General features: G+C 72.5%; 42 protein-coding genes and 1 pseudogene. 22 read left to right on the forward strand and 21 right to left on the reverse strand.

The features are described 5' to 3' along the window. The 4 genes from EUA98_RS13585 to EUA98_RS13600 all read right to left on the reverse strand — a co-directional run. Positions 1 to 189 (reverse strand): FGGY family carbohydrate kinase (locus tag EUA98_RS13585; protein WP_242511516.1); only part of this gene is annotated, 189 nt, incomplete at its 3' end. A gap of 213 nt (positions 190 to 402) precedes the next feature. Beyond that, a complete protein-coding gene (locus EUA98_RS13590) occupies positions 403 to 2,151 on the reverse strand; it encodes a glycerol-3-phosphate dehydrogenase/oxidase (RefSeq protein WP_130103231.1) in 1,749 nt (582 codons plus the stop codon). Positions 2,152 to 2,386: 235 nt separating this feature from the next. After that, positions 2,387 to 3,127, reverse strand: coding sequence for an NUDIX hydrolase (locus tag EUA98_RS13595; RefSeq protein WP_130103232.1), 741 nt, complete (start codon positions 3,125 to 3,127; stop codon positions 2,387 to 2,389). An 11-nt stretch (positions 3,128 to 3,138) separates the two neighbouring features. After that, complete coding sequence (locus EUA98_RS13600; RefSeq protein ID WP_130103233.1) at positions 3,139 to 4,584, reverse strand: GuaB1 family IMP dehydrogenase-related protein; 1,446 nt, start codon at positions 4,582 to 4,584, stop codon at positions 3,139 to 3,141. 167 nt (positions 4,585 to 4,751) lie between these two features. Here EUA98_RS13600 and dxs point away from each other — a divergent pair, with 167 nt between their 5' ends. From dxs to pflA, 3 genes are all read left to right on the forward strand, one after another. Beyond that, complete coding sequence (gene dxs / locus EUA98_RS13605; RefSeq protein ID WP_130103234.1) at positions 4,752 to 6,644, forward strand: 1-deoxy-D-xylulose-5-phosphate synthase; 1,893 nt, start codon at positions 4,752 to 4,754, stop codon at positions 6,642 to 6,644. Positions 6,645 to 6,894: 250 nt separating this feature from the next. Further along, positions 6,895 to 9,165, forward strand: a complete 2,271-nt coding sequence (gene pflB, locus EUA98_RS13610) for a formate C-acetyltransferase (protein WP_130103235.1) — start codon at positions 6,895 to 6,897, stop codon at positions 9,163 to 9,165. Between the two features lie 93 nt (positions 9,166 to 9,258). Further along, a complete protein-coding gene (gene pflA, locus EUA98_RS13615) occupies positions 9,259 to 10,149 on the forward strand; it encodes a pyruvate formate-lyase-activating protein (RefSeq protein WP_130103236.1) in 891 nt (296 codons plus the stop codon). Positions 10,150 to 10,283: 134 nt separating this feature from the next. Here the strand turns inward: pflA and EUA98_RS13620 are convergent, their stop codons facing one another. The 5 genes from EUA98_RS13620 to EUA98_RS13640 form a co-directional block, all read right to left on the reverse strand. Then, the gene (locus tag EUA98_RS13620) at positions 10,284 to 12,443 is read right to left on the reverse strand and encodes a 3-hydroxyacyl-CoA dehydrogenase NAD-binding domain-containing protein (protein WP_130103237.1); all 2,160 of its coding nucleotides are present in this window, start codon (positions 12,441 to 12,443) and stop codon (positions 10,284 to 10,286) included. Continuing rightward, positions 12,440 to 13,714 (reverse strand): thiolase family protein, encoded by a 1,275-nt coding sequence (locus EUA98_RS13625; RefSeq protein ID WP_130103238.1) that lies wholly within the window; start codon positions 13,712 to 13,714, stop codon positions 12,440 to 12,442. The genes EUA98_RS13620 and EUA98_RS13625 overlap by 4 nt, the downstream gene beginning before the upstream one ends. A gap of 87 nt (positions 13,715 to 13,801) precedes the next feature. Next, positions 13,802 to 15,190 (reverse strand): HRDC domain-containing protein, encoded by a 1,389-nt coding sequence (locus tag EUA98_RS13630; protein ID WP_242511519.1) that lies wholly within the window; start codon positions 15,188 to 15,190, stop codon positions 13,802 to 13,804. Between the two features lie 103 nt (positions 15,191 to 15,293). Further along, positions 15,294 to 15,743 carry a helix-turn-helix transcriptional regulator gene (locus EUA98_RS20490; RefSeq protein ID WP_130103239.1) on the reverse strand — a complete coding sequence of 150 codons (450 nt, stop codon included), beginning with the start codon at positions 15,741 to 15,743 and terminating at the stop codon, positions 15,294 to 15,296. A 220-nt stretch (positions 15,744 to 15,963) separates the two neighbouring features. Beyond that, positions 15,964 to 16,536 carry a DUF3000 domain-containing protein gene (locus EUA98_RS13640; RefSeq protein WP_434063500.1) on the reverse strand — a complete coding sequence of 191 codons (573 nt, stop codon included), beginning with the start codon at positions 16,534 to 16,536 and terminating at the stop codon, positions 15,964 to 15,966. 121 nt (positions 16,537 to 16,657) lie between these two features. Here EUA98_RS13640 and gnd point away from each other — a divergent pair, with 121 nt between their 5' ends. Both gnd and EUA98_RS13650 read left to right on the forward strand, forming a co-directional pair. Beyond that, positions 16,658 to 18,100 carry an NADP-dependent phosphogluconate dehydrogenase gene (gnd, locus tag EUA98_RS13645; protein ID WP_130103241.1) on the forward strand — a complete coding sequence of 481 codons (1,443 nt, stop codon included), beginning with the start codon at positions 16,658 to 16,660 and terminating at the stop codon, positions 18,098 to 18,100. Beyond that, the gene (locus EUA98_RS13650) at positions 18,097 to 19,389 is read left to right on the forward strand and encodes a carboxylate--amine ligase (protein WP_242511520.1); all 1,293 of its coding nucleotides are present in this window, start codon (positions 18,097 to 18,099) and stop codon (positions 19,387 to 19,389) included. Before gnd ends, EUA98_RS13650 begins: the two co-directional genes overlap by 4 nt. A 30-nt stretch (positions 19,390 to 19,419) precedes the next feature. On the opposite strand, the gene EUA98_RS13655 is transcribed toward EUA98_RS13650, so the two are convergent. Next, positions 19,420 to 19,893, reverse strand: coding sequence for a hypothetical protein (locus tag EUA98_RS13655; RefSeq protein ID WP_130103270.1), 474 nt, complete (start codon positions 19,891 to 19,893; stop codon positions 19,420 to 19,422). An 81-nt stretch (positions 19,894 to 19,974) separates the two neighbouring features. Continuing rightward, the gene (locus EUA98_RS13660) at positions 19,975 to 20,796 is read right to left on the reverse strand and encodes a dihydrofolate reductase family protein (protein WP_130103243.1); all 822 of its coding nucleotides are present in this window, start codon (positions 20,794 to 20,796) and stop codon (positions 19,975 to 19,977) included. A gap of 66 nt (positions 20,797 to 20,862) precedes the next feature. On the opposite strand from EUA98_RS13660, the gene zapE reads away from it, so the two are divergent. Continuing rightward, positions 20,863 to 21,918, forward strand: a complete 1,056-nt coding sequence (gene zapE, locus EUA98_RS13665; protein WP_242511522.1) for a cell division protein ZapE — start codon at positions 20,863 to 20,865, stop codon at positions 21,916 to 21,918. A 31-nt stretch (positions 21,919 to 21,949) separates the two neighbouring features. Here the strand turns inward: zapE and EUA98_RS13670 are convergent, their stop codons facing one another. The 4 genes from EUA98_RS13670 to glgX are packed head-to-tail and all read right to left on the reverse strand — an operon-like array spanning position 21,950 to position 29,547. Beyond that, positions 21,950 to 22,807: a PPK2 family polyphosphate kinase gene (locus EUA98_RS13670; RefSeq protein WP_130103244.1), complete on the reverse strand. Its 858-nt coding sequence runs from the start codon at positions 22,805 to 22,807 to the stop codon at positions 21,950 to 21,952. A 31-nt stretch (positions 22,808 to 22,838) separates the two neighbouring features. After that, the gene (treZ, locus tag EUA98_RS13675; RefSeq protein WP_130103245.1) at positions 22,839 to 24,677 is read right to left on the reverse strand and encodes a malto-oligosyltrehalose trehalohydrolase; all 1,839 of its coding nucleotides are present in this window, start codon (positions 24,675 to 24,677) and stop codon (positions 22,839 to 22,841) included. Further along, complete coding sequence (treY, locus tag EUA98_RS13680) at positions 24,674 to 27,205, reverse strand: malto-oligosyltrehalose synthase (protein WP_130103246.1); 2,532 nt, start codon at positions 27,203 to 27,205, stop codon at positions 24,674 to 24,676. The genes treZ and treY overlap by 4 nt, the downstream gene beginning before the upstream one ends. Continuing rightward, positions 27,202 to 29,547 carry a glycogen debranching protein GlgX gene (gene glgX, locus EUA98_RS13685; RefSeq protein WP_130103247.1) on the reverse strand — a complete coding sequence of 782 codons (2,346 nt, stop codon included), beginning with the start codon at positions 29,545 to 29,547 and terminating at the stop codon, positions 27,202 to 27,204. Before glgX ends, treY begins: the two co-directional genes overlap by 4 nt. A 135-nt stretch (positions 29,548 to 29,682) precedes the next feature. Here glgX and EUA98_RS13690 point away from each other — a divergent pair, with 135 nt between their 5' ends. Then, positions 29,683 to 30,096: a Fur family transcriptional regulator gene (locus EUA98_RS13690; RefSeq protein WP_434063499.1), complete on the forward strand. Its 414-nt coding sequence runs from the start codon at positions 29,683 to 29,685 to the stop codon at positions 30,094 to 30,096. Here EUA98_RS13690 and EUA98_RS13695 read toward each other — a convergent pair. Beyond that, on the reverse strand, positions 30,093 to 32,204 hold the full coding sequence (locus EUA98_RS13695) for a thioredoxin domain-containing protein (RefSeq protein ID WP_130103249.1): 2,112 nt from the start codon (positions 32,202 to 32,204) through the stop codon (positions 30,093 to 30,095). The two genes, EUA98_RS13690 and EUA98_RS13695, sit on opposite strands and share 4 nt — an antisense overlap. A gap of 159 nt (positions 32,205 to 32,363) precedes the next feature. Here EUA98_RS13695 and EUA98_RS13700 point away from each other — a divergent pair, with 159 nt between their 5' ends. Both EUA98_RS13700 and EUA98_RS13705 read left to right on the forward strand, forming a co-directional pair. Further along, positions 32,364 to 32,591: a hypothetical protein gene (locus EUA98_RS13700; RefSeq protein ID WP_130103250.1), complete on the forward strand. Its 228-nt coding sequence runs from the start codon at positions 32,364 to 32,366 to the stop codon at positions 32,589 to 32,591. Beyond that, positions 32,588 to 32,908, forward strand: coding sequence for a type II toxin-antitoxin system PemK/MazF family toxin (locus EUA98_RS13705; protein ID WP_130103251.1), 321 nt, complete (start codon positions 32,588 to 32,590; stop codon positions 32,906 to 32,908). Before EUA98_RS13700 ends, EUA98_RS13705 begins: the two co-directional genes overlap by 4 nt. Before the next feature lie 30 nt (positions 32,909 to 32,938). On the opposite strand, the gene EUA98_RS13710 is transcribed toward EUA98_RS13705, so the two are convergent. Then, positions 32,939 to 33,280: a hypothetical protein gene (locus EUA98_RS13710; protein WP_130103252.1), complete on the reverse strand. Its 342-nt coding sequence runs from the start codon at positions 33,278 to 33,280 to the stop codon at positions 32,939 to 32,941. Between the two features lie 223 nt (positions 33,281 to 33,503). After that, entirely contained in the window at positions 33,504 to 33,941 is a 438-nt protein-coding gene (locus tag EUA98_RS13715; RefSeq protein ID WP_130103253.1) for a DUF1801 domain-containing protein, read from the reverse strand. A 115-nt stretch (positions 33,942 to 34,056) separates the two neighbouring features. Between EUA98_RS13715 and EUA98_RS13720 the strand changes: the two genes are divergently transcribed. The 8 genes from EUA98_RS13720 to EUA98_RS13755 all read left to right on the forward strand — a co-directional run bounded on the left by EUA98_RS13720 (position 34,057) and on the right by EUA98_RS13755 (position 42,322). After that, positions 34,057 to 34,869 carry a serine hydrolase domain-containing protein gene (locus EUA98_RS13720; protein WP_130103254.1) on the forward strand — a complete coding sequence of 271 codons (813 nt, stop codon included), beginning with the start codon at positions 34,057 to 34,059 and terminating at the stop codon, positions 34,867 to 34,869. 98 nt (positions 34,870 to 34,967) lie between these two features. Then, a complete protein-coding gene (locus EUA98_RS13725; RefSeq protein WP_130103255.1) occupies positions 34,968 to 35,678 on the forward strand; it encodes a hypothetical protein in 711 nt (236 codons plus the stop codon). After that, positions 35,675 to 36,973, forward strand: a complete 1,299-nt coding sequence (locus EUA98_RS13730) for a sensor histidine kinase (protein WP_165372839.1) — start codon at positions 35,675 to 35,677, stop codon at positions 36,971 to 36,973. Before EUA98_RS13725 ends, EUA98_RS13730 begins: the two co-directional genes overlap by 4 nt. Continuing rightward, on the forward strand, positions 36,970 to 37,656 hold the full coding sequence (locus EUA98_RS13735; RefSeq protein WP_207219094.1) for a response regulator: 687 nt from the start codon (positions 36,970 to 36,972) through the stop codon (positions 37,654 to 37,656). The genes EUA98_RS13730 and EUA98_RS13735 overlap by 4 nt, the downstream gene beginning before the upstream one ends. A 113-nt stretch (positions 37,657 to 37,769) precedes the next feature. Further along, complete coding sequence (locus tag EUA98_RS13740; RefSeq protein ID WP_130103258.1) at positions 37,770 to 38,723, forward strand: ABC transporter ATP-binding protein; 954 nt, start codon at positions 37,770 to 37,772, stop codon at positions 38,721 to 38,723. After that, positions 38,720 to 39,601, forward strand: coding sequence for an ABC transporter permease subunit (locus EUA98_RS13745; protein WP_130103259.1), 882 nt, complete (start codon positions 38,720 to 38,722; stop codon positions 39,599 to 39,601). The genes EUA98_RS13740 and EUA98_RS13745 overlap by 4 nt, the downstream gene beginning before the upstream one ends. 138 nt (positions 39,602 to 39,739) lie before the next feature. Further along, on the forward strand, positions 39,740 to 40,951 hold the full coding sequence (locus EUA98_RS13750; RefSeq protein ID WP_130103260.1) for an AI-2E family transporter: 1,212 nt from the start codon (positions 39,740 to 39,742) through the stop codon (positions 40,949 to 40,951). 171 nt (positions 40,952 to 41,122) lie between these two features. Continuing rightward, the gene (locus EUA98_RS13755) at positions 41,123 to 42,322 is read left to right on the forward strand and encodes a TerC family protein (protein ID WP_130103261.1); all 1,200 of its coding nucleotides are present in this window, start codon (positions 41,123 to 41,125) and stop codon (positions 42,320 to 42,322) included. Positions 42,323 to 42,428: 106 nt separating this feature from the next. Here the strand turns inward: EUA98_RS13755 and EUA98_RS13760 are convergent, their stop codons facing one another. Beyond that, entirely contained in the window at positions 42,429 to 42,860 is a 432-nt protein-coding gene (locus tag EUA98_RS13760) for an arsenate reductase ArsC (RefSeq protein WP_130103262.1), read from the reverse strand. Further along, positions 42,857 to 43,558, reverse strand: a complete 702-nt coding sequence (locus EUA98_RS13765) for an arsenate reductase/protein-tyrosine-phosphatase family protein (RefSeq protein WP_130103263.1) — start codon at positions 43,556 to 43,558, stop codon at positions 42,857 to 42,859. The genes EUA98_RS13760 and EUA98_RS13765 overlap by 4 nt, the downstream gene beginning before the upstream one ends. A gap of 176 nt (positions 43,559 to 43,734) precedes the next feature. Between EUA98_RS13765 and EUA98_RS13770 the strand changes: the two genes are divergently transcribed. From EUA98_RS13770 to EUA98_RS13780, 3 genes are all read left to right on the forward strand, one after another. Beyond that, positions 43,735 to 46,638, forward strand: a complete 2,904-nt coding sequence (locus tag EUA98_RS13770) for a sensor domain-containing protein (protein ID WP_130103264.1) — start codon at positions 43,735 to 43,737, stop codon at positions 46,636 to 46,638. A 123-nt stretch (positions 46,639 to 46,761) separates the two neighbouring features. After that, positions 46,762 to 47,025 (forward strand): metal-sensitive transcriptional regulator, encoded by a 264-nt coding sequence (locus EUA98_RS13775; protein WP_130103265.1) that lies wholly within the window; start codon positions 46,762 to 46,764, stop codon positions 47,023 to 47,025. 118 nt (positions 47,026 to 47,143) lie between these two features. After that, on the forward strand, positions 47,144 to 49,738 hold the full coding sequence (locus tag EUA98_RS13780) for an FAD-dependent oxidoreductase (protein WP_130103266.1): 2,595 nt from the start codon (positions 47,144 to 47,146) through the stop codon (positions 49,736 to 49,738). Positions 49,739 to 49,745: 7 nt separating this feature from the next. Here EUA98_RS13780 and EUA98_RS13785 read toward each other — a convergent pair whose 3' ends face one another. Next, on the reverse strand, positions 49,746 to 51,506 hold the full coding sequence (locus EUA98_RS13785; RefSeq protein ID WP_130103267.1) for an aminotransferase class V-fold PLP-dependent enzyme: 1,761 nt from the start codon (positions 51,504 to 51,506) through the stop codon (positions 49,746 to 49,748). A gap of 221 nt (positions 51,507 to 51,727) precedes the next feature. Here EUA98_RS13785 and EUA98_RS20690 point away from each other — a divergent pair, with 221 nt between their 5' ends. After that, entirely contained in the window at positions 51,728 to 51,844 is a 117-nt protein-coding gene (locus EUA98_RS20690) for a DUF8730 family Cys-rich protein (protein WP_491562671.1), read from the forward strand. An 81-nt stretch (positions 51,845 to 51,925) separates the two neighbouring features. Beyond that, positions 51,926 to 52,147 (forward strand): annotated as a pseudogene (locus EUA98_RS13790) (YidH family protein); the annotation flags it as partial. Positions 52,148 to 52,210: the final 63 nt, after the last annotated feature.

Here is a 52,210-nt window from a genome sequence, read left to right on the forward strand (position 1 = left end):
GAGCACGATGCCGACGACCTCACGGGTGTTGGTCCAGATCTCCTCGGCGTTGTGCTCGACCCAGCCCGCGCGCGGGAGGATCTGCTCGTGCTCGAGCGTGCTGGTCTCGACGATGGTGCCGCCGTGGTTGAAGAGGATCGCCCGGGAGCTCGTGGTCCCTTGGTCGATCGCAAGAACGTAGTCGGCCATGTGCGTCGTTCCTCCGTGTCATGAGGCTGCGCGGGGGTGGTGACACGGGTTGGCCGCGCCCCACCAGGCAGCGGGGGTCGCAGCGGCGCGAGAGCCCTCACAAAGTGCTGGGGGACCGCAGCGGGTGCGGTCCCCCCACTCACGTACCTCGGTCCCGTCCGGCCGTCCGAGCCGTCGGGGGGACCGATGGACCGGACGTGCCGGACGGCGCTCTCAGGGAGCGACCAGCTCTCTGAGCGGGGCGATCTCGGCGGCCTGCAGGCGCACCTTCTCGGCCGACTCGTCGTCGGGCTCGAGCTCGGACGCGGCCTCGGCCTCGGCGCGCTCGCGGTAGGCGGCGACCTCGCGGGTGCGGGTGGCGTCGTCCCAGCCGAGCAGCGGCGCCATGATGTCAGCGATCTCCTCGAGCGCGCCCACCCCACGGTCGAGCTGCTCGTAGTTGAGCCGGGTGCGGTGCATGAGCACGTCGTCCAGGTGCAGCGCACCTTCGTGCGTGACGGCGTACGCGATCTCGGCCCGCAGGTACGCCGGTGCCCCGGCCAGCGCCTTGCCCAGACCGGGCTCGGCGTCCACCGACTCGGTCAGCTCGCTGATCAGCGACCCGTACCGGTGCAGCAGGTGATCGAGCACGGCCGCGCTCCAGCCGTAGCGGCTCTGGATCGTCGTGGCCCGCAGGCGGACCTCCTTGAGGCCGGTCGCCCCGGCGAGCGGGATGGTCTTGGTCACGCACGGGTTCGAGCGCGCACGGTTGCCGAGGGCGAAGTCGACGGCGTCCTTGGCCATCACCCGGTAGGTGGTGAGCTTGCCGCCGGCGATCACGGTCAGGCCCGGGGTGGGGGAGGCCACGGTGTGCTCGCGGGAGACCTTCGCCGACGAGGTGCCTTCCTTGGTGCCCGGCTGCAGCAGCGGCCGCAGCCCGGCCCAGGTGCCGATGACGTCCTTGCGGGACAGCGGTCGCGCCAGCACGGCGTTCGCGTGGTCGATGACGTAGTCGATGTCCGCGGACGTGGCCACGGGGTGCGTGAGCTCGAGCTTCCACGGGGTGTCGGTGGTGCCGATCACCCAGTAGCGCGACCACGGGATGACGAACAGGACGCTCTTCTCGGTCTGCAGGAGCAGGCCGGTCTCGCCGGCGATGCAGTCGCGCGGCACGACGATGTGGATGCCCTTGGACGCCAGCACCTTCAGGCCGCCCTCGGTCTTGGCGAGCGACTCGGTCTCCTCGGTCCAGACCCCGGTCGCGTTGATGACCTGGTGCGCGTGCACCTCGATCTGCTGGCCCGTCTCGAGATCCTGGACCGTGGCACCGGTGACCGTGCCCCGGTCGTTGGTCGCCAACGCGACCACCTGGGTGCGGGAGGCGGCGGCCGCGCCGTGCGTGACTGCCGTGCGGATCAGGGTGGACACCAGGCGGGCGTCGTCGACGGTGGCGTCCCAGTACCGGATGGCGCCGATCGCGGCCTCGTGGCGCAGGTCGGGGAAGAGCTTCTCGAGGCCGTGGCGGGTCACGTGGCTGTGCAGCGGCAGCGCGCGGCGCCGGCCGTTGATGCTCGCCAGGGTGTCGTACAGCGCGATGCCGGCGCCGACGTAGGCGCGCTCCCAGACGCGGTGCTCCAGCGGGTACAGGAACGACACCGGGCGCACGAGGTGGGGGGCGAGCTCGGTGAGGAGCAGGTCGCGCTCGGTGAGCGCCTCACGGACGAGGTGGAAGTCGAGCATCTGCAGGTAGCGCAGCCCGCCGTGGACGAGCTTGCTCGACCGGCTCGAGGTGCCGCTGGACCAGTCCTGGCCCTCGACGATGCCGACCGTCAGCCCGCGGGTTGCGGCGTCGAGCGCGATCCCGGCGCCCGTCACGCCGCCACCGATGACCAGGACGTCGAGCTCGTGGCCGGGAGTGCTGCTCGCCTGGAGTGTCTCCAGCGCGGCGGTGCGCGTCTGGACTGTGAGTGGCGCCGTGTTCACTGTTTCCTCCTTGCCCGTGTTTTTCGCACGAGCTGCGCGCCGCCGGTGGCCCCGACTGCATCGTCGAGGTATCGACCAAGCGGCGTGTCCCATGCTCACCCCGCGTGCACGGATGCGCAAATCACTTGCACATGTGTGCACGCGGGGTCGTTCTGAGCCCGCAATCGGCGTCGCGCACCCCGGAACGGCAGCCGAAGGTGCACCCGAGCAGCGTCAGATGCCGACCCGGTGACGCCTATCGCGGGCCGGAGCCCGCGACGTCGATGGTCCGTGCGACGTCCCACGGCTCAGTCCACCCGAGGCCGTCGAAAAGCTCGTTCATGACGATCGCGGTGAATCCCCACACGACATGCGGACCCACGAGGAACGCGGGGGTGCGGTACACCCGGCCACCGCGGCGCAGGGTCGCGGTCCGGCGCAGGTCGGGGTCCAGCAGGTCGGCGACCGGAGCGCGGAACACGGCCGCGGACTCGCCGACGTCGACGACGTCGACCGGCGACGGCGTCGCCCACCAGGCGAGGACGGGGGTCACGAGGTGGTCGCTGACGGGGACCGGGAGCTCGCCGAGCGTGCCGAGCACCTCCACGCCGTCGGAGTCGAGCCCCGTCTCCTCGACCGCCTCGCGAATCGCCGCCGCGACCGGTCCGGCGTCGCCGGGGTCGACCCGGCCGCCGGGGAAGGCCACCTGACCGGAGTGATGGGTGAGGGTCGACGCCCGCCCGACCAGCAGCACGTCGAGGTCGGTGGGGACGGCACCACCCCGGTGGTGCGCCGGCAACGAGTCGAGCACCCCGAAGAGCACCAGGACGGCGGCGGGCCGTCCCGGGGGCGAGCTCGCCGGGATCCGGGCGTGGTACGCCGCCCACGAGACCCCGCGCTCCACCAGCGCCGCGAGCTCGCCGCGGACCGGTCCGGGCGGCACAGGGCCGGTCGGCACCGGGCGGGACCCGGGGCCCGACCCGGCGCGGGAACTCATCGGCCCGCCGGTCACCAGCCGCGGGGGAGCGGCCGGCCCTCGTCGTACCCCGCTGCCGACTGGATGCCGACGACGGCGCGCTCGGCGAACTCCTCCAGGGTGGTCGCGCCCACGTAGGTGCAGGCCGACCGCAGGCCGGAGGTGATCTTGTCGAGCAGGTCCTCGACGCCGGGCCGCTCGGGGTCGAGGTACATCCGCGAGCTGGAGATCCCCTCCTCGTACAGGGCCTTGCGTGCCCGCTCGAACGCTGTGCCGCCACTGTTGCGGGCCGCCACGGCGCGGGCGGAGGCCATGCCGAAGCTCTCCTTGTACACGCGCCCGTCGGCGTCCGTGTGCAGGTCGCCCGGGCTCTCGTGCGTCCCGGCGAACCAGGATCCGACCATCACCTGCGAGGCGCCCGCCGCGAGGGCGAGGGCGACGTCGCGCGGGTGCCGCACGCCGCCGTCGGCCCAGACGTGCTTGCCCAGCCGGCGGGCCTCGGCCGCGCACTCGAGCACGGCGGAGAACTGCGGGCGCCCGACGGCGGTCATCATGCGGGTGGTGCACATCGCGCCCGGGCCGACCCCGACCTTGACGATGTCCGCGCCGGCCTCGATGAGGTCGCGCGTGCCGGCGGCCGTGACCACGTTGCCCGCGACGATCGGGATCCCCGGGGCGAGCGCGCGCACGATGGCGAGCGCCTCGAGCATCTTGCGCTGGTGGCCGTGGGCGGTGTCGACGACGAGCACGTCGACGTCGGCCTCGAGCAGCGCGCGGGCGCGCGCGCCGACGTCGCCGTTGATGCCGATGGCGGCCGCGACGCGCAGGCGGCCGGACGCGTCGACCGCGGGGGTGTAGATCGACGAGCGCAGGGCCCCGATCTGGGTGAGCACGCCGAGCAGCTCGCCGTCGGACACCACGGGGGAGAACTTGCGGCGCGACCCGTGCAGCGTCTCGAACGCCGCTTGCAGGCCGCCGCGCGAGAGCACGTCGAGCTCGACCACGGTCGGGTTCGGCGTCATCACGGCCGAGATGGCGGTGAAGCGGTCGACCCCCTGGCAGTCCGCCTCGCTGACCACGCCGACCGGTCGCCCGTCGACCACGACGACGACGGCGCCGTGCGAGCGCTTGCCGATGAGCGTCAGGGCGGTGTGCACGGTGTCGGTGGGGGAGACCACGACGGCGCTCTCGATCACCGTGTGTCGCGCCTTGACCGACGCCACGACGTCGGCGACGACGTCGGTCGGCACGTCCTGGGGGATGACGGCGATCCCGCCGCGTCGGGCGACCGTCTCGGCCATCCGTCGGCCGGACACCGCCGTCATGTTGGCCACCACGATCGGGATCGTGGTGCCCGTCGCGTCGGCCGCGGCAAGGTCCACGTCGAAGCGGGAGGCGACCTCGCTGGCGGAGGGCACCAGGAAGACGTCGCCGTAGGTCAGGTCACAGGACGGCACGTGGCCGGGGAGAAACTGCATGGGGCGAGTTTACGGTTCCGGCGATTCCGCCAGGGATCGGGTGAGGCTTCACTTAGCGCGGATCTGGCCCGCAAACTACAGTGGAGTCCCGCTCTCGGGCGTCGGCACCTCGCATCTGCCTTGCCATCTGCCCGTCGCCGCTGCCATCTGTAGGAAGAAGACACGTCATGGGCCTGCTCGCCCGTATCCAGTCGCCGGCTGACCTCAGACGGTTGAGCGGCCGACAGGTCGACGAGCTGGCCGCCGAGATCCGTGAGTTCCTCGTCCAGTCCGTCTCGCGCACGGGCGGTCATCTGGGGCCGAACCTCGGGGTCGTGGAGCTCACGCTCGCACTGCACCGCGTCTTCGAGTCACCGCGCGACTCGATCGTCTTCGACACCGGCCACCAGTCCTACGTGCACAAGCTCGTCACCGGTCGGCAGAACTTCGGTGACCTGCGCAAGCGCGGGGGGCTGTCGGGCTACCCGAGCCGGTCCGAGTCCGTGCACGACATCGTCGAGAACTCGCACGCCTCGACGGCGCTGAGCTGGGCCGACGGCATCGCGAAGGCCAACCAGGTCCAGGGCCGGACGGACCGGCACGTCGTCGCGGTGATCGGCGACGGTGCGCTCACCGGCGGCATGGCATGGGAAGCGCTCAACAACATCGCCGGCGGTCCCGACCGCCGCGTGGTCATCGTGGTGAACGACAACGGCCGGTCGTACGCGCCGACGATCGGCGGCCTCGCCCACCACCTCGACACGCTGCGCACGACCCGCGGGTACGAGAACTTCCTGTCCTGGGGCAAGCGCACGCTGCCGCGCCTGGGTGTCCCCGGTCAGATGGCGTACGACGCCCTGCACGGCCTGAAGAAGGGCATCAAGGACGTCGTCGCGCCGCAGGGCATGTTCGAGGACCTCGGGCTCAAGTACGTCGGCCCGGTGGACGGGCACGACACGGCCGCCGTCGAGCACGCGCTGCGTCGCGCCAAGGCCTACGGCGGACCCGTCATCGTGCACGTCATCACCGAGAAGGGCCGGGGCTACAGCCCGGCCGAGCAGGACTCGCTGGACCGGTTCCACGCCGTCGGGCAGATCCACCCGGAGACCGGGCTGCCGGTCGCGCCGTCCCGGTTCGGCTGGACCAAGGTCTTCGCCGACGAGATGGTCCAGATCGGTCGACGTCGGCCCGACGTCGTGGCGATCACCGCCGCGATGCTCGCGCCGGTCGGCCTCGCGCCGTTCGCCGCGGAGTTCCCCGGCCGGACGTTCGACGTCGGGATCGCCGAGCAGCACGCGGCGACCTCGGCCGCGGGCATGGCCTTCGCCGGGCTGCACCCGGTCGTGGCCGTCTACGCCACGTTCCTCAACCGTGCGTTCGACCAGGTGCTGATGGACGTCGCGCTGCACCACGCGGGCGTCACGTTCGTGCTGGACCGCGCGGGCATCACGGGGGACGACGGCGCCAGCCACAACGGCATGTGGGACATGGCGATGCTCACCTCCGTGCCGGGGCTGCACCTCGCGGCGCCGCGCGACGAGCCGACGCTGCGATCGGCGCTGCGCGCGGCCGTCGACATCGACGACGCCCCGAGCGTGGTGCGCTACCCCAAGGGGGCCGTCGTCGAGCCCATCACGGCGATCGACACGATCGACGGGGTGGACCTGCTGGCGCGCCACGAGGTCGGCACGGGCCGGGAGGTCCTCGTCGTCGGCGTCGGGGCGCTGGTCCCGACGGCTCTCGCGGTCGCCGAGCTGCTCGCCGCGCACGGTCTGCGCGTCACCGTGGCCGATCCCTGCTGGGTCCTGCCGATCCCGGCCGCGCTCGTGAAGCTCGCCGGCGAGCACGACCATGTCGTGACGATCGAGGACGGGCTGGCGGCGGGCGGTGTCGGCTCGATGCTGGCCCAGCGCTCGACCGAGGCGGGGGTGCGCACGCCGGTCCAGTCGATCGGCATCCCGCTCGGGTTCCTGGAGCACTCGAGCCGCGACCAGATCGTCGGCGACCTTCGGCTGCGACCGGAGGACATCACGCGTGACGTCCTGACGGCGCTCGCGGCGGCCAACCCCGCCGGACGCTGAAGGCACGGCGGCGCGGCCGCGGCGCCCGGCTCTACGCGGTTCCCGCGCGCGCATTTTCGCGGTATCCGCGCGCGTACCGGCCGCGTAGCATCGTCACGTCCCCGATTGCCGCGTGCGTGGCGCAGGTGTGACGCAGATCGCAGGTCTGTTTGCGGTGTTTTGGCTCCACCGAGGCCCTTGGTCCCATGTCATCCCATGACTTTCCTCGTAGCGTCGAAGTATTAGGAAGCAACCCTGAGGAGCACACCTGATGACGACCACCGCAGTCCCCCAGCCGGCCACCGCCGACGGCACCCCCGGAGCCTGGAAGGGCTTCATCGCGGGACCGTGGAGCGATGGCATTGATGTCCGCGACTTCATCCAGAAGAACTACCTTCCCTACGCGGGAGACGCGACCTTCCTCGCGGGCGCGACGGAGCGCACCACGGGCATCTGGGCGAAGATCGCCGCGATGTTCCCGGCCGAGCGCGAGCGGGGCGTCTACGACGTCGACCCCCTCACCCCGTCGAGCATCACCTCGCACGCCGCGGGCTACATCGACCAGGCCAACGAGCTGATCGTCGGCCTGCAGACCGATGCGCCGCTGAAGCGCGCGATCATGCCGTACGGCGGCTGGAAGATGGTCGAGAAGTCCCTCAAGACCTACGGCTACCCGGTCGACCCGCAGCTGTCGAAGATCTTCACCGAGTACCGCAAGACCCACAACGCCGGTGTCTTCGACGTGTACCCGCCCAACGTGCGCGCCGCTCGCAGCTCGCACATCATCACCGGCCTGCCGGACGCGTACGGCCGCGGCCGCATCATCGGTGACTACCGTCGCGTCGCCCTGTACGGCATCGACGCCCTGATCGCCGCGAAGAAGGTCGAGCGTCACCAGCTCGACATGGAGCGCTCGGTCGAGGACATCATCCGCGACCGCGAGGAGAACGCGGAGCAGATCCGCGCGCTCGGCGACCTCAAGAAGATGGCGGCGTCCTACGGCTGCGACATCTCGGGTCCCGCCACGAACGGCGCCGAGGCTGTGCAGTGGGTCTACTTCGGTTACCTGGGTGCGGTCAAGGACCAGAACGGCGCGGCGATGTCGCTGGGCCGCGTGTCGACCTTCCTCGACGTGTACCTGCAGCGCGACCTGGAGGCGGGCACGCTCACCGAGTCGGCCGCCCAGGAGCTCATCGATGACCTGGTCATCAAGCTGCGCATCGTGCGCTTCCTGCGCACCACCGAGTACGACGAGATCTTCGCGGGCGACCCGGTCTGGGTCACCGAGGCGATCGGTGGCATCGGCGAGGACGGGCGCGCGCTCGTCACGAAGAACTCCTTCCGGTTCCTGCAGACGCTCTACAACCTGGGCCCGGCTCCCGAGCCGAACCTGACCGTGCTGTGGAGCAGCCGCCTGCCCGAGGGCTTCAAGCGGTTCTGTGCGCAGGTGTCGATCGACACCTCCGCGATCCAGTACGAGTCCGACGAGCTCATCCGTCCGGCCTGGGGCGACGACGCGTCGATCGCCTGCTGCGTCTCCGCCATGCGGACCGGCAAGCAGATGCAGTTCTTCGGCGCTCGCGTCAACCTCGCCAAGACGATGCTCTACGCGCTCAACGGCGGTCGTGACGAGGTCTCGGGCAAGCAGATCGCCCCGGCCACCGTGCCCGTCGCCGGTGACACGCTGGACTACGCCGACGTGATGGCCAAGTTCGACACCGAGATGGACTGGCTCGCCGAGACGTACATCGACGCGCTGAACTGCGTGCACTACATGCACGACAAGTACGCGTACGAGCGTCTCGAGATGGCCCTGCACGACGGGAACATCCTGCGGACGATGGCGTGCGGCATCGCCGGCCTGAGCGTCGTGGCCGACTCGCTGTCCGCGATCAAGTACGCCAAGGTGCACCCGGTTCGCGACGAGTCCGGTCTCATCACGGACTACACCGTCGAGGGCGACTTCCCGATGTACGGCAACGATGACGACCGTGCCGACACGATCGCGATGGACCTGGTCGCGACGTTCATGGCGAAGATCCGTCGCCAGCAGACGTACCGCAACTCGCTGCACACCCAGTCGGTGCTGACGATCACGTCCAACGTGGTCTACGGCAAGGCCACGGGCAACACGCCCGACGGTCGCCGCAAGGGCGAGCCGTTCGCACCGGGTGCCAACCCGATGAACGGGCGCGACACCCACGGCATGCTCGCCAGCGCCCTCAGCGTTGCCAAGCTCCCGTACTCCGAGTCGGCTGACGGCATCTCGCTCACGTCGACCGTCGTTCCCTCGGGCCTGGGTCGCAACCTCGACGAGCAGGTCTCCAACCTGGTCGGGCTGCTCGACGGCTACAACGTCTCCAGCGGATACCACCTCAACGTCAACGTGCTCAACCGCGAGACGCTCGAGGACGCCATGGAGCACCCGGAGAACTACCCGCAGCTCACCATCCGGGTTTCCGGGTACGCGGTGAACTTCGTCCGGCTCACGCGTGACCAGCAGCTCGACGTGCTGTCGCGTACGTTCCACGGCAGCCTGTAACACCAGCTGACCGGCACTGCCGCGGGCCCGGGGACGAGAAATCGTCGTCGGGCCCGCGGCACACCACGAGCGATTCAGGATGGGATCACCTTCATGAGCAGCACGGCAGCTCCAACCGAGCACCCCACCGGCGCGCCCGTGGTCCAGCTCGGCGTCCCCCTCGTGGGCGGTTCCCACCACCGCGCCTCCGCCGGCACCGCCGGGCTCGACGCGAGCGACGCGGGCCGGTCCGAGCGGTTCTCCCAGGTGCGCACCGGCGAGCTCGGTTCGCTGCACTCGTGGGAGCTCGTCACGGCCGTCGACGGCCCCGGCACGCGCATGACCACCTTCCTCTCGGGCTGCCCGCTGCGCTGCCTGTACTGCCACAACCCCGACACGATGGAGATGCGCCGCGGCGAGCCCATCGAGGCCGAGGAGCTGCTCGCGCGGATCGCGCGCTACAAGAAGATCTTCGACGTCACCGGCGGCGGGATCACGATCTCCGGCGGCGAGCCGCTCATGCAGCCCGCGTTCGTCGCGCGGATCCTGCGCGGCGCCAAGGAGCTCGGGATCCACACCGCGATCGACACCTCGGGGTACCTGGGTGCGCACTGCACCGACGAGATGCTCGAGGACGTCGACCTCGTGCTGCTCGACGTGAAGTCCGGCGACCCGGAGACCTACAAGCGGGTGACCGGCCAGGCGCTGCAGCCCACGTTGGACTTCGGCCGGCGGCTCGCCGCCCACGGGATCGAGATCTGGATCCGGTTCGTGCTCGTCCCCGGGCTCACCGACGACCCCGCGAACGTGGAAGCCGTCGCGGAGTTCGCCGCGTCACTGCCGACCGTGAGCCGGCTCGAGGTGCTGCCGTTCCACCAGATGGGTCGGGACAAGTGGGAGACGCTCGGGATGAAGTACGAGCTCGACGACACCCCGGCGCCGAGCCTGGAGCTGGTCGAGCGCGTGCGCGGCCAGTTCCGCGCCAAGGGCCTCACCGTCTTCTGATCCCCACCCGCCTGCTCCCAACCCGCCTGCTCCCACCCGCCTGACCCGGAAAAGCGCGCGAGTGCGGGGTTTCGGCTGCTCAGCAGGGTCGGCCAGCAGCAGATTCCGCGCACTCGCGCGCCGGAACGGTCGGGTCAGGGGGTCGGGACGTTGGCGACGCCGTCGGGCAGGAGGCGTCGGCCCAGCAGCTTCTGGGAGTAGCCGGTGCGATCGAGGTACGGCGAGATGCCGCCGAGGTACAGCGGCCAGTTGGCGCCCATGATCATGCACAGGTCGATCTGGTCGGCGGAGGCGACGACGCCCTCGTCGAGCATGAGGCCGATCTCCTCGGTCAGACCGGTCAGGACGGCGTCGAGCACCCCGGCCTCGTCGAGCGCGGCAGGTCCGCCGGGCTCGCCGAACACGTCCTGGATCGCGGGGTCGGCCGACAGCTCGGCGCCGTGACCGTCCGGAGCGCCGGCGACGCGGCGCCCCTCGGCCAGGAGCCGCTCGAGCCCGGGGGACAGCGGAAAGCGGTCGCCGAGGTTCGTGTGCAGCAGGTCGAGCACGTGCAGGGCGACCTGCGGGCCGACGAGCTGGATGAGCGCGAACGGGGACATCGGGATCCCGAGCGGGCGCAGGGCGACGTCGGCCACCGTGACCGGGGTGCCGTTCTCGACGGTCCCCACGACCTCGGCGAGCATCCGCAGCAGGAGCCGGTTCACGACGAACCCCGGGTGGTCCTCGACCCCGACGGCGGTCTTGCGCAGCTTCTTCGCCACGGCGAACGCGGTCGCGACGGCCTGGTCGCTCGAGGAGGCCGTGCGCACGACCTCGACCAGCGGCATCTGGGCGACCGGGTTGAAGAAGTGCAGCCCGACGACGCGCTCGGGGTGGCGCAGGTGCTTCGCCATCTCGGTGACCGACAGGGCCGAGGTGTTGGTCGCGAGGATCGCGTCGGTCGCGATCACGTCCTCGAGCTCCGCGAACACCCGCTGCTTGAGCTCGAGGACCTCGGTGACGGCCTCGATCACGAGGTCCGCCTCGGCCAGCGAGCGCAGGTCGGTGCTCACGGAGATCGACCCGAGGATCCGGTTCGTCTCGTCCGCGGCGATGCCCTTCTTCGTGAGCATGCCGACGATCGCGCGAATGCCGTCGAGCCCGGCGGCGACCCGCTCGTCGTTGATCTCGCGCATCACCACGGGCACCCGGAGCCGCTGGGCGATGAGGACCGCGAGCTGACCGGCCATCAGCCCGGCGCCGACGATGCCGACCGTGCGCACCGGCCGGGCGAGCTCCTCGGCCGGCGCACCGGCCGGCTTGCGCGACCGGCGGGTGGTCAGGTCGAACGCGTACAGGCTCGCGCGCAGACCGTCGGACATGATCAGGTCGGTGAGCGCGTCCTCCTCGGCGGCGAAGGCCGTGTCCCGGTCGGACGTGCGGGCCGCGCTGACCAGGTCGAGCGCGCGGTACGGGGCCGGCCGGGAGCCGTGCAGGCGCTGGTCGAGCAGGTCCCGGGTCGACGCGACGATCGCGTCCCACTCGCTCGCGCTCTCGAGCTCGGGCCGGTGGACCGTCACCCGGCCGGCGAGCACGTCCGCCGTCCAGACGATGGACTGCTCGAGGAAGTCGGCGGGGTGGAACAGGGCGTCGGCGCACCCGAGCTCGAGGACCGCGGCCGCCTTGGTCATCCGGTTGCCGGCGAGCGGGCGGTTGATGATGAGGTCGAGCGCCCGGCGCACGCCGACGAGCTGGGGGAGCAGGAAGCAGCCGCCCCATCCGGGGACCAGGCCCAGGAAGGTCTCGGGCAGGCCGACCGCCTGCACGTCGCCGGCGATCGTCCGGTAGGTGCAGTTCAGGGCGACCTCGAAGCCGCCGCCGAGGGCGACCCCGTTGATGTAGGCGAACGTCGGCACGGCCATCTCGCCGAGCAGACGGAAGGCAGCATGCCCGACCTCGCCGAGCTCGCGTGCCTCGGACTGCGACACCATGAGCGATGCGGCCGTCAGGTCGGCGCCCGCGGCCAGGTAGTTCGGCTTGCCGGTGACGCCGACCGCGACGATCTCGCCGTCGGCCGCGCGCCGGTGCAGGGTGAGGAGGGCCGTCCGGAGCTCGCGCAGCCCGATCAGCCCGAGCGTGGTCGGCACGGCGGGGTCCAGGCCGTTGTCGAGCGTGACGAGCGCGAGGGTCCCCGCGCCGTCGGGCAGGGTGACGTCGCGGACCAGCGCGTGGGTGACCCGCTCGGGTCGGGCTCCGCCCGGGTGCCCGGCCGCGGGACGGTCGGTGGGAGGGGTCGTCGTGGCGGTATCGGTCATGACTGCGCTCCAGAGAGGGTGCGGGTGGCGGCATCGACGGCGGCCGGCGGGTAGCCGTCGTAGTCGGCGTGGTGGGGGTTCTCCCAGATGACGGTGCCGCCCTGACCGAGTCCGACGCACATCGTGGTGAGGCCGAAGCGGATGTCCGGGCGCTCGGCGAACTGCCGGGCGAGCTGGGTCATCAGCCGGATGCCCGAGCTCGCGAGCGGGTGCCCGACGGCGATCGCGCCGCCGTAGGGGTTGACCCGGGGGTCCTCGTCGTCGATGCCGAACGCGTCGAGGAAGGACAGCACCTGGACCGCGAACGCCTCGTTGATCTCGAACAGCCCGATGTCGGCAGCGGTGAGCCCGGCGCTCGCCAGCGCGCGGTGCGTCGCGGGGACGGGCCCCAGGCCCATGACGTCCGGTGCGACGCCGGCGTACGCGAACGAGACCATCCGCATCCGGGCGCCGAGCCCGAGCTCGGCGGCGGTGTCCTCGGCCGCGAGCAGGCAGGCGGCGGCGCCGTCGGTGAGCGGTGCCGACGAGGCCGCCGTCACCCGGCCCCCGGGCCGGAACGGCGTGCGCAGGTTCTGGATGGACTCGAACGTGGTGCCGGGCCGGGGAAGCTCGTCGGCGGTGGCCAGCCCCCAGCCGAGGTTCGGGTCGCGCAGGGCCACCGGGACGAGGTCGCCGGTGATCTGGCCGGCCGCGAGGGCGGCGGCGTACTTGGCCTGGCTGGCCACGCCGAACGCATCTGCGCGGGCGCGGGTCAGGGTGGGGAAGCGGTCGTGCAGGTTCTCTGCGGTCCGCCCCATGTCGAGGGCGTCCGTGGTCACCAGTCGTTCCGTGAAGAACCGCGGGTTCGGGTCGGCGCCCGCCCCCATCGGGTGGCGGCCCATGTGCTCGACGCCACCGGCGAGCACGACGTCCTGCGCGCCGACCGCGATGCCCGAGGCGGTGGTCGTGACGGCGGTCATGCCGCCGGCGCACATCCGGTCGATCGCGAAGCCGGGCACGGAGCGGGGCAGCCCGGACAGGAGGCCGACCGTCCGGCCCAGGGTCAGGCCCTGGTCACCCGTCTGGGTCGTCGCGGCGATCGCGACCTCGTCGATGCGGTCGAGCGGCAGCTGGGGGTGTCGGCGAAGCACCTCACGGATCGCCTTCACCGCGAGGTCGTCCGCCCGGGTGTGGGCGTACAGACCGTCCGCCTTTGCTCGGCCGAAGGGGGTACGGACCCCGTCGACGAACACGACGGAACGCAGGGTGCGGCCTAGAGGGGTGCTCGTCATTGAGTCTCCTGGAGTGGACGGCGGTGTCCTGGTGCGCCGGTGCGGCGCCTCATGTCGGGGGACATCTCGCCCTCCGCACGAGCGATGTTACTTGAGAGTAACGAAACCGTCGGCGAGTTCGGCGGACAGAAGCTCGACCTGCCAGGGACGCGCACCCCCGGCGGTGAGCACCGCGGTGATCGCGGCCGTGTCGAGCGTGGCCGGCGGGCTCCAGCACAGGCGCCGGAGCAGATCGGGCTGCAAGAGGTTCTCCACCGGGATGTGGTGCTGCACCGACAGTGCGGTCACCACGCCGCGGGCGGCGGCGAGGCGGGCGGCCGCGGCGGGGTCGCGGTCGGCCCAGGCACGCGGCGGCGGTGGTGCATCGGTGCGGGGTCCGCGCACCGAGGGGAGCTCGCCCTCGGGGGTGGTCAGTCCGCGGTCGATGGCCTGCTGCCACAGGGCGGCGCGACGTCGGGCGCCCTTGCCGGAGAACGCGGCGAGCGCGGTGAGCTGGTCGACGGTGCGGGGCATCGCCTGGGCGGCGGCCACGATCGCATAGTCCGGCAGGACCCGGCCGGGGGAGATGTCGCGGTGCCGGGCGTTCTCGTCGCGCGTGGTCCACAGCTCGCGGACGACGGCGAGCCGGCGGGCGTCCCGGATCACGTGCAGGCCCGAGACGCGCCGCCAGGGGTCGATCCGCGGCGGCGCCGGCGGAGCGGTCCGCAGGGCCTCGAACTCCTGCGCGGCCCATTCGGCCTTGCCCGCCTCCGCGAGCCGGTCGGCCATGACCTCGCGGAGCTCGACGAGCACCTCGACATCGAGGGCCGCGTACCGCAGCCAGTCCTCCGGCAGGGGACGGGTCGACCAGTCGACCGCCGAGTGCTCCTTCGCGAGCCCGAGGCCGAGCAGCTCGGCCACGACGGCACCGAGCCCGACCCGGTCGAGGCCGAGCAGGCGAGCACCGACCTCGGTGTCGAACACGCGGCTGGGGAACAGACCCTGCTCGGAGAGTCCGGGCAGATCCTGAGACGACGCGTGCAGCACCCATTCGACGCCCACGAGGGCCTCGGACAGGCTGGACAGATCAGGCAGCGCGATCGGGTCGATGAGGGCGGTACCCGCACCCTCGCGTCGCAGCTGGACGAGGTAGGTCGCCTGGCCGTACCGGTAGCCGGAGGCCCGTTCCGCGTCGACGGCCACGGGCCCGGTGCCGGCAGCGAACGCGGCGACGACCTGGGCCAGGGCCTCGAGGGTCACGGTGACCGGCGGGATCCCGTCCGCGGGCTCGACCAGGGGGACGACCTCGAGCGCGGCCGGCGCCTCGATCGGCTCGGTGGTCGCGGCGTCATCGACCTCAGCCGCGGCGGGAGCGACGGCGGGGGGTGCAGCGGGCTCGATGCCGGCCGAGGTGTCGGACGGGGCTCGGGCCACGTCACCGGTCCCGACCGGCGCGTCGAGGGGTCCGACCGGGTAGGCCGGTGTCTCGAGATCCATGGGGTCAACGGTAAGCCGTTGAACGGCGGGGTCGGCACAGCGCGCGCCGAGGGGGCGGTACGAGGTCCAGATCACACCCGAGCGGACACCGGGGCGAAACCGGTCAGGGCATCAGGCCCGAGCGGATGACCGTCGCGACGAGCTCGGCCCGGTCGCCGGTGCCGAGCTTGCGGGAGATCCGGGCCAGGTGGCTCTTGACGGTCAGGGCCGAGAGCCCGAGGTCTTCGCCGATGTTCCGGTTGCTCCGACCGTCCGCGACGAGCTTGAGCACGCCGAGCTCGCGGGCGGTCAGCTCCGGGTGCGCGGGGGCCGGCTCCGCGACGGGGACGGGCGCCGGTGCCGGAGCGACGGGTCGCGGGGCTCCGGGGACGAGCTGCATGCGGCGCGGGTCGGCGGCGACGGCGCCACGGAGGCCGCCGGACAGGAGCTGGACGAGCTCGCGGCGGGCCGCGCGGCGGGCGAGGAGGACGACCCGGGTCGTCCCGCGGCGGCCGAGGTTGCGCACGAGTGCGGTGCCCTCACCCTCGCCGAGCTCGTTGACGACGATGCACATCTGTCCCGTGGGGACCGGGCGACGGACGGGGCTGCCGGGCGCTCGAACAGGACCGACCGGCGCGACCGCGCGGTGAAGCGTCGACGTGGTGCGCAAGGACTCGATGCTCACAACGACTCTCCGGCTGACGGGGATGGTGTACTCCAGTCATATCGGCCCCGGGTGGGAAGACCTTGAGTCGGAACCGAATTTCATCCTCGATCGCGACCCCGGAGTGGCGTCAGCGGCGCGAGCCCATGGCGGTGACGCCCGGCGGCAGCGGGGGCAGTCCGGCCGCCTGGCACAGGAGTACGGACCAGGCCCGCAGGTGCGGACCGAGGTCGCCGTCGGGCGCCGTCCAGGACGCCCGGATCTCGACCTCGATCTCGTCGGGACGGTCGGCGAGGGAGCCGAAGCTCTTCGAGAGGATCCGCGTGACCGTCCCCCCGGCGGCGCGGGGGTGCACACCGGCGTCGGCGAGGGCGTCGGCGAACCAGGTCCAGGCGACCTCCGCGAGCAGGTCTTCGGCCCCCAGCTCAGCCTCGAGCCGCGCGCGGACGAGGGTCACCAGCCGGAACGTCCCGTCCCACGCCTCCTGGCCGGCGGGATCGTGCAGGACGACGAACCGGCCCGACGCGAGCTCGTCGTCGGTGTGCGGATCGACGACCTCGGCGGTGAGCGCCACGCTGAACGGTGCGACCCGTCCCGGTCCGGGCACCTCCTCGAGGTGGACCTCCGTGCGCACCCGGGTCGCGCGCAGCGAATGCAGCGCCCGCGCGAACTCCGCGGGAACCTGCGCCGGACCAGAGTTGATCACGAGTGTGAGCGTAGGCGCGCGGGCACCCATGGCCCAGGCTTTGGGCTCCCGAGGGGTTCACGGCGTGTCGCCGTTAGGCTGGCCGCTCAGCTTGCCCCGCGACGAAGGAGCTCCCCGCATGTCCGCAACTGCGCAGATCGGTGTCACTGGCCTGGCCGTGATGGGTCGGAACTTGGCTCGGAACTTCGCTCGGCGTGGGTACACGGTGGCGGTGCACAACCGGTCGTATGCGAAGACGGCGTCGTTGGTCGCCGACCACGGCACCGAGGGCACGTTCGTGGCGTCGGAGTCGATGGCGGACTTCGTGGCGTCGCTGGCGGTGCCGCGCAAGGTCGTGATCATGGTCAAGGCCGGGGGGCCGACCGACGCGGTGATCGCCGAGCTGGTCCCGCTGCTGGCCGCGGGCGACATCGTGATCGACGCGGGCAACGCGCACTTCCCGGACACGATCCGCCGCGAGGCCGAGCTGGCCGCGCACGGGCTGCACTTCGTGGGCACGGGGGTCTCGGGCGGTGAGGAGGGTGCGCTGAACGGCCCGTCGATCATGCCCGGCGGCTCGCCGGAGTCCTACGCGGTCCTGGGCCCGATCCTCGAGAGCATCGCGGCGCAGGTCGACGGGGTGCCGTGCTGCACGTACGTGGGCGCCAACGGGGCCGGGCACTTCGTGAAGATGGTGCACAACGGCATCGAGTACGCCGACATGCAGCTCATCGCCGAGGCGTACGACCTGCTGCGCCTGGGCCTGGGCGCCACCGCGGCGCAGATCAGTGAGATCTTCGCGCAGTGGAACACCGGGGACCTGGAGTCGTTCCTGATCGAGATCTCCGCCGACGTGCTGGCCCACACCGACCCGGTCACCGGCGCGGCGTTCGTCGACGTCGTGCTGGACCAGGCCGAGCAGAAGGGCACCGGGCGCTGGACGGTGCAGAACGCGTTGGACCTGGGCGTGCCGATCACCGGCATCGCCGAGGCCACCTTCGCCCGCGCCCTGTCGGGGTCGGTGCCGCAGCGCGCCGCCGCGGTCGGGGTGCTGCCCGCGCACGCCGCGGCGTGGGACATCGCGCCCGAGGACCGGGCCGCGTTCATCGAGGACGTGCGCCTGGCGCTGTACGCGTCGAAGGTCGTGGCGTACTCGCAGGGCTTCGACCAGATCGCCGCGGCGTCGGCCGAGTTCGGCTGGGACGTCGACCGCGGTGCGATGGCGCGGATCTGGCGGGGCGGGTGCATCATCCGGGCCCGGTTCCTGAACCGGATCACCGAGGCCTACGAGCGCGACGCGCACCTGCCGCTGCTGCTCGCCGACGCGTACTTCACCGGGGTGATGGACGACGGCGTCGGGGCGTGGCGCCGGATCGTGGCCGCGGCCGCGCTGCACGGGGTGCCCACCCCCGGGTTCTCCTCGTCGCTGTCGTACTACGACGGGGTGCGGGCCGAGCGGCTGCCCGCGGCCCTGATCCAGGCCCAGCGGGACTTCTTCGGCGCGCACACCTACCGGCGCGTGGACCGCGCGGGCACCTTCCACACCGAATGGACCGGCGACCGCAGCGAGACCGCCCTGTGAGCGCGGCCGTCCCTGCGCCCGACGCCACCGACGCGGCCGCGACAGAGCGCGGCACCGCGCCGCTGCTGCCGGTCATCCTCGGCGCTGACATCGGCGTGTACGCCCTTGCCCGGTCCTTCCACGAGGCGTACGGCGTGCGCTCGATCGTGGTCAGCGGTGCGGCGCTGGGACCGGTCGCGCGGTCCCAGATCATCGACAACGTGCTGCTCGGGCCCGACGCGACGCCCGAGCACATGGTCGATCGCCTGGTCGAGCTCGCGGCGGAGCACCCCGGTCGTCGTCTGGTGCTCCTGGCCAACTCGGACTGGCTCGTGCGCGTCGTGGTACGTCACCGCGCGCGCCTCGAGCCGCACTACATCGTGCCGTTCCTCTCGGGCGACCTGCTCGACCGGATCTCGGACAAGGCGACCTTCGCCGAGATCTGCGCGGACCTGGGCATCGACGTGCCCCGCACGATCGTGCAGGACTTCGCCGGGGCGGGCGAGGCGGGCTGGCAGCCGGTGGCGGTCGACCTCGACTACCCGCTCATCGCCAAGGCGGCGAGCAGTGCCGACTACCAGGACGTGCACTTCGACGGCAAGAAGAAGGTCTTCGAGATCGCGTCGCCCGCCGAGCTCGACGCCCTGTGGGTGTCGTTGGCGGCGGCCGGCTTCCGGGGGCGGTTCGTGGTGCAGGACCTCGTCCCCGGGGACGACACGCACATGCGGTCCATCACGGCGTACGTCGACAGCCGCGGCGCGATCACGCTGCTGTGCTCGGCGCACGTGCTGATCGAGGAGCACACCCCGTCGGGGCTGGGCAACCCCGCGGCGATGATCACGCAGCGGATCGACCCGATGCTCGAGCAGGCGCGGACGTTCCTCACCGCGACGGGCTACATCGGGTTCGCGAACTTCGACGTGAAGGTCGACCCTCGCGACGGGACCTACCGGTTCTTCGAGGTCAACCCTCGGATCGGGCGCAACAACTACTACCTGACCGCGGCGGGCGCGAACCCCATGCGGTTCCTGGTCGGCGACCGGGTCGACGGCCTCGCGGTCGAGCCCGTCGTGGTCGACCGGCAGGTGCTGTACTCGATCCTGCCGCACCGCCTGCTGCTGCGGTACGTGCTCGACCCCGCGCTCAACGCGCGGGTGCGTGCCCTGGTCAAGGCGGGCGACGTCGTGCACCCGCTGCGCTACCGCGGGGACCGGTCGTTGCGCCGTCGGGCGTACGTGGCGGCGGCGCTGGTCAATCAGGTCCGCAAGTTCCGGACCTACTACCCCCGGCCGACGTCGACCGGGTTCTGAACCCGGGCCGGGTGCCGGCTCAGCCCCGGATCAGCCCAGCTCGCTGGTGCCCGAGTACAGGTGCAGGACGGGGACCTGCAGCGTCTCGCGGGCCCGCGAGGCCCAGTCGCGGTGGAAGGTGTCCTCCACGGCGTGCGGGTAGGTGACCACGACGATCTCGCGCACGATCCCGGCGGCGACCTCGGCACGCAGGGCCGGCAGCGGGTCGTCCTCGACGATCAGGCCCTCGGCCGTCGCCCCGGCCGCGGTGAACGCCGCGACGCTCGCCGCGAGCTGCTCGGCGGCCTCGGCCTTGGCCTCGGTGGGCTTCGGCTCGCGCCGCAGGACGTCGGAGAGCGCCTCACGCAGCTCGCCGAGGCCGAGGTGGTCGACGAACGACACGAGCATGTTGCGCTCGGTGTCGGCCGGGACGAGCACCCGGTAGATCAGCGCGGGGTCGCCGTGCAGCTCCAGCACGTGCGCGACGTCGGCGTCGAGCAGGGTGTCCTCGGTCAGCACGACGATCGTGCTGGCGTCGGCCGGCGGCTGCGGGACGGTGGAGTTCGGGTCGGCGGGCGCGCTCGTGGGGTCGGTCACCTGACGAGCCTAGAGGAGCCACCGACCGAGCAGAACCGCGTCGGCGTGCAAGAGGTGGGCCGGGGTCGCGGCGAGGGCGGGGACGAACCACGGGGCCCCGTCGACGACCCGCGGCGCGGGACCACCGACGACCAGGGGGCTCCACGTCAGGCAGAGCTCGTCGACCAGCCCGGCCGTCAGCAGCTGGCCCAGCAGGCGGGGGCCGCCCTCGGCGAGCACCCGCACCAGGCCGCGGTCGGCGAGCGCCGCGAGCGCGGCGGGCAGGTCCACCCGGCCAGTGCCCGCGACGATCACCCGGTCGGCGCCGATCCGGGCCCGGAGGGCCTCGAGGTCGGGCCGGTCGGTGATGGTGACCACCAGCGGCGGGTGGTCCGAGTCGAGCAGGGCGGCCGGGAGCTCCCCGGTGCCGCTGACCACGGCGAGCTCCAGCGCGGCGCGCTGGCCTCGCGCCGCCCGGGACGCGGCGAGCTGCGCGGGCACGTCGATCGAGCCGTAGCCCTCGGCCCGGGCGGTCCCCGCGCCGATGAGGACGACGTCGGCAGCGGCGCGCAGCACGCCGAACACCCGCAGGTCCGCGTCGCCGTTGATCGTCCCGGAGCGGCGGTCCGCGCCGGTGGCGGCCCCGTCGAGGCTGGAGATCATGTTCACCCGCAGCCACACGGCCTTGCCTGAGGACGCAGCAGGGCCCGACGACGCGGCCGTGCCCGACGACGCCGGCGGGTGGGGGTAGAGCGCGATCAGCGCGCGTTCGCCGGGGTCGGCCGGCAGGTGCTCGCCGGCACGGGCGAGCGGGAGCAGGACGTCGAGCCCGGGCGGCTGGTGATCGGACATGGCCCCAGGTTAGGTCCGACCGGGGGTGGCCCGGGCGCGGGGGAGCCGGGCTTAGGCTCGCTGATCGTGACCCTCACCGACGTCGGCAGCCCCGCTCCTGCCAGTCTCGCGGAGCGGCGACCGCGGGTCCCCACCGCCCGGCTGCTGGGTGAGCTGGTTCCGCCGCGCCACTTCGCCGGGGAGTCGTTCGACACCTACCGGCCGGATCCGGCCTTCGACAGCCAGCTGGCCGCCGTCACGCGGCTGCGCGTCGTGGCCGAGGTGATCAGCGTCGCGGCCGGTGGTTCCTGGCGCACCCGCCGGCGTCGGGCGGCGCCGCCGGCCGTGTACCTGGACGGCGGGTTCGGGGTCGGCAAGACCCACCTGCTGGCCGCCATGGCGCACGCCGTCGGCCCGGCCGACGCCGCCTTCGGGACCTTCGTGGAGTACACGAACCTCGTGGGGGCCCTCGGGTTCGCCGCGACCGTCGAGGCGCTGGCGACCAACCGGCTGGTCGCCATCGACGAGTTCGAGCTGGACGACCCGGGGGACACCGTGCTGATGTCGCGGCTCCTGCGGGAGCTCGCGGACCGCGGGGTCGCGCTGGCGGCGTCCTCGAACACGCTGCCGGACTCGCTCGGCGAGGGCCGGTTCGCCGCGGAGGACTTCCTGCGCGAGATCCAGGCGATGGCGGCCCGCTTCGAGGTGCTCCGCATCGACGGTGAGGACTACCGCCACCGCGCGACGGTCACCGACGCGAGCCCGTTGCCCGACGCCGTCGTGCGCGCGGCCGTGCTGGGCGACCCGGCGGCGACGCTCGACGACTTCGCGACCTTGCTCGGCCACCTCGCGGCGGTGCACCCCAGCCGGTACGGCGCCCTGCTCGACGACGTCTCGCTCGTCGGGTTGACCGGGGTGGCCCCGGTCACCGACCAGAACGCCGCGCTGCGGCTGGTCGTGCTGGTCGACCGGCTCTACGACCGCGACGTGCCGGTCCTGCTCGGCGGCACCGGGGAGCACGGGCTGTTCACCCCGGCCATGCTGCAGGGCGGCTACCGCAAGAAGTACTACCGCGCCCTGTCGCGGCTCGGCGCGCTCGCCGAGCAGGGGCGGGCGGGGACCCGGCCCACGTCGGCGGCGTAGCGGACGGTCACGCGTACCGGGCAGGGCCGGGTCAGAGCACCTGGGCGTCCAGCCGGTCCTTCTCGGCCTCGACGTCGAACGTGACCGGGGGCCAGCGGGGGTCGAGATCGCGCAGCGCCTGGGTCAACAGCTCGGCGACGGCGAGCCGGGCGTACCACTTGCGGTCGGCCGGGATCACGAACCACGGCGCACGATCGGTGTTGGTCCGGTCGAACACCGCCTGGTAGGCCTCGGTGTACCGGGGCCAGAGCACGCGCTCGTCCAGATCACCGGGCTTGTACTTCCAGCGTTTGTCTTCGCGGTCCAGCCGCTCGCGCAACCGGGCCCGCTGCTCGTCCGGGGAGATGACCAGGGCGACCTTCACCACCGTCGTGCCGGAGTCGACCACGTCCTTCTCGAAGTCGTTGATCTCCTCGTAGCGCGCACCCCAGACGGTCGGCGGGACGAGGTCGTGCACGCGCACCACGAGCACGTCCTCGTAGTGCGAGCGGTCGAAGACGCCGATCCGGCCGGGCTCGGGGAGCGCCTGCCCGATCCGCCACAGGTAGTGGTGCGCGCGTTCCTGCTCGGTCGGCACCCCGAACGCCCGGTGCGTGACGCCCTGCGGCTCGACGTAGCCGATGACGTGCCGCACGATCCCGCCCTTGCCGGAGGTGTCCATGCCCTGCAGCACGAGCAGGACCGAGCGGCTGCCCCCGGTCCGGCTCTGCGCGAAGAGGCGTTCCTGGAGCTCGGCGAGCTCGAGGCCGACCTCGGCCAGCCGGGCCTCGGCGTCCTCCGAGTCGCCCTTCCAGCCCGGGGTCGACGACGGGTCGAGGTCCGCCAGGCGGAAGCCCCGGTCCGGCCGAAGCGCCTCGCGTGCGGGCCTGGTCCAACCGTCCTTGGCCATGGTTCCTCCCCGGGTTGCTCTTTGGTCGAGCCTATTGTTCGGGCGGTCCCTGGTGCCCGACGACGGCGACCGAGCGCCCGGGCAGGACGGCGTCGCCGTTCGCGAGGAACGCCGCACCCCAGTTCGCGAGCACCTGGCCGGTCCCCGACAGCTCGAGCGGGACCCGCCGTTCCTCCGCGGACAGGTTCACCACGACCCGGACGTCGCCGCGGTGCACCACGATCCAGGACGCGTCCGCCGGGGTGGCCCAGCCGGCGGTGGTGTCCCACCGCACGCTCGTCCGGCGGCGGTCGCCGCTGCCGAGGTCGGCCACGGTCCGGCGCAGCGTGATCAGCTCGCGGTACCAGTCGAGCAGGCGGGCGCTCGCGGGCCGGGCCGGCTCGTCCCAGTCCAGCCGGCTGGCCGCGAGGGTCGCCGGGGACTGCGGGTCGGGCACGTCCAGCGTGCCGTCGATCGCGACGCTCGGGTACAGCTCCGCCCAGCCGTGCGTGGCGAACTCGGCGCGGCGCCCGACCCGGACCGCCTCGGCCAGATCGGGGTCGGAGTGGTCGGTGAAGTAGAGCCAGGGCGTGCGGGCGCCCCACTCCTCGCCCATGAAGATCATCGGGGTGTACGGCGAGGTCAGCACGAGGGCGGCCGAGGCGGCGAGCGCACCCGCGTCGAGGTGGTCGGAGGGCCGGTCGCCGAGGGCGCGGTTGCCGACCTGGTCGTGGTCGGAGCCGAACACGACGAACCGGTGCCCGTCCAGGTCCGCGGGCACCGGCGCGCCCCAGGGCTTGCCCCGGAACCCGGACCAGCCGCCGTCGGGCACGAAGACGCGGGTGAGGGCCGCGGTCAGCGCCGCAGGGGTCCCGGTGTCGGCGAAGTAGCCCTGACGCTCGCCGGTGAGCAGCGCGTGGATGGCATGGTGGACGTCGTCGGCCCACTGGGCGGTCATGCCCAGGCCCGAACTGGCGACCGGGGTCACCGTCGCCGGGTCGTTGCGGTCCGACTCCGCGATGAGCGACAGCGGCCGCCCGACGGCGCGCGAGAGCTCGGCGACCTCGTCCGAGAGCTGCGCCAGGAGGTGCCGGGGCGAGTCGTCGACCAGCGCGTGCACGGCGTCCAGCCGCAGCGCGTCGAGATGGAAGTCGCGCAGCCACCGCAGCGCGTTGTCGCAGATCCACCGCCGGACCTCGTCCGCGCCGGGGCCGTCGAGGTTGACCGCGCGACCCCACGGGGTGTGGTGCGTCTCGGTGAAGTACGGGCCGAACGTGTCGAGGTAGTTCCCGGAGGGCCCGAGGTGGTTGTAGACCACGTCCAGGCAGACCGCGAGCCCGCGCACGTGCGCGGCGGCGACGAAGCGCTGCAGCGCGGCCGGACCGCCGTACGGCTCATGCACCGCGTACAGGTCGACGCCGTCGTACCCCCAGCCGTGCGTGCCCTCGAAGGCGGCCAGCGGCATGAGCTCGATCAGGTCGATCCCGAGGGTGGCGAGGTGGTCGAGCCGTTCGATGGCGGCGTCGAGGGTGCCGGCCGGGGTGAACGTCCCGACGTGCAGCTCGTAGATGACCGAGTCGCGGACGTCCCGGCCGGCCCAGACGGTGTCCGGCCAGGCGAAGGCGGCGGTGTCGAAGACCCGGCTGGCCGCGTGCACGCCGGCCGGCTGCCAGGCGGATCGGGGGTCGGGACGCGGCGGGCCGCCGTCGACCGCGAACGCGTAGTCCGTGCCGTGGGCGAGCCCGGGGGCGTCGTCGGGCAGGTGCCACCGGCCGCCGTCGCCGCGCACGAGCGCGACCGGTGCGCTGGTCGGCCCGGACGGGGCCGGGCCCAGGTCGAGGTCGACCGAGACCGCGTCGGGGGCCCAGACGAACGGGCGGAAGGCCGTCACAGTCCGGCTCGCACGAGGAGCGCCACCGGGAGCCGCTCGAGGAGCGGGGCGATGGGTTGCACGCCGCCGGTGACGACGCGGTCCGAGAGCACGTCGACCCAGTCACCCTCCGGCAGTGCGATGGTGTGCCCGGCCCAGCCGCGCAGCCGGTCGAGGCCGACGGCGAGCCGGGTGGCGAGCGTGACGACCTGCGGGGCGCCGTCCACGGTGCGTGCGAACGCGAACGCGTGGCCGGTCGAGGTCGCGAGCGGGGTGTACCCCGCGTGCGTCCCGATGAACGCCTCGGGCAGGTCCCGGCGCAGGCGCAGGGCCCGCGAGGTGACGAGCAGCTTCTCGTCGGCCAGGTCGCGCGGGGTCGTCCCGGTGTCGAGCCGGGCGAGCCGGGCGGCCAGCGCGTCGTGGTCGACCGGGCGACGGTTGTCCGGGTCGACCAGGGTGAGCGTGGGCACCTCCGTGCCCTGGTAGACGTCGGCCACGCCGGGGATGGTCAGCTGCACCAGCTTGGTGCCGAGGGTGGCCACCTGGACCCCGACCGCCGTGCGTGCGACCCAGTCGCCGAACAGCTCGGCCACCTTCGGGTCGGCGAGGGCGCGCGTCGCCACCTCGATCAGCGCCGCCTCGTAGGCCTCGTCGGGCGCGGTCCAGCGGGTCCGGTCCTTGGACTCCCGGGCCGCCTTGATGAGGTACTCGGTGACCCGGCCGGTGGCGATCGGGCCGTCCTCGGACCAGGTGCCCGCGAGGGTCTGCCAGAGCAGGTTCTCGGTCCGCCCGTCGAGCAGGGCGGTGCGGTAGCCCGCGCTCGCGGCCCGCAGGTCGTCGACCAGCACCGCCCACTCGGTGGACAGCTCGGTGAGCACCCCGAGGCGGTTGCGGGTGTCCTCGCCGCGCTTGGTGTCGTGCGTGGACAGCGTGGTCATGCCGACCGGCGTCTGCCACTGGGCGCGCGCGGCCCAGGCGTGCAGCTCCTCGAGCCGGAACGAGAACCGGCTCGGCTCGCCGCCGACCTCGCACAGCCCGACCTCGTGCGTCCAGCGGTAGAACGCGGTGTCCTCGACCCCCTTGGCCATGACGGCCCCGCAGGTCTGCTGGAACCGGACCACGAGCTCGTCCCGGCGGGCACCGCGGGTGCGCCCGGCGCTGCCGGCCTCGCGGCCCATCAGCAGGTCCACGAGCACATCCATGGTGGCGGACCGCTCCGGTGTCAGCCGCGCCCGGGCGATCTCGGCCGCCGCGCCCAGGGCCTCGGCGCTCGCAGGGTGCATCGCCTCGCCGGGCACGACGTAGGCGCGGTACCGGTCGAAGGCGACCAGCAGCTCGATCAGGCAGTCCTGGAGGGCTCGCCAGGTGTGGTCCCGCAGCCGCAGGTCGTCCCGGCAGATGCTGGCGGCGAGCTCGGTGAGCCGGTGGACCTCGGCGTACAGGGCGCCGTCGACGATCTCGCGCTTGGCCTGGTCGATGATGCGGGGCAGATCGGCCGGGCTGTCTCCGGTGATCCGGTGCATGAGGGCGCCCAGGGTCGTGGCGCCGCCCGGGTCCGTGAACGTCGACTGCAGCCGCCACAGGCCTTCGTAGCCGGTGGTGCCGACGGTGACCCAGTCGGCGGGGAGCTCCTCGTCGCCGGCCAGGATCTTCTCGACGGCGACCCAGGCGCCGTCGGTCGCGTCCGCGAGGCGCGAGAGGTATCCGCCCGGGTCGGCCAGGCCGTCGGGGTGGTCGATGCGCAGGCCGTCGATGATGCCGGCGGCAAGGAGCTCGAGGACCAGGGCGTGGGACGCGTCGAAGACCTCGGGGTCCTCCACGCGGATGGCCGCGAGCGTGCCGACGTCGAAGAACCGCCGGTAGTTGAGCTCCTCGTCCGCGACCCGCCAGTAGGCCAGGCGGTAGTGCTGGCGGTCGACGAGCTCGCCCAGCGGGAGGGCGGCCGTGCCGGTCCGGACCGGGAAGACGTGCTCGTGGTAGCGGAGCACGTCGATCTCGCCGGCGTCCTCGTGCCCCGGGATGACCGCGCGGTCCAGGACGAGCTCGCCGGAAGCGAGCACGGCCCCGATCCGGTCGCCCAGGACCGGCATGAGCAGCGCACCCTCGCCCGCCGACCAGTCGACGTCGAACCACGCGGCGTACTCGGACTCGGGACCGTCGCTCAGCACCGACCACAGCGCGCGGTTGTGCCAGACCGGGGTCGGCACGGCCATGTGGTTGGGCACGATGTCGAGGATGAGCCCGAGCCCGCGCCCGTGGGCCGCGGCGGCGAGCCGGTCGAGGGCCGCCCGCCCGCCCAGCAGCGGCGCGATCTCGGTGTGGTCGACGACGTCGTAGCCGTGCGTCGAGCCGGGCGCGGCGGTCAGCACGGGGGAGAGGTAGACGTGCGTGACGCCCAGGTCCGCGAGGTACGGGACGAGCGCGGCGGCGTCGTCCAGGGTGAGGTCGCTGCCGAGCTGCAGCCGGTAGGTCGAGACCGGGACCGGTCGGCCGGGGCCGGGCCGCCGCCGGGCCGAGCCGGCCTGGGTGCCCTCCGGCGCGTCGCTCACGCCACCTCCGTCGGGTCGGTGCCGGCCGCGTCGTCGGCCTTGGGCTTGGCCTTCTTCGTCGCGCGGCGCCGCGGTGCCTTGGCGGCCGTCGTCGGCGGTTCGGTCGGCGGGCTCACGGCGGCGGCCTCGGCCTCGGCTGCTGCCGCGCCCGCCGCTGCGGCACCGGCGCCCGCGGCCTCAGCCAGGGCGGTGGCCTCGGACACGGTGGCCGCCGCCGCCTCGACGCCGGCGGCACCGGCCAGCCGGGTCAGCACCACGGTGCTGCGCGCGGCCACCTGGACCGGTGAGTTCGTGGTGACCGTCTGCCCGTTCTCCAGGCTGTGGCCACTGTCCAGGACACAGGTCCAGGTGGCGCCGAAGGAGGGCGGCGGCACGACGAACGTCAGCTCCCGGTCGCTCGCGTTGAACATGACCAGGAAGCTGTCGTCGACGATCTCCTCGCCCCGCAGGTCGGGCTCGCTGATCGCGTCGCCGTTGAGGAAGACCATGACGGCGCGGGCGTGGAACAGCTGCCAGGCCTCCTGCTGCATGGGCTCGCCCGAGGGCTCGAGCCAGGCGATGTCGCGCAGGTCGGACTCGTCGTGCCGATCGGGCTGGCCGGCGAAGAACCGGCGGCGGCGGAGCACCGGGTGGTCCCGGCGCAGGTGGACCACGCGGCGGGTGAAGTCGAGGAGCTCCTGCTGGGCGGGGCTGAGGTCCCAGTGCACCCAGGAGAGCTCGTTGTCCTGGGCGTACACGTTGTTGTTGCCCTGCTGGGTGCGGCCGAGCTCGTCGCCGTGGGCGAGCATCGGCACGCCCTGGGAGAGCAGCAGCGTGGTGAGGAAGTTGCGCTGCTGGCGGGCGCGCAGCGCGTTGATCGTGGGGTCGTCGGTGGGGCCCTCGGCGCCGCAGTTCCAGGAGCGGTTGTGGCTCTCGCCGTCGGCCCCGCCCTCCCCGTTGGCGTCGTTGTGCTTCTCGTTGTACGACACCTGGTCGGCGAGCGTGAACCCGTCGTGCGCGGTGATGAAGTTGACCGACGCGATGGGCTTGCGGCCGGTGTGCTCGTACAGGTCGGACGAGCCGGTGACCCGGCTGGCGAACTTGCCCAGCGTGGACGGCTCGCCACGCCAGAAGTCCCGGACGGTGTCGCGGTAGTCGCCGTTCCACTCGCTCCACAGGGGCGGGAAGCCGCCGACCTGGTAGCCGCCGTCGCCCAGGTCCCACGGCTCCGCGATCAGCTTGACCTGGCTGATGACCGGGTCCTGCTGGACCATGTCGAAGAACGCCGAGAGCCGGTCGACCTCGTGGAACTGGCGGGCCAGCGTCGAGGCGAGGTCGAACCGGAAGCCGTCCACGTGCATCTCGGTGACCCAGTACCGCAGCGAGTCCATGATCAGCTGGAGCACGTGCGGGTGGCGCATCAGCAGCGAGTTGCCGGTGCCGGTGGTGTCGAAGTAGTGGGCCTTGTCGGTGTCGACGAGCCGGTAGTACGCGGCGTTGTCGATGCCACGCATCGACAGCGTCGGGCCGAGGTGGTTGCCCTCGGCGGTGTGGTTGTAGACCACATCGAGGATGACCTCGATGTTCGCCTCGTGCAGGGTCTTGACCATCGACTTGAACTCCTGCACCTGCTGGCCGGGCTGCGCGGACGCGGCGAAGCCGTTGTGCGGGGCGAAGAACCCGATCGTGTTGTAGCCCCAGTAGTTCGACAGGCCCTTGTCGACGAGGTGCGGGTCGTTGACGAACTGGTGCACGGGCATGAGCTCGATCGCGGTGATCCCGAGCTTGGTGAGGTGCTCGATGATCGCCGGGTGGGCCATGCCGGCGTAGGTGCCGCGCAGCCGTTCGGGGACGTCGGGGTGCAGCTGGGTCAGGCCCTTGACGTGAGCCTCGTAGATGACGCTCACGTGGTAGTCGTGCTGCGGCGGGTGGTCGTAGCCCCAGTCGAAGTAGGGGTTGACCACGACCGACGTCATGGTGTGCCCGGCGGAGTCGTCGTCGTTGCGCTCGTCCGGGGCGTCGAACCGGTAGGAGAACAGCGACTCGTCGCCGTCGATCTGACCGTCGATCGCCTTCGCGTACGGGTCGAGCAGGAGCTTGTTCGGGTTGCAGCGGTTCCCGTTGGGCAGGTCGTACGGGCCCCAGACGCGGTAGCCGTAGCGCTGACCGGGGGCCAGCTCGGGCAGGTAGCAGTGCCACACGAACGCGTCGACCTCGCGCAGCTCGATGCGGGTCTCGGCACCGTCCTCGGCGATCAGGCAGAGCTCGACCTTGTCGGCCGCCTCGGAGAAGAGGGCGAAGTTCGTGCCCGCGCCGTCGTACGTCGCGCCGAGCGGGTAAGGGTGTCCAGGCCAGATCTGCATGGGCACACAATGCCAGGCGCGGGGCTGGGATGCGGTGCGCGGTGCCCGACCGGCCTCGGTCCCGAGCGCGGGAGCTAGCATGTCAACCCGACAGATCCACCGATGCAGTGGCGAACGGATGAGGGAGCTGGGGTCGTGGCGGTGCAGCAGCGGAACACGCGTCAGCGCGCCGCGATCATCGAGCTCCTCGATGACGTCGAGGAGTTCCGCAGCGCGCAGCAGCTGCACGACCTGCTGACCGCGAAGGGCTCGACGGTCGGGCTCGCGACCGTCTACCGCGCGATGCAGGCGCTCAGCGAGACCGGCGACGTCGACGTCCTGCGCTCGGGCGAGGGCGAGGCGCTCTACCGCCGCTGCGACAAGCGCGCCCATCACCATCACCTGGTCTGCCGCTCGTGCGGCACGGCGGTCGAGATCGACGGGCCGAGCGTGGAGGCCTGGGCGACGAAGGTCGGCGCTGCGCACGGGTTCACCGAGATCGAGCACACCATGGAGCTGTTCGGGCTGTGCGCGGCCTGCCGGGCCCGGATCGCGGCCGAGAACAGCTAGCTCGCGTCACCCTCGCCCGCGTCACCCTCGCCCACGCGCGCGCCGAGGCTCCGGGCGAGCACGTCGGCCGCCGTGATCGGCAGACCGCACACACCGTCGCGACAGACGTAGGCCGCCGGTCGGCCCGCCACCAGCGGTCGGTCGACCAGGATCGCGGGGAGCGGGGCGCTGTCGTCGGGGTCGCCGACGGCGACGACCGCCCCGGGCGCCGTGCCTCGCAGCGCCGAGCGGTGCAGCGCCCGGGTCGCCTCGTGGGTCCAGGGGCCGACGACGGCGATCGTGCGCGGCCCGTCCGCGATCGCCTCGGCGATCGCGAGCCCCCAACCGGCCGCGCGCGGGTACTGCTCGGCCAGGCCGAGGATCTCGGTGAGCGCCTGCTCGGCGGCGATCCGGTGCGGGGTCGATCCCGTCAGCGCGGCCGAGGTCACCAGGGCGCCGGCCGCCGCGGCCGCACCCGACGGGGCCGGGCCGTCCGCCGGATCGCGCGGTCGGCGGATCCGCGCCAGCACCGGGTCGGTCTCGTCGGCCGCGGTGTCGAAGAACCCGCGGTCCTCGTCCCGGAACTCGGTGAGCACGGTGTCGAGCAGCTCGCCGGCAAGGGTGCGCCACCGGTCGTCCGACGTGACGGCCGCCAGGGCGAGCAGGCCCTCGGCCACGTCGGCGTAGTCCTCCAGCACCGCGGCCGACGTGCCCGCGCGACCGGCCCGGGAGGTGCGGACCAGCCGCGGCCGGGCAGACCCCGGCCGCGGGCCGGGCGCGGCGGGTCGCAGGTGCACCCGCACGAGCAGCTCCGCGGCCGTCGTCGCCGCCGCGACCCACTCGGGCCGGTCCAGGAGGGCGCCGGCCTCGGCCAGCGCCGCGATCACCAGGCCGTTCCACCCCGCCACGACCTTGTCGTCACGCGCGGGCCGCACCCGCCGGTCGCGGGCGGTGCTCAGGCGCTCGCGGACGGACCCGTACCGCCCGCCGTCGACGGGGTCCGGATCGGACAGCAGCTGCAGCACCGACGAGCCCCGCTCGAACGTGCCGACCGGCGTGACCGACCACAGCCCCGCGGCCCACGGGCCGTCGTCGGGCCCGAGGATCTCCCGGAGCTGGGCCGGGGTCCACACGTAGTAGGTCCCCTCGTGGCCCTCGCTGTCGGCGTCCAGCGAGGACGCGAAACCTCCCTCGGGGGTGCCGAGGTCGCGGATCAGCCACCCGGCCGTCTCCTCGACCACGCGCCGGGCCAGCGGCGAGCCGGTCGCCCGCCACCAGTGCGCGTAGACGCGTAGCAGCAGCGCGTTGTCGTACAACATCTTCTCGAAGTGCGGCACGACCCACCGCTCGTCGACCGAGTAGCGCGCGAACCCGCCACCGAGCTGGTCGTAGATCCCCCCGCGGGCCATCGCCTCGAGCGTGTGCTCCGCCATCGCGAGCGGGCGGGCATCCCCGGTCCGTGCCGCGCGGCGCAGCAGCCACTCGAGCACCATCGACGGCGGGAACTTCGGCGCCCGGCCGAACCCCCCGTGCGCGGGATCGAACTGGCGCGCGAGGAGGCTCAGCGCCGCGCCCAGCTGGAGCTCGAGCTCCGTGGGAGCCGGGAAGCCGCCCGCCGGCCCGGCGACGGGACGCTCCGCGAGCACGGCGCGCAGCTCGTCGGAGCTGTCCACGAGCTCGTCCCGCCGACCGTGCCACGCAGCGGTGATCGCCTCGAGGACCTGCCGGAACGACGCCTGCCCGCTCATCGGTTCGGCCGGGAAGTACGTCCCGCAGAAGAACGGCTCGCCGGTCGGCAGGGCGAACACGGTCATCGGCCACCCGCCTGACCCGGTCATGGCCTGCGTCGCGGCGAGGTAGACCGCATCGACGTCGGGGCGTTCCTCGCGGTCGACCTTGACGTTGACGAAGTGGCTGTTGAGGTACGCGGCGGTCGCGTCGTCCTCGAACGACTCGTGCGCCATCACATGGCACCAGTGGCACGCGGCGTAGCCGACGGAGATCATCAGCGGTCGGTCCAGCCGTCGCGCCTCGGCGAACGCGTCGTCGCCCCACTCGAACCAGTCGACCGGGTTGTGAGCGTGCTGGAGCAGGTACGGACTCGTGGACGCGGCCAGGCGGTTCGCCATCACGTTGCCTTTCGATCACTGGGTTGAGTGACGCGGTCTGTCCGGTTGGGGCCTTGAACAGCGTAGGCGGCGGCTCGCACGGGCCTGCTCAGCACAGGGCATCCGAGTCTTCGGCGGGCTGCCCCGGCGGATCGTGTAGACGTGAAGTAGATTGCCTGCATGAGTGAAACGACCACGGTCCGTGTCCGCACCTCGACCCGTGACGAGCTCAATGCGCTCAGCGCTGAGCGGCGCGAGAGCGTTGACGACCTCGTCCGCGAGGGCATTGCCCTGATCCGCAGGGAAACCTGGCGCCGGCAGGCCGAGATCGACGCACGCCGGGCGGCTGCCGACCCCGCGGATCGGGCGGAGGTCGCCTCGTTGCTGCGCGACCTCACCGGCGAATGAGAGGCGACGTCTTCGTCCTGAAGGCAGCCTCAACCAAGGGGCACGAACAGCGCGGACCGCGGTTCGCCGTCGTCGTGCAGTCGTCCAGGCTCGAACACTTGAGCACCTGGCTGGTCGTGCCCACCAGCACCCGTGCGCAGCGGTACATCTTCAGGCCGGCGGTGACCATCCCGCACCATGGCGAGACGGTGGCCGTCTGCGACGCGATGACGGCAGTGGATCCGCAGGCGCGACTGGGGGAGTACGTCGGCTACCTGCCGCTGGACCAGATGCAGCAGATCGACAGGGCCGTGCTCGCGCTCCTCGACCTGGACTGACGCCTGTGAGCCCGCTGGACCAGACGCGGGCTAGACCAGCGCGCCGACGGGGGAGGCCAACGCCACGAACGGCGAGCCGGCGAGGACGGTCGCGTCGGGGCACTCCTGCCAGCGGCTCTGCGACAGGATCGCGAGGGTGAGCAGGCCGAGCGGGATGTTGGTCGACACGGACACGCCCACCCACAGGGACCCGGTGAGCACCGCGTAGGTCATCCAGATCAATCCGCTCAGCACCAGCAGCAGCTGGCCCAGGCGCGAGATCCCCGCGAGCTGCGCGGGGTCGTTCCGAAACTTCCACACCCGGGCGGCCTGCGGCCACCACAGGATCAGCGACATCATCGACGCCGCACATCCGAGAATCTCCGTGCCCACGACGTGCTTCTCCACATCTCGCTCGCCTCGCCGGGCGTCGGCGCGAGTCGGCGCCCGGCGGGCTCTCAGGCCGTCGTGCGCACCCGCCGGCGGGTCATCCGGGGCTTCACTGAACGGGACCACGAGCGTGCTCCCGCTGACCTACATCGGCTCGGGCAGGGCGTACTTGAGCGCCCGCCGCGACGGAGTTTGATCGGACCGCTCGCCGTCGTCGGTCGGCCGGTCACTCGCGTGATCGAGGCGGCCGCGCGGGCTTGGCGGTGGCCCGGCTGGACGCCAGGATCTCGTCGGGGTTCGCCTTGTAGGCGGCGTACTTCGTGACGGCCTCATCGACGTACGCACCGACCGCGACCGGGTCGACGTCGTCGTCGAAGCCCAGGTCCCAGGTCTTGAGCACGGAGCTGCCCGCGCGCAGCACGGCACGGGGATCGTCGAGCAGCACGCCGTACAGGAACCGCAGGCCGACGCCCTTGCCGGTCACGTCGAGGGCGCAGACCCAGGTGCGCCAGTCGCCGTGCAGGGAGTACATCAGCATCTTGTACTTGAGCGCGGCCTCGAGCTCCGGGTGCGTGGTCCGGATCACGTCGTCGAGCGCGGTGACGACGGGCACGGCCCGGGCGTCGACCCCGGCCAGGTAGGTCTGCAGCACCGCGTCGCTCATGGTTGGTCCCTTCGGTCGTGGCCGGTGACTCGTCCCGGCATCGGGGGCATTCCACGGTATCGGTGCGGACGGACCGTGGCGCGGGCACCCGCCGCCGCCCGCCTATCGTCAGGGCATGGAGAGCGTTCGCACGATCGAGCAGTGGCCCGTCGACCATGCCGCGGCGGTCGTCGTGGCCGCCGACGGGTCGGTCCTGGGTGCGCACGGTGACCTGGACCGGGTCTTCGCGCTCGCGTCGGTGACGAAGCTGCTCACGGCCGTCGCCGTGCTCGTCGCGGTCGAGGAGGGGGCCCTCGCGCTGGCGGACGAGGCCGGGCCGCCGGGCGCGACGGTGCGGCACCTGCTGGCGCACGCGTCCGGTCTCGACTTCGCCCAGCGGACGGTCCGGGCGGCGCCCGGCGCGCGGCGGATCTACTCCAACGCCGGGTTCGAGGTGCTGGCCGAGACCGTCGAGCAGAGGTCCGGGATCCGCTTCGTCGACTACGTGCGCGAGGCGGTGCTGGCCCCGCTCGGGATGACGACGACGACATTGGGGTCACCTGCGGCCGGCGCGGCCTCGACCGCGGCCGACCTCGTGCGGTTCGTCGCCGAGCTGCAGCGCCCCACGCTGCTCGACCCGAGCACGATCGCCACCGCGACCGACGTCGCGTTCCCCGGGTTGTCCGGCGTGCTGCCCGGGTTCGGCCGGCAGGCCCCGAACGACTGGGGGCTGGGCTTCGAGATCCGCGGCGGCAAGCAGCCGCACTGGACCGGCTCCCTGAGCTCGCCGCGCACGTTCGGGCACTTCGGTCAGGCCGGGACGTTCGCGTGGGTGGACCCGGCGGCCGGGGTGGGCTGCATCGCGCTCGCGGATCGCGACTTCGGTCCGTGGGCCGCGCAGGCCTGGCCGGTGTTCACCGACGCGGTGCTCGCCGAGCTGCACAGCTGACCGGTCCGGTGGCGCGGGCCGCGTACCGCGACCGCGGTACCGCCTCTACTCGCCTGGGGCGACGACACCCGCCGTCGGGCACTGCGAGAATCGGTGCCATGGTGATCGTGACCCCGCAGCCCCTGGACGCCGACGCTCGGACCCGCCTCGTCGAAAGGCCGGTCCGCACCGACGCACCGGATCGACCCGGCGACCCCGGTTCGGTCGGCGCCCCCGGGCTGGTCACGATCCGCAAGGCGGGTGTGTCCGACATCCCGGCGATCGCGCGGATCACCCAGGAGGGTCCGCCGCCCGAGGACATCGAGCCCGAGATGATGTCGCGGGCCACGCGGGTGCTGCTGACGCTGGTCGCTCTCGAGCACGGGGCGCTGTGGGTCGAGCAGGCGGCCGACGGGTCGATCCTGCGTGCGGTCACCGCCATCCCGGCGTCGCAGCTGCCGCCGCGGCCGGCCGTCATGCGCGACCTGGCCCACGAGCTCGGGATGCTCACGCCGCCGCACCGCGGTGCTGCCGAGCTGGGCAAGGAGCTGCTCGCCGCGCTGACCGCCATCGCGCCGGGTTGGGTGCTGATCGAGATCTCCCGGGCCATCCCGAGCCGGACCGCCGACCCTGCGCTGCTCGGGGCCGCGCTCGCCTGGACCCGCGCGCAGCCGGTCCCCGGCCCCGCCCCGGTCATGGTGCTGGCTGACTCGTTCCTCGAGCGCGAGGCCGCGGTCGCGCTCGGGTTCGTCGAGCACCGGACCTGGGGGCACGGGTGGCCGTGGTGGCTCGGCGTCGCGCCGCCGATGACGCCTGCCCCGCCCGCGTGACCGCCTCGTCGCGGCGTCGGCCCTGGAAGGTGGACGACGACGGCGGGGTCGCGGTGCTGCCCTGGTTCGTCGGCCCCGACGGTCCGGGACGGGGTCGGCTCGTCGCCAACGTCGCGCTCAGCGCCGCCGTCCCCGTCCTGGCGCTCATCGACGTCGCGCAGAAGGAGCTCCCGGTGGGCGCGGCGGCGGGCGTCGTCGGGCTGTCGCTGATCGTCGGTGCGGCCGTCTACGTCCGGACCCGCTGGCCCGTCGCGCTGCTCGCTCTGGCGCTGGGCGCGGTGATCGTCACCGTGCTCGCCGACGTGCTCAGCCCACCGCTGGTCGCCGCGAGCGGGATCGCCGTCTTCACGGTGGCGTGCGTGCGCCCGCGCCGGGTGTCCGCGCCGTCCGCCCTCGTGGCGGCGCTCGTGCTGTTCGGGGCCGCCGGTGCGCGGACTCCCGGGCCGATGACCGAACCCCGGATGCTCATCGTGCTCGTGTGGACGGCGCTCGCGTTCGCGCTCGGGGTGGCCGTGCGCACCCAGCTCGCCTACGTCGACGCGCTCGCCGAACGCGCCCGGCGCGCGGAGGACACCCGCGAGCAGGAGGCGCGCGCCCGGATCGCGGAGGAGCGCCTGCGGATCGCGCGGGAGCTGCACGACGTCGTCGCGCACCACATCGCGGTGATCAACGTCCACGCGGGCCTGGCTCGCCGCGCCGCGGGGCGCGACGCCGCCGTCGTCGACACCTCGCTCGCCCACGTGCAGACCGCGGCGAGCACCGTGCTGGCCGAGCTCGGGGCGGTGCTGCAGGTGCTGCGCTCGAACGACCCGCTCGAGCCGGGCACCGAACCGGCGCCGGGGCTCGACCGCCTCGACGCCCTGCTGGCGACGTTCGCGGCGACCGGCTTCACGGTGCGCACCCGGGCGACCGGACGACCGCAGCCCCTGGACGGCGCGTGCGACCTCGCCGCCTTCCGGATCGTCCAGGAGTCGCTGACCAATGCGTCGAAGCACGGCGCGGGCGCCCGCGCCGACCTCAGCCTCACCTACGGGGCCGACGCGCTCACCCTCGCGGTGGGCAACCCGGTCGCGTCCGCGTCCGCACCCGCGCCGGGGACCCTGGTGGCACCGGGGCACGGGCTGATCGGCATGCGCGAGCGTGCCGCGTCATGCGGCGGCTCGCTGTCCGCCGCACCGGACGGCCACGGTGCGTTCCGGATGACGGCCGTCATCCCGTACCGCCCGACCGCCGCCGTTCCGACCGCTGCCGCTCCGACCGGCGCCGTACCTCCCGCTGCCGTCGGTGCGCCGTGATCCGGATCGTGATCGCGGACGACCAGCCCCTGATCCGGGCGGGCCTGCGGGGCATCCTCGAGCTCGAGAGCGACTTCGAGGTGGTCGGGGAGGCAGCGACGGGCCGGCAGGCGGTGCAGGTGGCGGGCGACCGGGCGGTCGACGTCGTCCTGATGGACATCCGCATGCCCGAGATGGACGGCATCGAGGCGACCGCCACGATCTGCGCCGACCCCCGGCTGGCCGGGGTCCGGGTGCTCGTGCTGACCACGTTCGAGAGCGACGAGCACGTCCTCGACGCGCTGCGGGCCGGGGCGAGCGGCTTCATGGGGAAGGGCGCCGAACCGCAGGGCTTCGTCGATGCCATCCGCGTGGTCGCTCGCGGGGATGCACTGCTCTCCCCGGTCGCGACCCGGTCGCTGATCGAGCGCGTCCTGGGGCTTCCGGGCGCCGCGCCGATCGCGGGCGCGAGCCGGGACCCCGATCGACCGGAGGTGGACCTGGCCGCGCTGACCGATCGTGAGCGCGAGATCCTGGCCCTGGTCGGCGAGGGGCGGTCGAACGATGGCATCGCCGACCACCTCGTCATCTCCGTCCACACGGTCAAGACCCACGTCAACCACGCGATGACCAAGCTCGACGCGCACGACCGCGCCCAGCTCGTGGTCCTCGCCTACGAGAGCGGCCTACTGCGGCGGCGGTAGCGCTCCCGCGGCGAAGACGGCGAAGACACTGCAGCGGGGCGATGCCGTGACCGGGCCGCGGCGCGCAGGCTGGATCCCATGAGGAACCTCCTGCACATCGCGGTGACGGCACGATGATCGTCGTCGAGCACGTCACGAAGAACTACGGCAAGAAGACCGCCGTCAACGACCTGAGCTTCACCGTCAGGCCTGGCGTGGTCACCGGCTTCCTCGGTCCCAACGGGGCCGGCAAGTCGACCACGATGCGCATGATCGTCGGGCTGGACCGGCCCGACACGGGCTCCGTGACCGTGGGCGGGAAGCCCTACCGCGACCACGTCGCCCCGCTGCACGAGGTCGGCGCCCTGCTCGAGGCCCGCGCCATCCACCCCGGGCGCTCCGCGTACAACCACCTGCTCGCCCTGGCGACCACGACCGGGATCCCGCGCCGGCGGATCACCGAGGTGCTCGACCTGGTGGGCCTGTCGACCGTCGGCCGCAAGCGTGCGGGGGCGTTCTCGCTCGGGATGGGCCAGCGGCTGGGCATCGCGGCGGCCCTGCTCGGGGACCCCGACGTCGTGATCCTGGACGAGCCGGTCAACGGGCTCGACCCCGAGGGGATCGTGTGGATCCGCAACCTGCTCAAGTCCCTCGCGGACGAGGGCCGCACGGTGTTCGTCTCGTCCCACCTGATCTCCGAGATCGCCCTGGTCGCCGAGCACCTCATCGTGGTCGGCCGGGGTGAGCTGATCGCCGACACCTCGGTGAGCGAGATGCAGCGCGCGGCGTCGGGCGTCGTGGTGCGGGTGCGCTCGCCGCGGGCGAGCGAGCTGGCGCGCCTCCTGCTCGACGACGGCGTCACGGTCGAGAGCTCCGGGGGGCCGAGCGAGCTGCGGGTCACGGGGCTCGAGGCCGCCGTCATCGGTGATCGTGCGCTCGCGGCCGGGCTACCCGTCCACGCGCTGATCCCGACGGAGGTCTCGCTCGAGCAGGCGTTCATGCAGCTCACGCACGACTCGGTCGAGTACGAGCCCACCGCACCCGCCCCCGAACCCGCCGGCACCCGACAGGAAGTGACGTCACGATGACCGCCACCGTTGTGCAGCCCCCGACCGTCCCGGCGCCCGTGTCGGCGCCCGCGACCGGCCTCCGGAGTCGCGCCGACACCGGCCGGCTCAAGGTGACCCTGCCGCGGGTGGTCGGGGCGGAGTGGTTCAAGTTCGCCAGCCTGCGCTCGTCGTGGATCACGATCGCGGTCGCACTCGCGGTCATCATCGGGTTCGGCGCGCTCGCGGCGGCGGTCGCGGCCGGCGACATCGAGCCCGCCCGCGGGGGTGGCCCGGGTGAAGGCGCCCTCGGGCTCGACCCGACCAGCCTCAGCCTTGCCGGGGCCGGGCTGGCGCAGATCATCCTCGGGATCCTCGGGGTCCTGGCGATCTCGGGGGAGTACTCGAGCGGCATGATCCGCGCCACGTTGGCGGCGGTTCCCCGCCGGGTCCCGGTGCTGACGGCCAAGGCGATCGTGATCGCGGTCGTCGCCATCGTGGTGGCCGTGCCCGGGACCTATGCCGCGTTCTTCGTCGGCCAGGCCATCTTCGGCGACGGCGCCAACGCCTCGCTGTCCGACGCCGGCGTGGGCCAGGCGGTGCTGGGCACGGGGGTCTACCTCGCGGCCATCGCCGTGCTCGGGCTCGCGCTCGGCGCGCTCCTGCGGCACGCCGCGGGTGCCATCGGGGCGCTGTTCACGCTGCTGCTCCTGGCCCCGAACCTCCTGCCGCTCCTGCTCCCCGACAGCTGGGCCGAGGCGCTCGTGCCGTACCTGCCCTCGAACGCGGGCGCGGCGTTCACCTCGGTGGCCCCGGCCGACGGTCTGCTCTCCGCGGGCGCCGGGATGGCCGTGCTCGCGGGCTGGATCGTCGTCCTGCTGGCCACCGCCGCGGTCCTGCTCCGGCGTCGCGACGCCTGACCCGCGAGCCTGACCGCACGCTGGCCCGACGCGGGCCAGGACCCGCCCGGCGCGAACTCCGGGCGGGTCGTCAGGGTGGCGTGGTCGGAGAATCGGGTGCGATGCGAGAGCATCATGGGCGAAACCCAGGAGGCACCCATGCGCGCCAGCGCACGAACCCGTCCCGAGAGCGTCCGAACCGTCCGCATCATGCTCGATCCCGGCAACGTGTGGCGCATCGGCTTCGTCGTGCTCGGGGTCGTCCTCGTGGCCCTGACGGTCCGATTCATCCTCGTGGGCGGCAGCACGCTGCTGTTCACCGTGCTGATGGCCTGGTTCGCGTCGCTCGCCATGGACCCGCTGGTGAGCTGGTTGGCGCGCCGGATGCGCCGGGGCGCCGCGACGGCGATCGTGATGCTCGGGATCGTCGTGTTCCTGGTCATCTTCGTGGCGCTGTTCGGTCAGCTCTTCGTCGAGCAGGTCGGCCAGCTCGTCGAGGCCATGCCGAACCTGATCGAGGGCACGGTCGACTGGGTCAACCGCACGCTGGGGACCGAGTACGAGCTGGCGGAGATCCTCGCCAACCTCAACCTGACGCCGGAGAAGGCCGCCGGCTATGCCGCGACGCTCGCCGGCGGGGTGCTCGCGATCCTCGGGTCCGTGGCCGGCGCGGTCGCGAGCCTGTTCATGTTCGTGCTGTTCGCGTTCTACCTGTCCGCGGACGGTCCGCGGCTGCGGCTGTGGATCGCCTCGCTCTTCCCGCAGCGGATCCAGGAGCTCACGGTCGCCGTCTGGGACACCACCGCGGAGAAGACGGGTCGGTACGTCAGCGTGCGCGTGCTGCTCGCGGTCATCAACGGCACCACCAGCGGCATCTTCTTCCTGATCATCGGGCTGCCGTCGTGGTTGGCGCTGGGCATCTGGACCGGGCTCGTCGCCCAGTTCGTGCCCGCGATCGGCACCTACATCTCCATCACCCTGCCCGTGATCGTCGGGCTGTTGAGCCCGAACCCCTGGCTCGGGGTCATCGTGCTCGGCTGGGCGATCGCCTACCAGCAGGTCGAGAACCTCACGATCGAGCCGCGGTTGAGCGCACGGGCCGTGAACGTGCACCCGGCGGTGAGCTTTGCCTCGGCGATCCTGGGCCTGGCGCTGTTCGGGATCGCCGGCGCGCTGCTCGCGATCCCGGTGGTGGCGATGCTGCTCACCCTGCTGGACATCTACCGCACGCGGTACGAGCTGCTCCCCGGGTTGAGCGACTCCGCCCAGGACGGGCGCTCGCCGCGCCCTGAGCCGGACGAGGCGCGCGGGTCGGACGTGACGGGCCCGGACGCGACCGGTCCGGACGCAGCGGGTCCCGGCACGGACTGAAGCGCCGAGGGTCGAAACCCTTGCTAACCTGACGCCACGCATAGGGGAGTATCCACTTCGCTGCAGACGTCAACACGCCGGGCTTCGATGCCCGGCCGGGTGCAGCGGTCAGCCGATTCGATGGGCTGACGGAGAGACCTATGGCGCCCACCCATCGAAAGCGAAACCTCTGTGGACGTCTCTGGCCTGGTCTGGACCCTGACGATCGTCGGCATCATCGGCCTGTTGCTGTTCGACTTCTTCTTCCACGTGCGCAAGGCGCACAGCCCGACGCTGAAGGAGGCCGGCCTCTGGTCGGCCCTGTACATCGGGATCGCCCTCGTGTTCGGGGTCGGCGTCTGGGTGTTCGGCGGTACCACCATGGGCACCGAGTACTTCGCCGGGTACGTGACGGAGAAGGCCCTGTCGGTCGACAACCTCTTCGTGTTCCTCATCATCATGTCCAGCTTCCGGGTCCCGCGGCAGGACCAGCAGAAGGTGCTGCTGTTCGGCATCGTCTTCTCGCTCATCGCGCGGAGCGGGTTCATCCTGCTCGGTGCGGCGCTGATCAACTCGTTCGCCTGGGTGTTCTACATCTTCGGGCTGATCCTGCTGGTCACGGCCGGCAACCTCCTGCGGCCCGAGAGCGAGGACAGCCACACCGCGGACAACCTGGTGATCCGCCTCGCCCGGAAGGTCTTCCGCACCTCCGAGCGGTTCGACGGCGACAAGCTGTTCACCCTGGAGAACGGCAAGCGGGTGATGACGCCGATGCTGCTCGTGATGGTCGCCATCGGCGGGACCGACATCCTGTTCGCGCTCGACTCCATCCCCGCGATCTTCGGGCTCACGCAGAACGTGTTCATCGTGTTCACCGCGACGGCGTTCTCGCTGCTGGGGCTGCGCCAGCTGTACTTCCTCATCGACGGGCTGCTCGACCGCCTCATCTACCTGTCCTACGGTCTGGCGGCCATCCTCGGCTTCATCGGCGTCAAGCTCGTGCTGCACGCCCTGCACGAGAACAACCTGCCGTTCATCAACGACGGTCAGCCGGTCCCGGTCATCGAGATCAGCACGAGCGTGTCGCTGTCGGTGATCATCGGGGTGCTCGTGGTGACCGTCATCGGCTCCCTGGTGAGCCCCCGGGGCAAGGCGCAGGCCGCGATCTCGGGCGCGCGTCGGCACGCGACGGAGTACCTCGACCTCGACTACGAGGCCGATCCCGCCCAGCGGGAGAAGATCTACGCGCGGCTGCTCGTGGACGAGGCCGCTACGAACGGTCTGCCCGCGAAGTACCGCGCCGAGATCAAGGATCCCGAGGAGCTCGCGGACCAGCTCCGTCTCGCCCACGAGGGGCACGACGCGTACCTGACCCGGTCGACCCAGCCCTGAGCCGGCGAGGAGCGGGCGCCGGATGGCGCCCGCTCCTCGCTCGGCTCGCGCTTCCCTCGCCCGTTCGCGCCGGCGGACGTCGTCGGGCCGGTAGCGCGACGCGACGTCAGGCGGGCAGCGCGACCGGCTCGACGCCCAGCTCGTCGAGCAGCGTGAGCACGCGGGCGCGGATCTCGTCGCGGATCGGGCGGACGGACTCGATGCCCTGGCCGGCCGGGTCGTCGAGCTTCCAGTCCTCGTAGCGCTTGCCGGGGAAGATCGGGCACACGTCGCCGCAGCCCATGGTGATCACGACGTCCGACGCCTTGACCGCCTCGGTGGTGAGGACCTTGGGGTGCTCGGTGCGCAGGTCGATGCCGACCTCGAGCATCGCAGCCACGGCGGCCGGGTTGATCTGGTCGGCGGGCATCGAGCCGGCCGAGCGGACCTCGACGGCACCGCCGGACAGGGCGGCGAGGAACCCGGCGGCCATCTGCGAGCGGCCGGCGTTGTGGACGCAGACGAACAGGGCGCTGGGGCGGGCGGGGGACTCGGTCACGGGGTGCTCCTGTGGTGGTCGGCGGGTGCGGGGGTCGTGAGGCGGAGGGCGAGATCGTCGACCCGGCGCGTGAGCTGGTCGAATGCCTGGTCGAACGCTTCGTCGCTGCCGACCCGGACCGGATCGGGGATCGACCAGTGCAGTCGGCCGGTCGCGCCGAGCTCCTCGTGGGCGGCGTCGCACACGGTCACGAGGAAGTCGTCGGTGCGGGCGACGTCGGGCAACGCGCGCGGGACGCTTCGACCCAGCGAGAGCCCGTGCCGCTGGGCGGCAGCGAGCGCGCCCGGGTGCACCTGGGGGGCGGGGTGGGTGCCGGCCGAGGCCACCGGGACCCCGCTGCGGCGGCTCCACAGTGCGACGGCGAGCTGCGACCGGGCGGAGTTGTGGGTGCACACGAACACGACCCGGGGGGCCGCCAACGACTCCGGCACCAGCTGGTCCAGCGCGGCGGGGACCAGGCGCAGGTAGGTGCGGCGGCGGTCGCCCTCCGATCGCATCCGGGTCACCAGGCCGACGCGCTGCAGGACCGCCAGGTGGTGCGCGAGCAGGTTCGACGGCAGGTTGACGACCGACTGCAGCTCCGACGGCGACGCGTCGCCCAGGCGCAGGGCCTCCACCACGGCAAGGCGTGCGGGGTCGCCCAGGGCGGCGTGGATGCCGGCGCGCGTGATGAGCGCTGCCGACTGATCAGTTCTCATTGAGTCAATATTCGTTGCCGGTGCCGCCCGCTGTCAAGCTGACCGGCTTGACCGGGCCTGACCGGTCTGGCGGCGCCGCGGTGGGGCGGTGGGGCGGTGGGCGTGGACCGCGCACGGTTCGTCGTGATTGTCTGGAGGCACGGGTTTTCGCAGCACAGCAGAGGCCGGGTGGGTCGATGGGCGTCACCGAGACGGGTGGTCCGGGGCCGATCCCTGCGACGGCCCCGACGCTGGATCTCCCGGCCGCGCTGATCGCCTTGCCCGACCCGGTGGCCATCCTCGGTGCGGTCCGTGACCCGGCGGGCGCGGTCGTGGAGCTGCGGTTCAGGTTCCTGAACGAGGCTTCGGCGCGGTTGGTCGGTCGGCCCGCCGCGCCGCTGATCGGGCGGGGGCTGCTCGAGGTCTTCCCCGCGGTCCGGGAGCGAGGGGCCTTCGACGCCTTGGTCGGCGCGCTGACCGCGACGGAGCCGGTGTCGTTCGAGGTGCCGCGGATCCGAGGGAGCCAGGTGGAGAGCGTGTTCTTCCTCACCGCGACGGCCTTCGATGACGGCGTGCTGGTCTCCGCGCGGGACGTCACCGCGCAGCGGCGGGCCGAGGAGGCGGTCGTGGATGCTGGTCGCAGGTACCGGTTGCTCGCCGAGAGCGCGGCAGACTTCGTCGCGGAGACGGCGTCCGACGGCCAGATCACCTGGGTCTCGCCGGCCGTCACCCGCACGCTGGGGTGGGCGCCGGCGGAGCTGATCGGCACGGCCGTCGCCGACCTGGTCCATCCGGAGGACCAGGCCGCCGCCGCCGCCCTGCGTGATGCGCCGGACGCGGGGGACCCGTTCACCGCCCCCAGCGGCGGCGTGGCGCTCCGGATGCGGATCAAGGGTGCGGGGTGGCGGTGGATGTCCGGCAGTTCGACCCCGATCCTCGATGAGTCCGGCGCGCCGGTCGGGGTGGTGGCGAGCCTGAAGGACGTCGACGAGCTGGTCCGTGCGCGCGAGGCTGCCCAGGCCGATCGGGCCCACCTGCGCGCGACGGTGGACTCCCTGCTGGACCCGCACATCCTGCTGGCGGCGATCCGCGACGAGGCCGGTCAGATCGTGGACTTCGTCTACGTCGACGCGAACCCGGCCGCCTGCGCCTACAACCGGTTGGAGTACACGGAGCTGGTCGGTTCCCGGCTGCTCTCGATCTTTGTGGGTCACGCGGGCACGGATCTGCTGCAGTCCTACCGAGGGGTCGTCGAGAGCGGCGAGCCCCTGCAGGTGGACGACGTCGGCTACGTCCACGAGATCCTGGGCACCGAGCGGCGCTACGACATCCGCGCCGCGCGCGTCGGCGACGGGCTGTCGCTGACCTGGCGGGACGTCACCGACCGGTCGGCGGCTGCTGAGGCCCTGGCCCGGTCGGAGGAGCGGTACCGGCTGCTCGCCGAGAATGCCTCGGACGTGGTGCTGCAGCTGACTCCGAGCGGGACCTTCGAGTGGGTGTCCGAGGCCGTGACCGACATCCTGGGATGGCGACCGACCGACGTCGTCGGGAGCGAGATCGCTGCGTTCCTCCATCCCGAGGATCAGGTGCGGTTCCGGCAGGTGTGGGCGGACACAGCGCCGGGAAGCACCGCGAGCGTGGAGATCCGGTTCCGCTGCGCCGACGGCAGCTACCGGTGGGTCGCGTGCCGCCTGCGCCTGAAGCGGACGCCCGACGGCGTGCCGATGGCGGTGGTGGGCGGCCTCGTCGACGTCGCGGACCGCAAGGCCGCCGAGGAGAAGCTGTCGTTCTCCGCCAGTCACGATCCGCTGACCGGGCTCGCCAACCGGGCCATGCTGCTCGAGGAGACCGGCCGTGCGCTTGCCGCCGGCCAGCGGTCGGGGCGGGCGACCGCCCTCCTGCTGCTGGATCTCGACCACTTCAAGAACGTCAACGACGCGATGGGGCACACGGTCGGGGACGAGCTGCTCCGGGCGGTGGCCGAGCGGATCACCAGGTCGGTGCGAGCGGTCGATCTCGTCGCCCGGCACGGGGGCGACGAGTTCGTGGTGCTGCAGCGGGACCTGGGTGACCCGGGAGCGGCCCAGCGCCTGGCCGAGCGCCTCGTGACCGGGGCCCGAAAGCCCCTCGTGGTCGGGGACACGGAGCTGTTCGCGACGGCTTCGGTGGGGGTCGCGGTGACGATCCCGGGGGTCGACCCGGTCCGTGAGGCGGGGGACCTCATCCGGGAGGCCGACACGGCCATGTACGCGGCCAAGGTGGCCGGACGCGACCGGGTCGCGCAGTTCAACGAGGACCTGCGGCGCACGGTCGACGCGCGGCTGCGCATCGAGAGCGAGCTGCGGCACGCGCTCGCCCGTGATGAGCTGGCGGTCTGGTACCAGCCGGAGATCGACCTGACCGACGGGACCGTCCGGGCCGCCGAGGCGCTTCTGCGGTGGCACCATCCCGACGGGAACCTGCGCGTGGCGGGCGAGTTCATCGACGTGGCCGAGGACAGCGGTCTGATCCTCGACATCGGGGCGTGGGTCCTCGGGCAGAGCTGCGCCGAAGCGGCGCACTGGGCTGCCGACCCTCAGCGCCGACGGCCGGTGCTGAGGGTCAACCTGTCCGCGCTGCAGCTGAGCGAACCCGGGATGCTCGACATCCTGGACGCGGCGCTCGACACCAGCGGGCTCGATCCGGACCTGCTGTGCATGGAGATCACCGAGACCGCCGTGCTGAGCCACAGCGCGACCGTCGAGGCCAACCTGCACGGGATCCGCGACCGCGGCGTGGACCTCGCGATCGACGACTTCGGGACCGGCTACGGCTCGCTGTCCTACCTGCGCCGCTACCCGATCGACCTCATGAAGATCGACCGGAGCTTCGTCGGCGGTATCGCGACGGACCTGAACGACCGGCGCCTGGTGGCCGGCGTCGTCGCGCTGGCGGAGCGCCTGGGCATCGCCGTGACCGCGGAGGGGGTGGAGACGGCCGCACAGGAGCGTGTCCTCGCCGCGATCGGCTGTGCGGGGGCCCAGGGCTTTTTGTATGCGCCCGCACTTCCCGGACCGGGGCTCGAGGAGTTCATGCGCGGGCACACCGGCTCCCGGGTGTGAGTCGGCTGCGTGATCGTCCGGCGGTGAGGGTCCGCCAGTCCTGGTCCCGGGCCGCGCGCGTCCGGGCCGGGGGGGCGGTACCCGCCGGGGTATCCTGACCGGAACCGAGGCGGAGGAAGCACCATGGAGCTCGACCCGAACGAGATGGGCAAGGTCATCAACCGCCTCAAGCGCGCGCAGGGCCAGCTGGCCGGCGTGCTGCGGATGCTGGAGGAGGGCCGAGACTGCGAGGACATCGTCGTGCAGCTCTCCGCCGTCAGCAAGGCCCTGGACCGGGCCGGGTTCGCGATCATCGCCACCGGCATGCGGCAGTGCCTGGTGCAGACCGACGGCCAGGACACCCTCGACGTCCAGAAGCTCGAGAAGCTGTTCCTGTCGCTCGCCTGACAGGGTTGTGACGCACGACACACTGATACCCCTAGGGGTATGCGACGTTGGTCCTGCGGAGCGGTGCCTCCCCCCTCGTACGGTCGTGAGAACGAACCCAACGTGAGGACGCACCACCATGAAGATCGTCGTCGTCGGCGGAGTAGCGGCAGGAATGTCGATCGCGGCGCGGGCCCGCCGGTTGGACGAGTTCGCCGAGATCGTGGTGTTCGAGCGGGGGCACCACGTCTCGTTCGCGAACTGCGGCCTGCCGTACCACATCGGTGGGGTGATCACGGAGCGCAGCCGGTTGATGCTCCAGACGCCGCAGAGCCTGAGCGAGTCGCTCGACCTCGACGTGCGCATCGGCGTCGAGGTGATCTCGATCGACCGCGAGGCGAAGACCGTGCGGGCGCGCGACGTCGACTCCGGCAAGGAGTACGACGAGCCGTACGACGCCCTCGCGCTCGCCCCGGGCGCCAACCCCGTGCGCCCGAACCTGCCCGGCATCGACCTCCCGCAGATCCAGGTGCTGCGCCGGATCGGCGACATGGACGCGATCAAGGCCATGGTCGACGGCGCCGCAGGCGCAATGGTCGACGGCGCCGCAGGCGCAATGGTCGACGGCGCCGCAGGCGCAATGGTCGACGGCGCCGCAGGCGCAAATGTCGACAGCAAGGACCGCGCGGGTGGCATCAAGCACGCCGTCGTGATCGGGGCGGGCTACATCGGCCTCGAGATGGCCGAGAACCTGCACGAGCGCGGCGTCGCGGTCGAGATCGTCGAGATGGCCGACCAGATCGTGCCGCCGCTGGACCGCGAGATGACGACGCCGATGGAGAACTATCTGCGGGCGCACGGGATCGCGCTGCACCTGAAGACCGCGGCCGCGGCGTTCGCGCGGGGCCGCGGCGACCAGGTCAAGGTCGAGCTCAAGAACAACACGTTCATCGACACGGACCTCGTGATCCTCGCCGCGGGCGTGCGTCCCAGCACCGAGCTCGCCGTGGCCGCCGGGCTCGAGCTCGGCCCGCGCGGCGGCATCCTCGTGGACAAGCACATGCGGACCTCTGACCCGGCCATCTTCGCGGCCGGCGACGCGGTCGAGGTCGAGCACACCGTGCTCCCCGGGACCTGGCTGATCCCGCTGGCCGGGCCGGCGAACCGCCAGGGGCGGGTCGCGGCCGAGAACATCTGCGGTCGGGACACCGTGTACGACTCCACCCAGGGCACGTCGGTCGTGAAGGTCTTCGAGATGGTCGCGGGCGGGACCGGTGCCACCGAGAAGCAGCTGATCGCGGCCGGGCTGCCGTTCTCGGCCGTGTCGACCCACCCGAACGGGCACGCCGGGTACTACCCGGGCACCGCCATGATGACCGTCAAGGTCCTGTACGCGCCGGACACGGGCCGGATCCTGGGCGCGCAGGTGGCGGGGTTCGACGGCGTCGACAAGCGGCTGGACGTGCTCGCCACCGCGCTGCGGGCCGGGATGACCGTGTACGACCTGGAGACCCTCGAGCTGTCCTACGCCCCGCCGTTCGGTGCGGCCAAGGACCCGGTCAACATGGTCGGGTTCGTCGCGTCCAACGTGCTGCGCGGCGACCTCGCGCTGTGGCGGGCGAGCGACTACCCCGAGGCGACCGAGGGCGCGCGGATCATCGACGTGCGCGGCCCGGACGAGTTCGACGTGTGGCACCTGCCGGGTGCGGAGAACGTTCCGCTCAAGGACCTGCGCGCTGCCCAGGAGAGCTGGGACCGCGCGACCCCGATCCGGCTGTACTGCTCGGTGGGTTTCCGCAGCTACCTCGCCTACCGGTCGCTGGCCCAGCGCGGGTTCCTCGACGTCAAGACCCTCTCGGGCGGGATGCGCACGTTCCGGGCGTTCCACGACGTCGCGCCGAGCGAGATCGACGCCCCGCTGCCGGTGACCTCGTACGCCGAGCACGTCCGCGCCGTCCCCGAGCCGGTGTCCACCGGCGTGTTCATCGACCTGGACTGCACCGGGCTCGCCTGCCCGGGGCCGATCATGAAGCTGCAGGAACGGATCGGCACCCTGGCCCCGGGCGACGAGATCCTCGCGCACGTGTCCGACGCCGGCTTCCGGCTCGACGCCCCGGCGTGGGCGGCGAAGAACGGTCACGAGATCCTCGCGCTGACCCCGGAGGGTCCGGGCTACGCCGCGCGCATCCGCAAGGGGCGCCCGGCCGGTGCGGCGACCGGTCCCGGGGGAGCGGTGGCCTTCTCCGGTGCGGCCGCGCGCCTCAAGGACAAGAAGTCGTTCGTGGTGTTCTCGGGCGAGCTCGACAAGGTGCTGGCGGCGTTCATCCTCGCCAACGGCGCGGTCGCGATGGGCGACGAGGTGTCGATGTTCTTCACGTTCTGGGGCCTGAACTCCCTGCGGCGGGACAACCCGCCGGCGCGCGAGCGGTCGAAGCTCGACCGCATGTTCGGGGCGGTGCTGCCGTCCGGGGCCGGGAACCTGAAGCTGTCCACGCTCAACATGCTCGGCGGGGGCACGCTGCTCATGAAGAAGGTCATGAAGGACAACAAGGTGCCGACCCTGCCCGAGCTGATCGCCTCGGCTCAGGCCGCCGGCGTCCGCCTGGTCGGCTGCACGATGACGATGGACCTGCTGGGCATCGCGCCGGAGGACCTCATCGACGGCGTGGAGCTCGGCGGGGTCGCGACGTTCCTCGGCGAGGCCAACGAGTCCAACGGGGCGTTCTTCATCTGACCAGCCGCTATCTGACCGGCTGCTGTCTGACCGGCGCCGTCGGCAGCTCGAACCAGTTCAGCCCCGGGTCGCTCTGGCCCGGGCAGCTGGTCGGACTGCCGACCGGCCGGGCTCCCGGTGCGGCCGGCGGGGTCGGCGTCGCCGCGGCGAGGATCCGGCGGGCCTCGGCCAGGTAGCCGGGCAGGGCCGTCACCGGTGCACGGCGATCGTCGCGCGGGTAGGTCATCGACCCGTCGGAGGCGTACCGGATGTCGCTCAGTCGCAGCGGTGGCTCGGCGGGACGGGTGGCGTGCCGCCAGAGCCCCGTCGCGGGTTCGAAGCCGTACTCGTCGAGCAGGCGCCAGCCGTCCGAGCCGAGCAGGTCCACGGCGTCGATCAGGTAGTCGGCGACCGCGTCGGTGAGGAAGTAGTTGAGGTTCACTCGCGCCCAGCCGGGCTTGAGCCCGCTGCAGCCCGCACCGATCGCCGTCTGGAAGGCGTCCGAGTGCCGGTCGTCGATGCCGAGCAGCTGGTGGCCGTACGGCCCGGCGCACGCGCAGCCGCCGCGGGCCTGGATCCCGAACAGGTCGTTGAGCACCGCGACGAGGAAGTTGTGGTGCAGCAGGCGGCCCGAGGGTGCCCGCACCGTGAACGACACGATGGCGAGCCGGTCGGCCCCGGTGTCGCCGAGGATCTCGATCGCGGGGTTGGTGCGCCACCGGGCCAGGGCGCGCTCGAGCAGCGTCTGCTCCCGCGCCCGGATCGCCGCCGTGCCGACCGCGGCCTTGAGCTGCATGACCAGGCCGGCGCGGATCGACTCGACGATGGCGGGCGTGCCGCCCTCCTCCCGGAGCTCGACGTCGGACAGGTAGGCGTGCAGGTGCGGGGTCACGAAGGCGACCGTGCCGCCACCGGGTACGACCGGGACCCGGTTGTGCGCGAGGTCCCGGCGCACGAGGAGCACCCCCGGGGTTCCGGGGCCGCCGATGAACTTGTGCGGGCTGAGGAAGACCGCGTCCTTGGCCGTGGCCGGATCGGCGTCGGTCCCGTCCGGCCCGGTCGGCCCGTCCATGTCGATGTCGACGTAGGGTGCGGCCGCCGCGAAGTCGAAGAACGCCAGCGCGCCGTGGCGGTGCAGCAGCGCGGCGACCGCGGCGGTGTCGGTGAGGATCCCGGTGACGTTGCTCGCGGCGGAGAAGGCCCCGATCTTGAGCGGTCGGTCCGCGTACCGCGTCAGCTCGGCCGCCAGCGACACCAGGTCGATGTGCCCGACGTCGTCGGCGCCGATCGCCACGACGTCCGCGATGGTCTCGCGCCAGGCGAGCTCGTTGGAGTGGTGCTCGTACGGGCCGACGAAGACGACCGGCCGCTGCTCCGGCGGGATCTGGGCGGAGAGGTGGAACCGGTCGTCGAGGTCGGCCGGCACCCGCAGCTGCAGGATCCCGACGAGCTTGTCGATCGCCGCGGTGCAGCCCGATCCGCAGAACACCACGGCGGTGTCCTCGTCGGCCCCGGCCGCTGCGCGGATGATCTGGCGGGCGTCCTCGCGTAGCCGACCGGTAGCCAGCCCGGTGGCGCTCGACTCGGTGTGGGTGTTCGCGTAGCGGGGAAGGACCTCGGCGCGGATGAAGTCCTCGAGGAACGCGAGCGAGCGCCCGGATGCGGTGTAGTCGGCGTAGGTGATCCGGCGAGGACCGTAGGGCCCGGCCAGGACGTGATCCTCGCCGACGACGGCGGCCGCGATCGCCGCGATCAGGGCGTCGGGGGAGTGCGGTTCACTGGGGAGCATCTCGGTCCAGACCGATCAGGGAGCGGCGGGGCGGTGGTCCTGGTCGGGACCGCATGGACGGCGCGCGGTCCGCCGGACGACCGGGCGCAGCCCTGATGATACGGACCCGGGGCGGCGGCACCGGAGGGCCTCGGTGGGCGAGCCCGTCCCTCGCCGCTTGCGCGACGGATACCCCTGGGGGTATGGTCGTGACTCTCGTCGACCTACCAGAGGAGTCACTCATGTGCAGTCCCGCCCGTTGTGCAAATTGCGGCAAGATCACCTGGTCCGGCTGCGGGATGCACGTCGACTCCGTGATGGAGAACGTCCAGCCGGCCCAGCGCTGCACCTGCCGCTGACCGGAGTGACCCCGCCGGGTGGCGCTGCTAGCCTGCAACGGCGGGCGACCTGGCCGGCAGGGTAGATCCGGGGGGACTGCGATGGTGCCCGACGACCGGCGTTTTCCCCGGCGCGTCTACCGCACGGGGTCCGAGCCGGACATCCGGTTCTCGCTCGCGAACGAGCGCACCTTCCTGGCCTGGATCCGGACGTCGCTCGCCTTCCTGGCGGCCGGGATCGCGCTGGAGGCGCTCGAGCTGCCGATCGATCCGGCTCTGCGCCTCGCCGCGGCCCTCATCTTCGTGGCGCTGAGTGTGCCAGCCTGAGTTGGCCCCACTTGGACCGGTTTTGATGCTCTGATTTGGCCCCACTCCCGACCCACCCGT

The sequence above is a fragment of the Pengzhenrongella frigida genome (genome assembly GCF_004168625.1).
Taxonomy (GTDB): Bacteria; Actinomycetota; Actinomycetes; order Actinomycetales; family Cellulomonadaceae; genus Pengzhenrongella; species Pengzhenrongella frigida.

Excerpts from the sequence above, each read along its gene's own strand:
- EUA98_RS13705 (WP_130103251.1), top strand. The coding sequence starts at position 32,588 with ATGAGAGGCGACGTCTTCGTCCTGAAGGCAGCCTCAACCAAGGGGCAC.
- EUA98_RS13725 (WP_130103255.1), top strand. The coding sequence starts at position 34,968 with ATGGTGATCGTGACCCCGCAGCCCCTGGACGCCGACGCTCGGACCCGC.
- EUA98_RS13625 (WP_130103238.1), bottom strand. The coding sequence starts at position 13,714 with ATGACGAGCACCCCTCTAGGCCGCACCCTGCGTTCCGTCGTGTTCGTC.
- EUA98_RS13630 (WP_242511519.1), bottom strand. The coding sequence starts at position 15,190 with ATGGATCTCGAGACACCGGCCTACCCGGTCGGACCCCTCGACGCGCCG.
- pflB (WP_130103235.1), top strand. The coding sequence starts at position 6,895 with ATGACGACCACCGCAGTCCCCCAGCCGGCCACCGCCGACGGCACCCCC.
- gnd (WP_130103241.1), top strand. The coding sequence starts at position 16,658 with ATGTCCGCAACTGCGCAGATCGGTGTCACTGGCCTGGCCGTGATGGGT.
- EUA98_RS13770 (WP_130103264.1), top strand. The coding sequence starts at position 43,735 with ATGGGCGTCACCGAGACGGGTGGTCCGGGGCCGATCCCTGCGACGGCC.
- EUA98_RS13660 (WP_130103243.1), bottom strand. The coding sequence starts at position 20,796 with ATGTCCGATCACCAGCCGCCCGGGCTCGACGTCCTGCTCCCGCTCGCC.
- EUA98_RS13620 (WP_130103237.1), bottom strand. The coding sequence starts at position 12,443 with ATGACCGATACCGCCACGACGACCCCTCCCACCGACCGTCCCGCGGCC.
- EUA98_RS13715 (WP_130103253.1), bottom strand. The coding sequence starts at position 33,941 with ATGAGCGACGCGGTGCTGCAGACCTACCTGGCCGGGGTCGACGCCCGG.
- EUA98_RS13785 (WP_130103267.1), bottom strand. The coding sequence starts at position 51,506 with ATGCTCCCCAGTGAACCGCACTCCCCCGACGCCCTGATCGCGGCGATC.
- EUA98_RS13745 (WP_130103259.1), top strand. The coding sequence starts at position 38,720 with ATGACCGCCACCGTTGTGCAGCCCCCGACCGTCCCGGCGCCCGTGTCG.
- EUA98_RS13740 (WP_130103258.1), top strand. The coding sequence starts at position 37,770 with ATGATCGTCGTCGAGCACGTCACGAAGAACTACGGCAAGAAGACCGCC.
- pflA (WP_130103236.1), top strand. The coding sequence starts at position 9,259 with ATGAGCAGCACGGCAGCTCCAACCGAGCACCCCACCGGCGCGCCCGTG.
- EUA98_RS13700 (WP_130103250.1), top strand. The coding sequence starts at position 32,364 with ATGAGTGAAACGACCACGGTCCGTGTCCGCACCTCGACCCGTGACGAG.
- EUA98_RS13750 (WP_130103260.1), top strand. The coding sequence starts at position 39,740 with ATGCGCGCCAGCGCACGAACCCGTCCCGAGAGCGTCCGAACCGTCCGC.
- EUA98_RS20690 (WP_491562671.1), top strand. The coding sequence starts at position 51,728 with ATGTGCAGTCCCGCCCGTTGTGCAAATTGCGGCAAGATCACCTGGTCC.
- EUA98_RS20490 (WP_130103239.1), bottom strand. The coding sequence starts at position 15,743 with ATGTGCATCGTCGTCAACGAGCTCGGCGAGGGTGAGGGCACCGCACTC.
- EUA98_RS13595 (WP_130103232.1), bottom strand. The coding sequence starts at position 3,127 with ATGAGTTCCCGCGCCGGGTCGGGCCCCGGGTCCCGCCCGGTGCCGACC.
- EUA98_RS13695 (WP_130103249.1), bottom strand. The coding sequence starts at position 32,204 with ATGGCGAACCGCCTGGCCGCGTCCACGAGTCCGTACCTGCTCCAGCAC.
- EUA98_RS13775 (WP_130103265.1), top strand. The coding sequence starts at position 46,762 with ATGGAGCTCGACCCGAACGAGATGGGCAAGGTCATCAACCGCCTCAAG.
- EUA98_RS13780 (WP_130103266.1), top strand. The coding sequence starts at position 47,144 with ATGAAGATCGTCGTCGTCGGCGGAGTAGCGGCAGGAATGTCGATCGCG.
- EUA98_RS13720 (WP_130103254.1), top strand. The coding sequence starts at position 34,057 with ATGGAGAGCGTTCGCACGATCGAGCAGTGGCCCGTCGACCATGCCGCG.
- EUA98_RS13600 (WP_130103233.1), bottom strand. The coding sequence starts at position 4,584 with ATGCAGTTTCTCCCCGGCCACGTGCCGTCCTGTGACCTGACCTACGGC.
- EUA98_RS13670 (WP_130103244.1), bottom strand. The coding sequence starts at position 22,807 with ATGGCCAAGGACGGTTGGACCAGGCCCGCACGCGAGGCGCTTCGGCCG.
- glgX (WP_130103247.1), bottom strand. The coding sequence starts at position 29,547 with ATGCAGATCTGGCCTGGACACCCTTACCCGCTCGGCGCGACGTACGAC.
- dxs (WP_130103234.1), top strand. The coding sequence starts at position 4,752 with ATGGGCCTGCTCGCCCGTATCCAGTCGCCGGCTGACCTCAGACGGTTG.
- EUA98_RS13765 (WP_130103263.1), bottom strand. The coding sequence starts at position 43,558 with ATGAGAACTGATCAGTCGGCAGCGCTCATCACGCGCGCCGGCATCCAC.